66 protein-coding genes, 1 pseudogene and 2 riboswitches (2 of these 69 cut by a window edge) are annotated in these 56526 nt (G+C 37.3%); of the genes and pseudogenes, 51 read left to right on the forward strand and 16 right to left on the reverse strand.

Annotated elements, in window-relative coordinates; genetic code table 11:
- Window positions 1-183, forward strand: partial view of a Glu/Leu/Phe/Val family dehydrogenase gene (locus J7W16_RS04885; RefSeq protein WP_210596102.1) — the end only. Its footprint begins 1197 nt before the window's first position; the window shows 183 of its 1380 coding nt (coding positions 1198-1380); the start codon falls outside the window, past its left edge; it ends in the stop codon at window positions 181-183.
- A gap of 85 nt (window positions 184-268) precedes the next feature.
- Here J7W16_RS04885 and J7W16_RS04890 read toward each other — a convergent pair whose 3' ends face one another.
- Window positions 269-1312 carry an AbrB family transcriptional regulator gene (locus tag J7W16_RS04890; protein ID WP_210596103.1) on the reverse strand — a complete coding sequence of 348 codons (1044 nt, stop codon included), beginning with the start codon at window positions 1310-1312 and terminating at the stop codon, window positions 269-271.
- A 409-nt stretch (window positions 1313-1721) separates the two neighbouring features.
- Between J7W16_RS04890 and J7W16_RS04895 the strand changes: the two genes are divergently transcribed.
- The 3 genes from J7W16_RS04895 (at window position 1722) to J7W16_RS04905 (ending at window position 3646) form a co-directional block, all read left to right on the forward strand.
- Complete coding sequence (locus tag J7W16_RS04895) at window positions 1722-2102, forward strand: hypothetical protein (RefSeq protein ID WP_246879855.1); 381 nt, start codon at window positions 1722-1724, stop codon at window positions 2100-2102.
- Window positions 2092-2595, forward strand: a complete 504-nt coding sequence (locus tag J7W16_RS04900; RefSeq protein ID WP_210596104.1) for a hypothetical protein — start codon at window positions 2092-2094, stop codon at window positions 2593-2595. Before J7W16_RS04895 ends, J7W16_RS04900 begins: the two co-directional genes overlap by 11 nt.
- Before the next feature lie 109 nt (window positions 2596-2704).
- Complete coding sequence (locus J7W16_RS04905; RefSeq protein ID WP_210596105.1) at window positions 2705-3646, forward strand: AAA family ATPase; 942 nt, start codon at window positions 2705-2707, stop codon at window positions 3644-3646.
- Between the two features lie 116 nt (window positions 3647-3762).
- Here J7W16_RS04905 and J7W16_RS04910 read toward each other — a convergent pair whose 3' ends face one another.
- Both J7W16_RS04910 and J7W16_RS04915 read right to left on the reverse strand, forming a co-directional pair.
- Window positions 3763-4533 (reverse strand): PRC-barrel domain-containing protein, encoded by a 771-nt coding sequence (locus J7W16_RS04910; protein ID WP_210596106.1) that lies wholly within the window; start codon window positions 4531-4533, stop codon window positions 3763-3765.
- A 108-nt stretch (window positions 4534-4641) separates the two neighbouring features.
- A complete protein-coding gene (locus J7W16_RS04915; protein WP_210596107.1) occupies window positions 4642-5391 on the reverse strand; it encodes an NADPH-dependent oxidoreductase in 750 nt (249 codons plus the stop codon).
- Between the two features lie 173 nt (window positions 5392-5564).
- Here J7W16_RS04915 and J7W16_RS04920 point away from each other — a divergent pair, with 173 nt between their 5' ends.
- Window positions 5565-6458 carry an AAA family ATPase gene (locus J7W16_RS04920; RefSeq protein WP_210596108.1) on the forward strand — a complete coding sequence of 298 codons (894 nt, stop codon included), beginning with the start codon at window positions 5565-5567 and terminating at the stop codon, window positions 6456-6458.
- Between the two features lie 187 nt (window positions 6459-6645).
- On the opposite strand, the gene J7W16_RS04925 is transcribed toward J7W16_RS04920, so the two are convergent.
- Window positions 6646-6906, reverse strand: coding sequence for a hypothetical protein (locus J7W16_RS04925; RefSeq protein WP_210596109.1), 261 nt, complete (start codon window positions 6904-6906; stop codon window positions 6646-6648).
- A 183-nt stretch (window positions 6907-7089) separates the two neighbouring features.
- On the opposite strand from J7W16_RS04925, the gene ltaE reads away from it, so the two are divergent.
- Together ltaE and J7W16_RS04935 are read left to right on the forward strand one after the other, a co-directional pair.
- The gene (gene ltaE / locus J7W16_RS04930; protein WP_210596110.1) at window positions 7090-8106 is read left to right on the forward strand and encodes a low-specificity L-threonine aldolase; all 1017 of its coding nucleotides are present in this window, start codon (window positions 7090-7092) and stop codon (window positions 8104-8106) included.
- A 137-nt stretch (window positions 8107-8243) separates the two neighbouring features.
- Window positions 8244-8888: an SIMPL domain-containing protein gene (locus J7W16_RS04935; protein ID WP_210596111.1), complete on the forward strand. Its 645-nt coding sequence runs from the start codon at window positions 8244-8246 to the stop codon at window positions 8886-8888.
- Window positions 8889-8964: 76 nt separating this feature from the next.
- Here J7W16_RS04935 and J7W16_RS04940 read toward each other — a convergent pair whose 3' ends face one another.
- Window positions 8965-9792, reverse strand: coding sequence for an ABC transporter ATP-binding protein (locus J7W16_RS04940; protein ID WP_210596112.1), 828 nt, complete (start codon window positions 9790-9792; stop codon window positions 8965-8967).
- Between the two features lie 301 nt (window positions 9793-10093).
- Here J7W16_RS04940 and J7W16_RS04945 point away from each other — a divergent pair, with 301 nt between their 5' ends.
- Entirely contained in the window at window positions 10094-10309 is a 216-nt protein-coding gene (locus J7W16_RS04945) for a hypothetical protein (RefSeq protein WP_210596113.1), read from the forward strand.
- A 76-nt stretch (window positions 10310-10385) separates the two neighbouring features.
- On the opposite strand, the gene J7W16_RS22110 is transcribed toward J7W16_RS04945, so the two are convergent.
- From J7W16_RS22110 to J7W16_RS04960, 4 genes are all read right to left on the reverse strand, one after another.
- Window positions 10386-10517 carry a hypothetical protein gene (locus J7W16_RS22110; protein WP_283246022.1) on the reverse strand — a complete coding sequence of 44 codons (132 nt, stop codon included), beginning with the start codon at window positions 10515-10517 and terminating at the stop codon, window positions 10386-10388.
- Between the two features lie 88 nt (window positions 10518-10605).
- On the reverse strand, window positions 10606-11004 hold the full coding sequence (locus tag J7W16_RS04950; protein ID WP_210596114.1) for a VOC family protein: 399 nt from the start codon (window positions 11002-11004) through the stop codon (window positions 10606-10608).
- Window positions 11001-11789 carry a phosphosulfolactate synthase gene (locus J7W16_RS04955; protein WP_210596115.1) on the reverse strand — a complete coding sequence of 263 codons (789 nt, stop codon included), beginning with the start codon at window positions 11787-11789 and terminating at the stop codon, window positions 11001-11003. Before J7W16_RS04955 ends, J7W16_RS04950 begins: the two co-directional genes overlap by 4 nt.
- The gene (locus J7W16_RS04960) at window positions 11786-12481 is read right to left on the reverse strand and encodes a 2-phosphosulfolactate phosphatase (RefSeq protein WP_210596116.1); all 696 of its coding nucleotides are present in this window, start codon (window positions 12479-12481) and stop codon (window positions 11786-11788) included. Before J7W16_RS04960 ends, J7W16_RS04955 begins: the two co-directional genes overlap by 4 nt.
- Window positions 12482-12642: 161 nt before the next feature.
- Window positions 12643-12745: riboswitch (TPP riboswitch) on the forward strand.
- Between the two features lie 77 nt (window positions 12746-12822).
- Here J7W16_RS04960 and J7W16_RS04965 point away from each other — a divergent pair.
- From J7W16_RS04965 to J7W16_RS05005, 9 genes are all read left to right on the forward strand, one after another.
- Window positions 12823-14094, forward strand: a complete 1272-nt coding sequence (locus J7W16_RS04965) for an acetylornithine deacetylase (protein ID WP_210596117.1) — start codon at window positions 12823-12825, stop codon at window positions 14092-14094.
- Between the two features lie 17 nt (window positions 14095-14111).
- Window positions 14112-14786: a thiaminase II gene (gene tenA, locus J7W16_RS04970; protein WP_210596639.1), complete on the forward strand. Its 675-nt coding sequence runs from the start codon at window positions 14112-14114 to the stop codon at window positions 14784-14786.
- Window positions 14787-15118: 332 nt separating this feature from the next.
- Window positions 15119-15472 (forward strand): YolD-like family protein, encoded by a 354-nt coding sequence (locus J7W16_RS04975; protein ID WP_210596118.1) that lies wholly within the window; start codon window positions 15119-15121, stop codon window positions 15470-15472.
- Between the two features lie 96 nt (window positions 15473-15568).
- Window positions 15569-16015: a GNAT family N-acetyltransferase gene (locus tag J7W16_RS04980; protein WP_246879856.1), complete on the forward strand. Its 447-nt coding sequence runs from the start codon at window positions 15569-15571 to the stop codon at window positions 16013-16015.
- 100 nt (window positions 16016-16115) lie between these two features.
- Window positions 16116-16754, forward strand: a complete 639-nt coding sequence (locus J7W16_RS04985; RefSeq protein ID WP_210596120.1) for a hypothetical protein — start codon at window positions 16116-16118, stop codon at window positions 16752-16754.
- A gap of 88 nt (window positions 16755-16842) precedes the next feature.
- On the forward strand, window positions 16843-17928 hold the full coding sequence (locus J7W16_RS04990; RefSeq protein WP_210596121.1) for an FUSC family protein: 1086 nt from the start codon (window positions 16843-16845) through the stop codon (window positions 17926-17928).
- A complete protein-coding gene (locus tag J7W16_RS04995; protein WP_210596122.1) occupies window positions 17925-18389 on the forward strand; it encodes an SMI1/KNR4 family protein in 465 nt (154 codons plus the stop codon). Before J7W16_RS04990 ends, J7W16_RS04995 begins: the two co-directional genes overlap by 4 nt.
- Window positions 18390-18647: 258 nt before the next feature.
- A complete protein-coding gene (gene rbsK / locus J7W16_RS05000) occupies window positions 18648-19517 on the forward strand; it encodes a ribokinase (RefSeq protein WP_210596123.1) in 870 nt (289 codons plus the stop codon).
- Between the two features lie 141 nt (window positions 19518-19658).
- On the forward strand, window positions 19659-20939 hold the full coding sequence (locus J7W16_RS05005; RefSeq protein WP_210596124.1) for a TraB/GumN family protein: 1281 nt from the start codon (window positions 19659-19661) through the stop codon (window positions 20937-20939).
- A 156-nt stretch (window positions 20940-21095) separates the two neighbouring features.
- On the opposite strand, the gene J7W16_RS05010 is transcribed toward J7W16_RS05005, so the two are convergent.
- On the reverse strand, window positions 21096-22067 hold the full coding sequence (locus J7W16_RS05010) for a DMT family transporter (RefSeq protein WP_210596125.1): 972 nt from the start codon (window positions 22065-22067) through the stop codon (window positions 21096-21098).
- Window positions 22068-22241: 174 nt separating this feature from the next.
- Between J7W16_RS05010 and J7W16_RS05015 the strand changes: the two genes are divergently transcribed.
- The 12 genes and pseudogenes from J7W16_RS05015 (at window position 22242) to J7W16_RS05070 (ending at window position 30976) form a co-directional block, all read left to right on the forward strand.
- Window positions 22242-22376, forward strand: a complete 135-nt coding sequence (locus J7W16_RS05015) for a YfhD family protein (RefSeq protein ID WP_246879858.1) — start codon at window positions 22242-22244, stop codon at window positions 22374-22376.
- Between the two features lie 173 nt (window positions 22377-22549).
- On the forward strand, window positions 22550-23473 hold the full coding sequence (locus tag J7W16_RS05020) for a manganese-dependent inorganic pyrophosphatase (protein ID WP_210596127.1): 924 nt from the start codon (window positions 22550-22552) through the stop codon (window positions 23471-23473).
- Window positions 23474-23709: 236 nt separating this feature from the next.
- The gene (locus J7W16_RS05025) at window positions 23710-23919 is read left to right on the forward strand and encodes an aspartyl-phosphate phosphatase Spo0E family protein (protein ID WP_210596128.1); all 210 of its coding nucleotides are present in this window, start codon (window positions 23710-23712) and stop codon (window positions 23917-23919) included.
- On the forward strand, window positions 23885-24160 hold the full coding sequence (locus tag J7W16_RS05030) for a YkvA family protein (protein WP_210596129.1): 276 nt from the start codon (window positions 23885-23887) through the stop codon (window positions 24158-24160). Before J7W16_RS05025 ends, J7W16_RS05030 begins: the two co-directional genes overlap by 35 nt.
- A 15-nt stretch (window positions 24161-24175) precedes the next feature.
- Window positions 24176-24958 carry a TerC family protein gene (locus J7W16_RS05035; RefSeq protein ID WP_210596130.1) on the forward strand — a complete coding sequence of 261 codons (783 nt, stop codon included), beginning with the start codon at window positions 24176-24178 and terminating at the stop codon, window positions 24956-24958.
- A gap of 50 nt (window positions 24959-25008) precedes the next feature.
- Entirely contained in the window at window positions 25009-25677 is a 669-nt protein-coding gene (locus J7W16_RS05040; protein WP_210596131.1) for a serine/threonine protein kinase, read from the forward strand.
- 182 nt (window positions 25678-25859) lie between these two features.
- Window positions 25860-26438 (forward strand): annotated as a pseudogene (locus J7W16_RS05045) (peptide-methionine (S)-S-oxide reductase); the annotation flags it as partial.
- Between the two features lie 139 nt (window positions 26439-26577).
- Complete coding sequence (locus J7W16_RS05050) at window positions 26578-28152, forward strand: spore germination protein (RefSeq protein ID WP_246879859.1); 1575 nt, start codon at window positions 26578-26580, stop codon at window positions 28150-28152.
- Window positions 28149-29249, forward strand: coding sequence for a GerAB/ArcD/ProY family transporter (locus J7W16_RS05055; protein WP_210596133.1), 1101 nt, complete (start codon window positions 28149-28151; stop codon window positions 29247-29249). The genes J7W16_RS05050 and J7W16_RS05055 overlap by 4 nt, the downstream gene beginning before the upstream one ends.
- A complete protein-coding gene (locus J7W16_RS05060) occupies window positions 29242-30450 on the forward strand; it encodes a Ger(x)C family spore germination protein (RefSeq protein WP_210596134.1) in 1209 nt (402 codons plus the stop codon). The genes J7W16_RS05055 and J7W16_RS05060 overlap by 8 nt, the downstream gene beginning before the upstream one ends.
- A gap of 18 nt (window positions 30451-30468) precedes the next feature.
- The gene (locus J7W16_RS05065) at window positions 30469-30636 is read left to right on the forward strand and encodes a hypothetical protein (protein WP_210596673.1); all 168 of its coding nucleotides are present in this window, start codon (window positions 30469-30471) and stop codon (window positions 30634-30636) included.
- A gap of 79 nt (window positions 30637-30715) precedes the next feature.
- Window positions 30716-30976, forward strand: a complete 261-nt coding sequence (locus J7W16_RS05070; RefSeq protein ID WP_210596135.1) for a YciI family protein — start codon at window positions 30716-30718, stop codon at window positions 30974-30976.
- Window positions 30977-31026: 50 nt separating this feature from the next.
- Here J7W16_RS05070 and J7W16_RS05075 read toward each other — a convergent pair whose 3' ends face one another.
- Window positions 31027-32040, reverse strand: coding sequence for an LLM class flavin-dependent oxidoreductase (locus J7W16_RS05075; protein ID WP_210596136.1), 1014 nt, complete (start codon window positions 32038-32040; stop codon window positions 31027-31029).
- A 97-nt stretch (window positions 32041-32137) separates the two neighbouring features.
- Window positions 32138-32404 carry a hypothetical protein gene (locus tag J7W16_RS05080; protein ID WP_210596137.1) on the reverse strand — a complete coding sequence of 89 codons (267 nt, stop codon included), beginning with the start codon at window positions 32402-32404 and terminating at the stop codon, window positions 32138-32140.
- A 196-nt stretch (window positions 32405-32600) separates the two neighbouring features.
- On the opposite strand from J7W16_RS05080, the gene J7W16_RS05085 reads away from it, so the two are divergent.
- The 9 genes from J7W16_RS05085 (at window position 32601) to arfA (ending at window position 43084) form a co-directional block, all read left to right on the forward strand.
- On the forward strand, window positions 32601-32894 hold the full coding sequence (locus J7W16_RS05085) for a Dabb family protein (RefSeq protein ID WP_210596138.1): 294 nt from the start codon (window positions 32601-32603) through the stop codon (window positions 32892-32894).
- A gap of 158 nt (window positions 32895-33052) precedes the next feature.
- Window positions 33053-34129 carry a GGDEF domain-containing protein gene (locus J7W16_RS05090; protein WP_210596139.1) on the forward strand — a complete coding sequence of 359 codons (1077 nt, stop codon included), beginning with the start codon at window positions 33053-33055 and terminating at the stop codon, window positions 34127-34129.
- A gap of 254 nt (window positions 34130-34383) precedes the next feature.
- Window positions 34384-37437 (forward strand): efflux RND transporter permease subunit, encoded by a 3054-nt coding sequence (locus J7W16_RS05095; RefSeq protein ID WP_210596140.1) that lies wholly within the window; start codon window positions 34384-34386, stop codon window positions 37435-37437.
- A gap of 212 nt (window positions 37438-37649) precedes the next feature.
- Window positions 37650-38405 (forward strand): class I SAM-dependent methyltransferase, encoded by a 756-nt coding sequence (locus tag J7W16_RS05100; RefSeq protein WP_210596141.1) that lies wholly within the window; start codon window positions 37650-37652, stop codon window positions 38403-38405.
- Window positions 38406-38454: 49 nt separating this feature from the next.
- Window positions 38455-38676: a hypothetical protein gene (locus J7W16_RS05105; RefSeq protein ID WP_210596142.1), complete on the forward strand. Its 222-nt coding sequence runs from the start codon at window positions 38455-38457 to the stop codon at window positions 38674-38676.
- A 61-nt stretch (window positions 38677-38737) separates the two neighbouring features.
- Window positions 38738-39115: a hypothetical protein gene (locus tag J7W16_RS05110; RefSeq protein ID WP_210596143.1), complete on the forward strand. Its 378-nt coding sequence runs from the start codon at window positions 38738-38740 to the stop codon at window positions 39113-39115.
- A gap of 221 nt (window positions 39116-39336) precedes the next feature.
- A complete protein-coding gene (locus tag J7W16_RS05115) occupies window positions 39337-40152 on the forward strand; it encodes an undecaprenyl-diphosphate phosphatase (protein ID WP_210596144.1) in 816 nt (271 codons plus the stop codon).
- Between the two features lie 188 nt (window positions 40153-40340).
- Complete coding sequence (locus tag J7W16_RS05120) at window positions 40341-41330, forward strand: LacI family DNA-binding transcriptional regulator (RefSeq protein WP_210596145.1); 990 nt, start codon at window positions 40341-40343, stop codon at window positions 41328-41330.
- Between the two features lie 251 nt (window positions 41331-41581).
- Window positions 41582-43084 carry an arabinosylfuranosidase ArfA gene (gene arfA / locus J7W16_RS05125; protein ID WP_210596146.1) on the forward strand — a complete coding sequence of 501 codons (1503 nt, stop codon included), beginning with the start codon at window positions 41582-41584 and terminating at the stop codon, window positions 43082-43084.
- Between the two features lie 78 nt (window positions 43085-43162).
- Here arfA and J7W16_RS05130 read toward each other — a convergent pair whose 3' ends face one another.
- Window positions 43163-43861 carry a DUF421 domain-containing protein gene (locus tag J7W16_RS05130; RefSeq protein ID WP_210596147.1) on the reverse strand — a complete coding sequence of 233 codons (699 nt, stop codon included), beginning with the start codon at window positions 43859-43861 and terminating at the stop codon, window positions 43163-43165.
- Between the two features lie 186 nt (window positions 43862-44047).
- On the opposite strand from J7W16_RS05130, the gene J7W16_RS05135 reads away from it, so the two are divergent.
- The 6 genes from J7W16_RS05135 to J7W16_RS05160 all read left to right on the forward strand — a co-directional run bounded on the left by J7W16_RS05135 (window position 44048) and on the right by J7W16_RS05160 (window position 49423).
- Window positions 44048-44878 carry a halocarboxylic acid dehydrogenase DehI family protein gene (locus J7W16_RS05135; RefSeq protein WP_210596148.1) on the forward strand — a complete coding sequence of 277 codons (831 nt, stop codon included), beginning with the start codon at window positions 44048-44050 and terminating at the stop codon, window positions 44876-44878.
- A 159-nt stretch (window positions 44879-45037) separates the two neighbouring features.
- Window positions 45038-45186: riboswitch (FMN riboswitch) on the forward strand.
- Window positions 45187-45355: 169 nt separating this feature from the next.
- Window positions 45356-46441: a bifunctional diaminohydroxyphosphoribosylaminopyrimidine deaminase/5-amino-6-(5-phosphoribosylamino)uracil reductase RibD gene (gene ribD, locus J7W16_RS05140; protein WP_210596149.1), complete on the forward strand. Its 1086-nt coding sequence runs from the start codon at window positions 45356-45358 to the stop codon at window positions 46439-46441.
- Window positions 46442-47098, forward strand: a complete 657-nt coding sequence (ribE, locus tag J7W16_RS05145) for a riboflavin synthase (RefSeq protein WP_210596150.1) — start codon at window positions 46442-46444, stop codon at window positions 47096-47098.
- Between the two features lie 20 nt (window positions 47099-47118).
- On the forward strand, window positions 47119-48342 hold the full coding sequence (locus tag J7W16_RS05150; RefSeq protein WP_246879860.1) for a bifunctional 3,4-dihydroxy-2-butanone-4-phosphate synthase/GTP cyclohydrolase II: 1224 nt from the start codon (window positions 47119-47121) through the stop codon (window positions 48340-48342).
- Window positions 48343-48371: 29 nt separating this feature from the next.
- Window positions 48372-48842 (forward strand): 6,7-dimethyl-8-ribityllumazine synthase, encoded by a 471-nt coding sequence (gene ribH, locus J7W16_RS05155; RefSeq protein ID WP_210596151.1) that lies wholly within the window; start codon window positions 48372-48374, stop codon window positions 48840-48842.
- A 221-nt stretch (window positions 48843-49063) separates the two neighbouring features.
- Window positions 49064-49423 carry a GNAT family N-acetyltransferase gene (locus J7W16_RS05160; protein ID WP_210596152.1) on the forward strand — a complete coding sequence of 120 codons (360 nt, stop codon included), beginning with the start codon at window positions 49064-49066 and terminating at the stop codon, window positions 49421-49423.
- On the opposite strand, the gene J7W16_RS05165 is transcribed toward J7W16_RS05160, so the two are convergent.
- Complete coding sequence (locus J7W16_RS05165) at window positions 49420-49944, reverse strand: DUF309 domain-containing protein (RefSeq protein ID WP_210596153.1); 525 nt, start codon at window positions 49942-49944, stop codon at window positions 49420-49422. The genes J7W16_RS05160 and J7W16_RS05165 overlap by 4 nt on opposite strands.
- A 150-nt stretch (window positions 49945-50094) precedes the next feature.
- On the opposite strand from J7W16_RS05165, the gene J7W16_RS05170 reads away from it, so the two are divergent.
- The 4 genes from J7W16_RS05170 to J7W16_RS05185 all read left to right on the forward strand — a co-directional run bounded on the left by J7W16_RS05170 (window position 50095) and on the right by J7W16_RS05185 (window position 53707).
- Complete coding sequence (locus J7W16_RS05170) at window positions 50095-50856, forward strand: segregation/condensation protein A (protein WP_210596154.1); 762 nt, start codon at window positions 50095-50097, stop codon at window positions 50854-50856.
- A complete protein-coding gene (scpB, locus tag J7W16_RS05175) occupies window positions 50853-51446 on the forward strand; it encodes an SMC-Scp complex subunit ScpB (protein ID WP_210596155.1) in 594 nt (197 codons plus the stop codon). The genes J7W16_RS05170 and scpB overlap by 4 nt, the downstream gene beginning before the upstream one ends.
- 174 nt (window positions 51447-51620) lie before the next feature.
- Entirely contained in the window at window positions 51621-52565 is a 945-nt protein-coding gene (locus J7W16_RS05180) for a glycine-rich domain-containing protein (protein ID WP_210596156.1), read from the forward strand.
- A gap of 245 nt (window positions 52566-52810) precedes the next feature.
- The gene (locus J7W16_RS05185) at window positions 52811-53707 is read left to right on the forward strand and encodes a superoxide dismutase (protein ID WP_346726902.1); all 897 of its coding nucleotides are present in this window, start codon (window positions 52811-52813) and stop codon (window positions 53705-53707) included.
- Window positions 53708-53971: 264 nt separating this feature from the next.
- On the opposite strand, the gene J7W16_RS05190 is transcribed toward J7W16_RS05185, so the two are convergent.
- Together J7W16_RS05190 and J7W16_RS05195 are read right to left on the reverse strand one after the other, a co-directional pair.
- Window positions 53972-54652 (reverse strand): DUF421 domain-containing protein, encoded by a 681-nt coding sequence (locus tag J7W16_RS05190; RefSeq protein WP_346726903.1) that lies wholly within the window; start codon window positions 54650-54652, stop codon window positions 53972-53974.
- Window positions 54653-54708: 56 nt separating this feature from the next.
- Window positions 54709-55230: a hypothetical protein gene (locus J7W16_RS05195; protein WP_210596157.1), complete on the reverse strand. Its 522-nt coding sequence runs from the start codon at window positions 55228-55230 to the stop codon at window positions 54709-54711.
- Between the two features lie 128 nt (window positions 55231-55358).
- On the opposite strand from J7W16_RS05195, the gene J7W16_RS05200 reads away from it, so the two are divergent.
- The 3 genes from J7W16_RS05200 to spoVAC form a co-directional block, all read left to right on the forward strand.
- Window positions 55359-55562, forward strand: a complete 204-nt coding sequence (locus J7W16_RS05200; protein ID WP_210596158.1) for a DUF1657 domain-containing protein — start codon at window positions 55359-55361, stop codon at window positions 55560-55562.
- Window positions 55563-55633: 71 nt separating this feature from the next.
- Window positions 55634-56065 (forward strand): hypothetical protein, encoded by a 432-nt coding sequence (locus J7W16_RS05205; RefSeq protein WP_210596159.1) that lies wholly within the window; start codon window positions 55634-55636, stop codon window positions 56063-56065.
- Between the two features lie 9 nt (window positions 56066-56074).
- Window positions 56075-56526, forward strand: the 5' portion of a protein-coding gene (gene spoVAC / locus J7W16_RS05210) for a stage V sporulation protein AC (RefSeq protein ID WP_210596160.1). 28 nt of this gene lie beyond the right edge of the window; only the first 452 of its 480 coding nucleotides appear in the window; its start codon is at window positions 56075-56077; the stop codon falls past the right edge of the window.

A 56526-nucleotide genomic window follows, 5' to 3' on the forward strand; every position in this document is an offset into this window, starting at 1 on the left:
AGAGAAACTCAGTTCTATAAAGAAGAAGAAGTATTTAAATTGCTATTCGATAAAATGAAAGCAACAATGGACTCCATTCTTCCTCAATTTTTTGGTGATCCTTATCCACTAAGACAAAATTGCTATATCCACTCCGTTATGAAATTATCTTCCGTATTATTTAAACAAGGGAAGCTCTATTAATATAAGTAGTGAAAAAAACAACATGCTACCTAGGTGAATGTCGGTAGCATGTTGTTTATTTTTTAGTCAATCTAAGAGAAATAGACTATGTGTTAATTTCCCTTGAGAAATACCATTTTAAAGCTGGAGGAACTAAGATAATTATTATAAGAATTCTAGTTAACTGAAGAGAGCTGACTATTGCTGGATCTGCTCCAACGATTGATGCAGTCAGTACCATTTCAATTAATCCACCAGGGGCGACGCTCAAAATGGCTGTCGGAAGTGTTAGCGAAGTGAGGGAAGCTAATAACGCTCCTAGTCCAAAGGAGACTATGATTAAAGCAATAGCAACACCAAAATAAACAAATCCATATTTTCCACCTGCACGGATATCTTGAAAAGAGATGTTTTTCCCTAAACCAATACCTACAGCTGTTTGAGCACCTAATACTAAGTAGTTAGGTACATTAAGTAATTCAATCGGACTTATATGTAGGAACGCTGTAATAGCCAGAGGTACGATCACAATTCCAGCCGGAATTTTATCCTTTAGTATGAATCCTCCAATTGCTGGAATGAGAAACCAGAGCATTTGCCAATCCAGTGTGGAATATGGATTGTTTTCAACGATTATATAATCAGTTACTTGATTTGGAAAGAAATAAATAATAACTGCTGGCACAGTAAATAGGACAGTTAACAACCGAATCGTTTGAAAAATAACAACATAGGATGATTTCGCATGAAGAGCTTCGCTTGCAATGACCATTTCTGTTAACCCACCAGGAATGGAACCAAAAACACTTGTCATTTTGTCAACATTAATCCAACGAGTAACAAAAATACTAATAACAATGCTCGTCAAGATTAAAATGACTGTTAACATAGTATAAGGAACCAAATATGGCCACACAGATGTCACTGTGTCTATTGTAAAGTACATCCCAAAATATATCCCAAGTATGATTAGACCAATATTCTTAATGAGGTTTGGCCAATAAATTGTTCGTTTAGTTGTTCCTTGCCATATCATAATAAAGGTTAATGCCCCGAGGACCCATGGTAAGGGGAGATTCAAATGGTTAAATAAATATCCACCAAGCAAACCAATTATGATTGTCTCAATTAATCGTAAACTAGATAACATCGTTAAGCCCCCTAGCCCTTATACTTTCTTAAATTAAATTGTATCATATATTTGTTTCGTCTTTCTAAATAAAGATTTTTTCATATGTATGGTAGGATAGATTGAGACGAGTAAGGAGGAAAGAATATGTTAAAAAAATGGTGGGTTTGGTTATTAATAATATTGTTCATTGTTATTAATTTAATTGTAACGGACTTAAGCCCGGATCGAAATAATCGAAATCCGATTGATACAAATATTTCTACCCATTAAAATGGAATTGATCTATAGATAATGTCATTCTTTGGACTCCTCATCTGTTACAAACTTCTGACTTTTGTCGTATTTTTGGATATTTCATCGAATTATACGTCCTTTCAATGTATAATAAAGAACGTTAACGCAGTAGCGGGTAGAGGAGGAATATTATATGATGGGATGGACGTTAATACTGTTAGTAAGTGCGGCCGTTTTGTTGCTGATCTTATCATTTTTCAAAGAGAAGCGGTCTGTAGCCGAAAGAGAAATTGAACAATTTTCAATTTCTATGATGGAGGAGGTTCAGCAGCTTCAACGGCAAATTCGTACAATTGAATTAGATTCAGAGATTCTTGCACAAGAAGTTGGTCTACAATCAAAGTCTAATGATCAACGAATCTTGTTAAGGGAGATCCTTGATTTATATAAGCGTGGTTACTCAATTGAAGGAATTGCATTGGAAACGAAGCAAACTGAAAATGAAATTAAGCTTTTATTAACTCCATATATGGTTACCAAGTCTGAAGGGAGACAAGTAGCAAATGACAGCTAATTCAATTCGAAGCTTTGCTAGTGGTCTGCTGCTTGCTGCCTGCCTATGTGGTGCTGTCTACTTTCTGGGGCCAAGTGGTGAAGCTAAAAGTACAGAAGAGGTTCAACCTATCGCATCTACAGACGAACTGAAGGCGAAATTAACAGAAGAAGGATATGTTACAATCACGACTGAAGAATGGTCAGCGACTACTGATGCCCTAAAAGCACTTCAAGAAATTGAAGATGATAGTTCTGCGGCTGAGGTAGAGGGTGAAGAGAACGTCGCAAGTATAGAAAAAGAGGTCATTATTTACCGAACGATTCTAACTGTTACACCGGGTATGACAAGCATCGATGTCGGTGAAGCATTAGTACGTGCAAATATTATTAACAAGGCTATTGATTTTTTTAATGAAGTTGAAAAGCAAGGACTTGCTAATGAGTTAAAGCCAGGTACGTTTGAAGTAGATAGTGAAATGAGTTTGCAAGAGGTTATCTCTATTATTTTTTAAGTGTAACAGCCGAATTGGCTGTTTTTTTGTTTTTTGCGGAAAATATCCTATAGGTGAAACAAATTTCCTTTTCATCTCGTACATAAAGAAAGAAGAGGAGGGGCTACATTTGATTGACTTATTAAATAAGGAATTACAAGAAGTAAAAGAACAATTGTGGTTGAAACGCAAGTGGGGTGAGCATTTAGAACGTTCTTCGAAGCTCCTAAAAGAAGAGCAGCTTAAACAAACTAGATTACAGCAACAATTACTTAAAGAGAAAAAAGATGTTGAACGCTTAGAAGGGATTAGCATTGCGAATCTCTTTGCTACCTTATCTGGAAGGAAATTAGAGAAGGTAGATCAAGAACAACAAGAATTACTTGCTGCTGAATTAAAATATCAAGAAGCAGCTGAAACAGTAAACGATCTTCTAGAAGAAATGTCAGATCTTGAAGGGAAATTAAAATCAGTCCAAGATGCACAAGACAAGTACGATCAATTGTTGAGTAAAAAAGAAGCATATATTCATAGTGAGGATTCAGTCCTCAGTCATCAGCTCTATGCATTACTTGATAGTGAGTCAGATTTGCATGCTACTTTAAAAGAATACGCGGAAGCGATTAATGCTGGAAGTCGTGCGGTTGCTTTACTCAAAAGGGCTTTAGATTCCTTGGATCAAGCAAAGGATTGGTCGACATGGGATATGTTTGGTGGTGGAGCGATTTCAACTGCAATTAAACATAGTCATATTGATGATTCAAAAAATGAAATTCATAAAGCTCAACGAGCACTTAGGCATTTTCAAGAGGAGCTAAAAGATATTACTAATTATGTTGACAATCAAATTGAATTAAGTAGCCTGTTAACTTTTGCCGATTTCTTCTTTGATGGTTTTATTGTAGATTGGTTTGTTCATGGAAAGATTCAAGATTCTTACGATCAAACGAAAGCAACTTTTGAGGAAACGATTAGAATCCATCAGCAACTGTTAGAACAAAAAGGAATTGTTGAAAATAAATTAAAACTGGCACAGGAAGAACGAATTTTGTTTTTAGAATCAATCAACTGATTTTTAACAGGCTGAGGAACTTGCTGATTTCTCCCCATAAATACTCTACTAAATCCTAAACAAAACAAGCCTTTGAGAGTAGAGGTTCCCAAAGGCTTGTTTATGTCTAAAAAGTACTATTTCCAGTAAGGCATATTTTCATAATGTGCATAAAGACTTTCTTCATCTTCTCTTGTTAGGTTTGAATAGTCTTCATAATGTGGAGCATTGTCAATTTTGTTTTTTTCTACATCAATCGTTATTGTTTTATCAAGTGCATTGATTTCTTCAACTGCACTTGGTAAAAGAATGATATGTTCTTTTTGTAAGAAGCCACCGACATTGATTTCAAGATATCGTATGTCCCACGTTTGGTGATCTAGTAAGAAGTCAGACACTTTTCCGATTTCTCCGTCTTTTACATGGACTTCATATCCTTTAATCTCATTCATACTTCTTAAGCTAACTTCTTGTTCAATCCGGTCTTGAACTGGGTCACTCGTTGATTCATCTTCTAGATGATTAACTGGAGGGACTAGTGGAACTGCTGCCTGCTGTGCTGAAGTTGGATTCCCCATCGCTCCAGCCCAATAAACTGGCCAGCCATAGTAGTTATTTAACCTTAATTCAAATTGCCTAGAAACCGGTGCATCTTCATCAGGCTTTGGACTGTTTTTAATTTGTTCTTTTGTTAAATTAAGTTCAATTTGTTGTTCTTCAACATCTAAGGAAGTGAAGGACTCCGGACTAAGAAGAACCTTTCCCCCGAAAAACCAAGTTCTAGTGTCTCCAACAAAATAACGTACCTTAAAGGAATCTGAATCAAAATAAAAATCGTCAATTGAGCCCAATTCGTCATCTGTTGCTTTCATAGAAAACTTTTCAAGTCTACTAGATTGAATAATCATTTTGATATCCTCTCCTTTTCATCGTCTAGTTATCTATTCCCAAATAGTAGCCTATTAAACATACGTACTAAAAAAGCAAGGATACTCGTATGGTATCCTTGCTTTTTGTTATATATCTCTACAAGGGAAACCTTGTTGCTTTAGCATTGCTGCGACATCAGGGTAATTTCCATTGTAATGATTCCCGTTGTAGAATCCAGCGATTCGTTTAGTCCAAGGCGTTTCTTTCCCGCCACGTTCTTTCTGAAAGCCCTGGAAGCTCAAGTTATATTTTTCAACCGCTTGTTTTTGTTCCTTATTGTAAATCTCTTTATGGTAAAACGTCTCAAGAGGTAATCGTAAATTAACACCTGGATCCTTTTCTCCGTAACCGATACAAAGACCGGAAATGGGAATAACATATTTCGGTAATTCAAGTAAGTCAATAACTTGAAGAGGATTTTTGCGAATGCCGCCAATAGGTACTGTTCCGAGTTGGTATGATTCGGCTGCAGCAATAGCATTACCTAGTGCAATGCCAACATCAGTGGCACCAACAATGACACTATCGACATCCTCAACTGCGTTGAAATCTGTTCCTTCAATCTCACTTGCTAATTTAGCACGGTGAAAGTCAGCACAAAAAATTAAAAAAACAGGTGCTTGCCTAATATGATCCTGATTGCCGCATAGCTCTGCTAGTTGATTTTTTCTTGTCGTGTCTTGGACTGCAATGACTGATACTTGTTGACCATGAATCCAACTCGGACCTGATTGGGCTGCAGTAATGATTGCTGAGAGCTCTTCTTCTTTCAGTGGTTTGTTTGAATAATGACGAAACGAACGATGATTTTTTAATGTTTTTATAACCTCATTCATACTAGAATCCCTCCTCTAATTTGTTAAAAAGTGTACTAAAGATCATTTTCAATTTCAAGGAATGCGGTTTATGTATTTAATTGAGTGGCAAAGGCCCAACTAAAGTGACTATAGACACTTGTCATTCTCCATTTCCATATACTAATCATAATTCAAAAAAAGGGGAGATATATATGTCAACTGAAAAAGGTGGCCCAAAGCTATATTCTGATTCGTTATGTGTAGATGAAGTCAATCAAGATGTTTATTATTCGAATAGCTTTCTCAATTTTTTAAACCATCAATTAACTAAGCTAGCAAAACAGCAAGCGGATCGTCTTCATTGTTTAATTGATCGTTATGATCGTTTTCACAAGCAGCAAGCTTCAGACTTACAGAAACAGCGTCATACGGTTGGAAATGTTTTAGATGAAATGAAAAATCAGAAACAAGCTCAAGATTTGTTAAGTGAGCAAGTAATTGAGCAACAAGAAATGTCTAAATATATTGATGAACAACTTGATAAAATGAATGAAGCATTTACTGTTTTACAAGAAAATAATGAAGAGTGGACATTAATTACAAAGGATTTATTTCAGCAAACAAGTAGCTATGAGGGAATTCATGAGGAACTATCTTCTCAGATTTCCAATCAAACAAACCAATTTAATGATTTTGAAGAATTAACGAAAGAGTGGCGGAATCAGATCGAGCAGCAAATCAAGTCGCTTAAGCAGCATATTACTACATCGAATGCTCTCTATGTTGCGACAACTAGTAGAAATCAATCACTAAGGAGCTCACACGTAGAAACAGACCGTGCGATTTCAAATCTTAATACTAATCATTCTGTGAGTACGAATCGGATTGCGGAAGGACCTTTTGTTGATTTATTTCGAGAACTCCCTGTTAATTTTCCTATTCATCAGGTCTATATTAATGGCAGTACGATTGAAGCAGGAAAGTTCTTAAATATTAGTCAAGACGGAAGCATTGCTCATTTTATAGATGATTTAGATATCAAGACATTTGATTGTACAAAAATTGATGGTGTGAAATGGGGGCAGGCTGAACAGGGTGAAAAATAGTGTAGCTGTTGACTCTGTATCAAATTACTAAAAAGTAATGACAATGGTTTCGTCGCTACTTGACTTGAGAGGAGAATCTCGCTCCCCTCAAGCCTTTTAAAAAACGTAGCGACTAAACCCGTTGCTTTGGTTGTTGTAACAAAAGGTTAAAAACATTCCTTTGTGTAATTCATCATTTCTTATCTTATTAGTCGACGTCTGCCTCACCAAATGCAATAAGGTCGATGCTATCAACGTTAATCACATAAACCTGGCCTGCTTCGTCAATAAAGTAAGCTAGACAGTCACACAAATTAGAAAACGCTGCAAGTGGAACAAGGCCACCGTTTACATACACACCTGCTACTGCTGAGTTTGGTGGAAGCTTTCTTAAAATATCCTCAATTCCTTTACATTTCTTGTGATCGTGCTTGTGATCATGCTTATAATCGTGCTTGTATTCTGACATTATACATTTCCCCTTTACATATTTTTTCTCTGTTTGTCAGAGATAATTATAAAGTATGGGGATTACGTTAAAATGAATGGACGAATTCAATGGAAATAAAAAAAAGGCTGATAAACTAGCTTAGGTAAAGACATTCTATTTTAATAAAATGTTGTAATATAATAATAGAAAAGGAGTGATCAAATGATAGATTTACGAAGTGATACAGTTACAAAACCGACGAAAGCTATGAGAGAGGCAATGTTTCATGCTGAAGTTGGTGATGATGTTTACAAAGAGGATCCGACCGTCACTAGACTTGAACAAATGGCTGCTGAGAAATTAGGAAAAGAATCTGCCCTTTTTGTTACGAGTGGTACGCAAGGGAATCAGATTGCTGTGTTAACGCATTGTCTACCTGGTAATGAGGTTTTGCTTGAGAAGGATTCTCATATTTTCTATTATGAAGGTGGAGCTATTTCGGCATTTGCTGGTGTTCAAACGAGAACGATCTCCGGAAATAAGGGTGCGATGGAGCCAAGTGAAGTGCAATCAGCTATTCGTGGTGATGACATTCATGAACCTGAAACGGGTCTAATATGTCTGGAGAACACTCATAATCGTGCCGGTGGTGCTATTGTTTCAGTTGAAAACATGAGACAGATTTACGAGGTTGCTCAAAAGGCGAATGTTCCGGTCCATCTAGACGGAGCTCGGTTGTTTAATGCGGCAGTTGCTAAAGGCTGTGCGATTACCGAATTTACAAAGTATACAAGCTCAGTACAAATTTGTTTGTCAAAAGGTCTTGGTGCTCCAATCGGATCTATTATAGCAGGCGATCAGACATTTATTGAGAAAGCAAGAAAATGGAGAAAGAGACTTGGAGGTGGGTTACGCCAAGTCGGAACGATCGCTGCACCTGGAATTATCGCCTTATCTGATATGGTTGATCGTTTAGCGATGGATCATGAACTTGCGAAAAAGCTAGCCAATGGTATCCGTAATATTAGTGGGTTTGAAGTTGTCAACGATGTAGATACAAATATCGTCCTTATTGATGTGAAAGGAAAACAACTAACTTCGGCCAAAGTAATTGACCAACTTAAGAAGAGAGGAATCTTAGCTGTTTCATTTGGCCCAACGGTTATAAGACTCACAACTCATTATGATGTAAAGAATGAAGAGATTGATCAAACACTAGCTGTTTTTAACCAACTTTAAATATTATTTATCTGACACTACAAAGGCTACTAATTAGGGAAATCACCCTCATTTAGTAGCTTTTTTCTTTAAGCTGAATACAGTAGCTGTTTTGATCATAGGTTGAAGTATCAAATACTGACTATAAGGAGACCTAAATGAACAGACGTGAGACAGATAATGAGCATCGATTAATTGTAATCGGAGAAGGGGAGGTTTCAAGCCCTCCTGATCAAGTACATCTCCTCTTAGGTGTAATTACAGAAAATGAACAGGTGACTAAGGCTCAAAAAGAGAATGCTGATACCATTTCGGTGATTGTCAATGAAATAAAGAAAATGGGTGTAGGGGAAGAATCGATTCAAACAGCGACATACCGAGTCTCTCCTGAGTATGATTATATTGAGGGTGTGCAAATTTTTCGGGGCTACCGAGTCGTTCATTTATTGAAAATAGAAGTAAACCAAGTTAATCTAGCAGGACAGTTGATCGATATTGCAGTTGAAAATGGAGCCAATTCGATTGCTTCTATTGACTTTCTAGTGAATGATTCAGCTTCTCTTTATGAAGATGCATTAGTTCAAGCAATTGAGCAGGCACACCAAAAGGCAGAACGAATGGTTTCGTCATTTGGAGGTAAGCTTCTGCCACTCCCTGTCAAACTAGTGGAGCTTACAGAGAGTACTTATAACCACAGGAATGAACCAATGGTCCTATCTGCATTTGATAGTGCTAGTACGCCTATTCAGTCAGGAGAATCAACGATAAAAGCTAGAGTTGAGATTCACTTTCGATACGAGTAAATTGACATATATGTTGAAGACCCTTGTTCAAGGAGTAAGTAAAAAAATGACCCCTTATTCAACGGAATAAGGGGATTTAGGCATTAACAGCGTTATTATATTTATTTTGCTTCAAAATACACCGACCTTTTCCATTCGGGATGCACATAGGTGTTCCGAATAGTGGGTCCGTTGCCACTTGGCATTCCATATTAAACACAGCCCTTACCATCTCTGCATTAATGACATCCTCAGGTTTTCCTTCAGCAAATACTTTGCCATTCTTTATTGAAATAATGTGATGAGCATAGCGACAAGCTAGATTCAAATCGTGTAATACCATGACAATTGTTCGATTTTCCTTTTCATTTAATTCAAAAAGAAGATCGAGAATTTCAATTTGATGTGTCATATCTAAATACGTTGTTGGCTCGTCGAGTAAAATAATATCAGTATCTTGAGCAAGAGTCATCGCAATCCAAGCACGTTGTCTTTGCCCACCTGATAATTGATCAACTGCTTTGTCTTTATATTCGGTAAGTCTTGTTGCTTCTAATGCATGATTTACTTTATTCTCATCATCTGCCGACCACTGTTTGAAAATCGATTGGTGGGGGTATCTACCTTGTTTGACTAGCTGATAAACAGTAAGACCTTCAGGTGCAATCGGTGATTGAGGTAAGACAGCCATTTTTTTGGCAAGTTCCTTTGTTTGGATGGAGGTTATTTGCTTTCCTTCTATTATTACAGTTCCAGATGTAGGTTTTAATAACCGAGCAACTGATCGTAAAAGGGTCGACTTCCCACAACCATTTCCTCCGATAAAGACGGATATCTGTCCTTTAGGAATCGTTACATTAAGATCATCGATAATTAGAGACTCACCATATCCAATTGATAATGCTTGAGTTTCGATGGAATTCATTATCTCGCTCCTTTACGAACAATTAATTAACAATAACGATATTCATTCTCAATTAGTTTACGTTGTCTCATTCCCTTTTGTCAAGGTATTCCTTTATTGAGTGAGTCGTTTCCTCGAATCTACTCAAAGGGACTTTTTCTGTGGCCTCATTTGTTCATTATACTTGTCTGTTTTTGTTGAACAATGATGTCTTTTATTTAGTTCATTTTTTTTCTGTAAATAATGTCACAAAACACTTGTATAGACGAGAATAACAGATGTAAAATCCTAGAAACACGAGCTATAGAAAGGGGTGGGAAGGGTGTTAGAAAAATATTTACAGGAGTCCTTTGGTATAACGAAGTTCGACGTCTTAATATCGCCACTGACAAATAAGAAGACAACGATTCAACAGCTGTTGCGGACATTTGAAGAAAATGGCCGTACAGATAATGTATTTAACAAGCTTCAAAAGATTCAAGTTTTGGGAAGGAAGGGTGTGATTGTCTATTTAACGAAAATGTCTGATCATCAATAGTCCATTTATAATAGTAAAGGGATGAATCAAAGTCATACTTTGATTCATCCCTTATCTTTGTACATATCACTAATCGTTACTCTTTTTCTTCCTTTTTGACTCGGATCATTGCTTTTCTTTTTTCATCCGACTTTGCTTCTTTTTTTAGTTCTTTTTTTAGTTCCTTTTTGGGATTTTCCTGTCTAGCATACCAAGAGATGATTTTCATTCTAACACCCACCTATTTAATAATTTGATGCTTTGTCCATCTATATGTCTCAAAACTCAAATTATGTCATAGATTTGTTCTATTAGGTTTAATAGAGCATCGTTTGGTCATGATAATATTTAAATTCTAACAAGTTATTTGCTGGATCGATCAAAAAGAATGTAATATGTTCCTCTTGTTTGCCTTTGAAACGTGTCATGATCTCTTGAAAGAAAGGTAACTTGTTCTTTTCAGCCATCATTAGTAGTTGATCGAACTCTTTTTTATCAGTAAAGGTAATACCGAAATGTCTTGGATACATTTGAGGTTTTGCATCAATCGACTCTGGGTTTAAATGACAAACGACCTGGTCCCCAAAAAAGTTGAATGTCACTCGGTCATCATATCTTCTTGCTAGCTCACAGCCTAATTGCTCATAAAAATCCACCGTTTCATCTAATTCCTTACAAGGAATGGCTAAGTGGAAAACTTTGTTTTGCTCTCTCATATTTTCTCCTCCTGTTCGGCTAAGTAAAAGGTATCTGAACGTAAACCAAGTCTTAGGGTTTCAAGCGAAATAATATCAGTAAAGGGGATATTTCCTACGTTTACGTTTGGACCTACTTTTTTAATGAAATGGGTTTGCATCTTTTTAGTTGGAGCTTCAAAGATCATATTGTTTAGATCTAAGTCAGAAGAAACGATCTGTTCAACAATGTCGTCACGAATCTCACCATTGCGTTGACAAATACCCGATGTTCCGCTTTCTCTTGCTTCTGTAATTACTTTTGTTGAGCCAGCTTCGAAATCTTCGTAAATATATTCAATCCATTCAGATGTACAGAGTGTTTCTGATTTATCGACATCCTTACTGCCAACTTCACTTAATACTAGAAAGTCTTTCGAAAAATCTTTGATGAATGAAGCTTTTTCAGTATTTGTTATATCAATTGTTCCATTTGAAATTTCGACATAATTACAATAGTAGCTTTTACAATACTGGTAGAATTGCTCTACTTTGTTTTGACTTAGAAATTTCTCGAATAAGGTTCCTCCAAAAAAATAGTGAATGTTGGCTTCAAGGAGGCATTCCATTTTCTTTTGCAAATCGACTGATACTAGTGAGGTTCCCCACCCGAATTTCACGAAATCGACAAGATGTCCATGACTTGTGATTGTGTCCTTAAACTGGTTAAGTGAGATCCCATTATCAATGAGGAGTGTTAGTCCTTTGGATCGAGGCTTAAGATCTCGGCTGGGCAGTGTTAATTCAGTTAAAAGTAGGTTATTCATAGGTCAATCCTCACTATCTTTGGTATATTTTTTTGTTGCTTCACACCCATCACAAATGGCGTGTGTACCTCCTTTGTACAATAATCAATATCCAGTTTGTTAAAGAGGTTATTTTTTGGGTCGAAAAATTTCTGGGCAACATGTGCCTGCTTAATACGGTTAATAACGGTTTCAGGTGGTAGAGCTTGATCTTCAAGAATGATTCCTCTTATATACTCCGCACATGCTAAATCATCATCACCAGTCGGATGGGATGCAATAATGTTCATTGAGATGTTTTCTTTCTGTATTTTCTCAATGAGATGGTTGATATAATTAGCAGTTGTTCTTGCATTTGAAAAACCGGTCACGAATACATGGTCAGCGTGTAAGGAGTTGAGAGTCGCCTTTACGCCGTTGGTTGTTTTTTGTACCAATGTTCTACCTTGAACGTTCGTTGTTATGCTTGCAGGGGAATTATCGAGATCAAACCCAGGGACGCCAACCCCATTTACCTCCCCGGCTAAAAGCAGATCTGGTTGACTCCGCTTTAAACGGAAAGCCTCTTCAGTGGCTTTGGCTAACCAAATTTCATATACTCCGTGAATAAAAGCGTAATGGGCAACTGTAAAAGCACGGATGACATCAATAATGACATTGATATCAGCTTTCGGAACGGTTAGGTCATTGCCTTGGTAAATTGAAATGTTCATAATCTCTCTCCCATGTAAAACGATGTCAGGTTAGCGTATTCGCCTATTGTCGTTGTTGTTACTGCCTATCAGAAAATTAGGCAGTGGTTTAATTTGTAGTAAAAATGGATTGATGAGCGGGTGCTAGTATGGTACAAAGAGATAAGAGATAATTAAATATGATTCACTACTAGGGGTGCGTGATTAGCTGAGAGAGACGTTCTGTCTTAACCCTTATAACCTGATCTAGTTCATACTAGCGTAGGGAAGAAGTGTGTCCATTATTCGTTACAACGACTAGTATTTGGGACAAGAACCACTTCTTTTGGAGAAGTGGTTTTCTTTATTTTAGGGAGGAATTTATGGATAAATTAAAGTTTCTTATTAATCAAGTAGATCAACGAAAAGACGAAATGATTGAATTAGTAAAAACATTAATTAGCTATCAGACTCCTGCACCACCAGCACGCAACACAGCAGAAGCTCAAGCCTTTATTGCTAGTTTTTTGAAAAGGCATGGGTTTGAGATTGACATGTGGGATGTGTATCCGGGAGATCCCAATGTCGTAGGGACGTTAAAGGGGAGTCAGTCCACTGAATACAAAAGTTTAATTTTGAATGGGCATATTGATGTTGCTGAGGTGAACCCTGAGGAGAAGTGGGAGGGGAATCCGTTCACACCAATTGTTAGGGACGACTGTATTATTGGTCGTGGGGCAGCGGATATGAAGGGTGGTCTAGCCGGAGCTTTGTTTGCTATTAAGTTGCTTCACGAAGCAAATATTGAGTTACCTGGTGATCTCTTTTTTCAGTCAGTTATTGGGGAAGAGGTAGGAGAGGCTGGTACACTTCAATGCTGCAATCGAGGCTACAAAGCTGACTTTGCTGTTGTTGTTGATACGAGTGATTTACATATTCAAGGACAAGGTGGCGTAATTACTGGCTGGATTACGCTAAAAAGTGATCAAACCTATCATGATGCCACTAGAAGAAGCATGATTCACGCAGGAGGCAAGCTTGTAGCGGCAAGTGCAATTGAAAAAATGATGAAGATTATTGACGGATTACAGGAGCTTGAGCGTCATTGGGCAATTACCAAGAGCTATCCTGGCATTCCGGCAGGTGCGAACACGATTAATCCAGCTGTTATTGAGGGTGGACGCCATGCAGCGTTTGTTGCAGATGAATGTCGTCTATGGATTACGGTTCATTTTTATCCGGATGAGACACATGAACAAGTCGCAAAAGAAGTGGAAGAGCATATAAAAAATGTTGCTCAAGGCGATATCTGGTTACGAGACCATCCTCCAATTTTTACTTGGGGTGGAAGCTCGATGATTGAGGAGCGTGGCGAGATCTTTCCGTCACTTGAAGTTGATCCATTCAATCCTGCGGTAACGTTACTAGCTGCTGCACATAAGCAAGTTAGTGGAAAAGAGGTAGTCCAAGATGTTTCACCAACTGTTACAGATGGTGGTTGGTTTGGTGATGCTGGGGTTCCAGCAGTGATCTATGGACCTGGTAACTTAATGAACGCCCATTCGGTAAATGAACAAGTGTCAATTGAACAGCTCGTTGAATTTACTAAGGTCCTTGTTTCGTTTATTTATCAGTGGAGCCACCAAGAAAAATAGAGAGGATGTTAATGATGATGAAATTTAGTGAACGTTTATATGATAAGCTGCAACCGATCTGGAGACAAAATCATGATCATCCATTTGTACGTGGAATTGGTGATGGCACGCTAGAACGCGAGAAATTCCGTTTCTTCATGATTCAAGATTACTTATACTTGATTGATTATGCCAAATTATTCGCACTCGGTGCAATGAAGGCAGATACAGTTGAAACAATGGGTAAATTTGCCGGATTACTTAATTCGACTCTCAATGAAGAAATGTCATTACATCGTCAGTATGCCGCGAAATTTGGAATTACTGAAGATGAATTTGAACAAGCCAAACCAGCACCAACGACGCTTGCTTATACGCATTATATGCTTCATGTTGGCCAGAATGGTACACTTGCGGATCTTGTTGCAGCTGTCCTCCCGTGCATGTGGAGTTACTGGGAAATAGGCAAAGAGCTTAGTCAGATTCCTGGGGCAAGCGATCACGAGTTTTATGGTGAGTGGATTAAAATGTACTCCTCAAGTGAATTTGGAGAACTTGCTGAGTGGTGCATTGATTTACTTGATCAACTAACAGAAAATAAGCCTGAGGCTGAGCTTGTAAAACTTGAAGAGATTTTCTTGAATACGACTCGCTTTGAGTATATGTTTTGGGAAATGTCGTATCGTCTTGAAATGTGGCCAACAGATGAGTAAGATTGCTTTATAATTTAGTTGACTTGTAGAGGCTGAGACAAAAGTGATGTAACTAATAGAAAATCCGAACAAGGGTGGTTGGCGGAAGTAAACCGCTCCTGAAATATACTTCGCTTTCCGCGGGAAGCCGGTGAGCCTCCTCGGCTACGCCTGTGGGGTCTCACCTTTGGCTTTATCATCCCGCAGGAGTCTACGTATATTTCATCCGCTAAATTATTGCATTGTTCGGTATTTCAGTTAAAAACTTTAGATATCCTAGTCTTATTTTGGATTGAATAAGAACGTATATTCGCATATAATAAGAACATACATTCTTATAAGGGGTTGATTAGATGCACCATGTCAGACAGGAGGATTTGCTTCAACGTGGGAATAAGCTTTGGGAGATGCGTTTTATTTTGCCGGAACATAAGGCTGCGTTACTTCATTTAAACGAAGTAGAAAAAGAGGTTCCTTGCCCAGATCTTGATGAACAGGAGCTTGCTGAAATAGGTATTGTTGTTATGGATGCTCTTCGACATGAGTTAACTGTACATATTGTTTATTGGGAGAAAGGTTTCCTTAAAGATGTAGACGCAACTGTACAGAATGTAGATCAGCAAACAAATCGGATTAAACTGTTGGTTGGTGAGGATGAAGTGAAATATATTCATGTTAAGCAATTAAAGACAGTAGATCGACTATAGTGAATACAGTCACGCTAGATTGTCTCGATTTAAAAAATATTCTTGTATTTACTCATTCCAAGTATAAAATAAAAATAACAAAACTAGCTTGGGGGAATGACAGTGAACGTCAGTAGAGCAAGTACAAAAGATGCGGAAGGAATAGCAGGCTTATTCAATCAGTATCGTCTATTCTACAAACAACCTTCCAATATCGAGGCAGCGAAGCAATATATCACAACTAGAATCGAAAGAAATGAGTCAGTTATTTTCATGGTAAGGGAAAAGGGAGTTGTACATGGCTTTGTGCAGCTATATCCTTCTTTTTCATCTATCTCGTTAAGACGAACATGGATCTTAAATGATTTGTATGTAGAAGAGAGTGCACGAAGACGAGGTATTGGACAATCTCTATTGGATAAGGTAAGGCAGTTCGCATTAGAAACAGAGGCAGCCTCTATCAGCTTACAGACGGCACCAACAAATCAAACAGCACAAGCCCTTTATGAAAGAAATGGCTATATAGTAGATCAAACCTATTTAAATTATTCGCTATCTTTGTAGGAAAGATTCGAATTACTTCTAGTTTTGTCACATGCTTGATTTCGCTATTCTATTCATAGTAGTCTTTCCATAGACTGCTAAGTTATAGGAGATGAGAGCTGTGAATAACAAACGATTAATTGCTATACTTGGAATAATTGTGTTAGGAGTAAGTGGATATTATATCATCGGTTCATTCGGCGAAGAAGAGCTGTCATTTCAAGAGGATGTCGTCCATGCCCAAGTCAGTGAAGGTGAAGTCACAGAGCTTTCAACTGAGGAGAGTAGTGATGAAGCAAGGGTCGAAGGGGTAGTAGAAGAATACCAATTAACTGATGCAGAAGCAGACATTAAGGTGGCCTATCAGGTCGGACAAGAACAAGAGGTAAAGAGGATCATTGCGAGCCAACATGAATATTTAAATAATTTAGCTGGCTGGGGAAAAGTAGAATCTATCAATTTCGAACAACTTATAGATGATCGGGATTGGAACCAATTGCAGCAGGATATAAAATGGTTGTATGAAGAAGGGTTTGCACCATCTGCCATTTTGAATGATATGAGTCATGCTAGCCAGTTTCACACACTTGCTCTAACAGGAGATCAGATGTCAATTCGTTATCTGCATCGTATTTTTCATGATTTGGACGCTAAGATTAATCAGATCGATGTCGAACAGATTTGGAATGTGACCGATGCGTTTGGGACAGAGCAAGAGCAAACTGATGTGCAGGAGTACTTAAACAGTTCAACAAATTAATTTTTAGGTTAGAGAGGTTGATTACAGGACTAGTTGTCCATTTGAATCAACCTCTTTCTGCGATTTATGGTAGAATGGATGACATTCAATGAATAAGGGTTTGATTAAGATGAAAGTGTTAAAAAAGAGCAAATTTGTTGGTGAAAGAATGATAAAGACAGCTGTGGCTGTTTTTATTACTGCACATCTATGCTATTTGTTAGAACTGCCTGTTGCTTTTGCTGTAATTATTGCGATTGTTACAATTGAGCCTACGGCATCGGATTCAATCAAAAAAGGATTGATCAGATTTCCTGCTGCTTTAATAGGTGCGGGATTGGCGATGACATTTACTTATTTCTTTGGACAAACACCGTTAACGTATACTCTTTCAGGATTTTTGACGTTATTTCTCTGTCATAAGCTGAAATTACAGGACGGTGCACTCATTGCAACAATTACAGCAGTAGCAATGATTCAACTCACTCAAGATCACTTCCTCCTCTCTTTTCTCGAGAGAGCTGGAACAACAACACTCGGATTACTCGTGTCCACCTTCGTGAATTTCTTTATTCTACCAGCGAAATTCTCAGGTGTTATTAGTAAACGAAATGAACAATTGTTTGAAAAGACAGCGAACCTGTTGCAAATGCGGGTTGAGGAACTAATTGTTGAACAAAAAGGACATTCAAAGCAAACAGAGAAAGCATATCGCCATATCACGGGAGAAATAGCAAAATCATTCAGACTTTGTGATTATCAAAGAGAAGAGTGGAAATACCATCGTCATTCCAGAAAAGAGTTACGTGAGTTTCTTTATGAAGTTAAGAAGTTAGAATATCTCCAACAAATTCATTATCATATTGGTCATTTAATTTCAGTGTCAATTAGAGATAAGGTCCTATCTTGTTCTGATCAAGAGCTCTTACTTTCAACGATCCAATCGACTGTTCGATTATTGAAACACCCAACGGAAATGATTACAACAGAGCATATTGAATCGATTAGAGAGTTAGATGAACATTTTTGGAGAACGAATGAAGAAAGTGAATCATCGTTAATGCAAAAATATCATCATCACTTTTCAGTTGAAACCGTCATTTTATTTGTTGTTCTTTCTATTCACGATGTCTTAGAAGAGATTGAGCGTATTCATCAACATGGACAAGCACATGAGGAGGAGTTAGCAAAATGATTGAAATGTATGAAGGAAACGATTTTTGGGCTTCCCCGTCCGAATATAAGCCAGGAGAACAATTAACAATTGAAAAACGAATAACGCTAGAACGTAATTTAGGAGTTAAGTTCCCAGATGAATTTATTCAGTTAATGGAAATGCAGAACGGCGGACAGCTATCCTATCGATATGTGCTATTTGAGGACGGAGATGCAGCAATTATTCCCTTCTTCTATGAAATGGAAGAAGACAGTGGAATAGGATTGTCACAAGTATTTGTTGAAGAATGTGGTTTGCCTGAAGGGATTATCCTTTTAACTGGTGATTTTCATACATGGGTTGCCCTAGATTACCGTGAAGATAAGCAGGTACCCGCTGTTGTCTATATTGTCCAAAGTGAAATGGATGAGAACAAGTGGGAGGAATTTCAAATGGCTTCAACCTTCAACGAGTTTTTAGGAAAGCTATTTAAAAAATAAAAAGAATCATCTTTTCCATTGGTGGAAAAATGATTCTTATGTTTGAAACGGTAAAGGACATCTTTCTTCGATTTAGTTTTTCTTGTACGTAAGTCGCTAAAGGCAAAGGGACTGCGATTATGTTCGGGATTTCGTCTTCCTTCACGTTCTAGCTTTTGGCGTAGCTTCTTAGCTTTTGAATGAGCCATCTATAATCACTCCTTAAATAAAGTACACTCAGTATACTATATTTGTTTGTAAAAAGGTAGGAGGGTGAAAGTGAAACAGGCAAAGATTACTGTAATCGGCAGTGTGAATATGGATCTTGTTACGATCACGAAAAAGAGACCTAATCAAGGTGAAACCGTACTAGGGGAATCATTCCAGACAATCCCTGGTGGAAAGGGTGCAAATCAAGCAGTTGCAGCAGCAAGACTCGGTGCTGATGTAGCATTGATTGGACGGGTTGGAGATGATTCGTTTGGACAAAAGTTGAAAACGCATTTGCAAAGTGAAGGTGTGAGAATAAGTGAAGAAGCAACGGTCATAGGAAAAAGCACTGGTATCGCTGCGATTACGATAAGTGAGCAAAATAATAGCATCATTGTTGTACCAGGGGCAAACGGTGATCTGACCAAAGAATTTGTTGAAAGTCATGAACACAGGATCAGCACTAGTGATCTCATTGTCGTACAACTGGAAATACCACTTGAGACTGTTATTTTTGCGATTGAACTAGCATCTAAGCATCACGTGCCAGTGATTCTAAACCCTGCTCCAGTTCAACCATTGACTAAGTCAGTGCTTGAAAAAGTTACATATCTCACGCCTAATGAGCATGAAGTAAAGGAACTAAATATAGAGGGCTTTGAACAAAAAGTCATCATTACTCAAGGGAATAAAGGTGTCATCTATTATGAAAATGGAATTGAGCAGGTAGTCCCGAGCTTCAGTGTAGATGTAATTGATACGACTGGAGCTGGAGATGCGTTTAATGCTGCATTGGCAGTCTCGTTAGCAGAAGGAAAGGAACTCAAGGATGCACTTAGGTATGGTTGTGCTGTCGGTGCACTTGCTGTAACAAAATTAGGTGCACAAAGTGGCATGCCGACAAAAGAGGATATTGAACATTTTTTAAAAGCAAGATAAATTGAATCATTACAGTGTCCGATTAGTTTATTGTGTCAATATACACATTTTTTCTTCTTGGTAAAACAGGTAGACACTCCTATAGCAGAAAATAGAAAAATAATGGTAAACTAAGTGATATCGTGAGATCTGGAGGGCAACATGAAATATACTACAATACTACTACTATTTATTTTCTGTGCTAGTTTGCTTGGTTGCCGTGAGGTAAGTCATACAGAGCCGAGTCCAGTTACATTCAAAGATAAGAATCTAGAACAATTAGTTAGAGAAACAATTGATCAAAATGAGGGGGATCTGACACAGATTGACCTTGAGCAGATTAATCAGTTGGATGCAAGCCATCGCTATATTACAAACCTAGAGGGCGTGCAATCTCTCGTTAAGCTAGAAGAATTGAAGCTAGCTGGTAATAAAATTAACGACTTAAGTCCCTTAAAAGAATTAGAGAAACTAACGACTGTTGATTTAGCAGATAATCCACTCGCTCTTGAGGCACAATCATCTGATGCAAATGTGATTGAAGAATTAATTGATCGGGGAGTTCAAGTGATTTATGATCAAAAGGAAATAGAACAGGAATTCTCTAAAGGAGTCTTTTATCAAGTCGCCAATGGAGCAAACAAAGTCTATTTATTTGGATCTATACAAGTCGGAACTAGTGATCTTCATCCGTTACATCCAATGATCGAAGAAGCCTATGAAGAAGCAAGTCAAGTCGCTTTTGAAGTAAATGTAAATAGAAGCGATGAATTAGAGATAATGCAGGCAATGCTTGATCTCGGAGTGTATAGTGATGGAACCTCCTTAAAAGATCATATCTCAACCAACTTGTATGAAGAGCTACTAGTTTTTCTCCAACCATATGAGATAGGATCAGAGGATATTTCGAGATTTAAACCATGGGTTGTTGCCAATATGATCCAATCACAATTACTAGAGGAAAGAGGATTTGAGGATCAACAGAGTATAGCGAATCACTTTCTGTTAAAGGCTGAGGAAGATGGGAAAAAAGTATTGAGCCTTGAACAATTCAGCGATCATATCATGCTAAGTAACAAGCTTGAACCAACCGAACAGGAATCCTTACTTAAACAAACGTTAGAAGAAATACAGGTAGCTGATCGTGCATTTGAACAATTGATATCATATTGGAAAAATGGAGACATTGAGGCCTTAGAAGAGCTAAGAGAAGCAGATCAGTATAAGGATCTCGACATCAGTGCATATATGGCAGTTCTAACCGAGGATCGTGACGTTCACATGACAGAAAAGATTATTGAGATTTTGGAAAGTGAAGAAGAGCAGACGACCTTTATTGTTGTTGGATCTATTCATTTAGTAGGGGACAATAGCATTGTGGATCTACTCGGAGAAAAAGGTTATCAAGTTTTGCCTGGTCTTGTTCAAGGAACAATTGAGTAGTCAATAAAAAGAAAATCAGTATTGACAAGCAATGATCCAAATATGGTTAGGAGCCCACTTTAAATAACTCTCTTTTTTATCAAAGGAAGCAGCAATAGTTCAGTTCATAGCTAAGGCCATAAAAAAGGTAAAGGCATACCTTTTTTATGGCCTTTTTCATGCTAGAAGCTTTTGTTTGGTTTGAATTGTCGATAGTCGTTTTGAATAAAAGCTGTGAAATAGCATTCCTAACATGACAAGGACAAGTCCAAAAGTTGCAAGTCCGTTTGGCATGGGACTTGAGAGTATGAGAATTTCACCAATAAGTACAAAGATAATTTGTGTGGATTGGGTGGCTTCAACTGAAGCTAATTTTTCTTGGTGGTGCCGGACTCTGTCGGTTGCTATGAAAAATAGGGTTGTAGCAATCACGCCAGAACAGATTGCTACAATAAGGGATTGTGTAATTTGTGTATTCGAAGGAGGTCCAATACGAATTACCCCATAAATAGCGAGAGCAAGCCAAAATGGTAGACTACATAATGTCATTCCGAGAATTCGTTGAAATGTGTCTAACCTTCCTCCACACACTTCCATCATTTTTCGATTACCTAAAGGATAGGCAAACGCTGCAACGGTAACAGGTAAAATACCTACAAGTAAATCTTGAAAAGTAAGAGTTCCAGCATGTTGTAATTGGATTAGTAAAACACCAAGAAGGATAATCAATGAGATGGATAATGAAGCAAGAGGTATTTTCTGTCTATGCTTGATTAGTCCATGCTCAGTTACAGTTACTTGAACAAACAATGGTGCGAGTAACGTTCCCGCAACAATGGTTAATTGCCATGATCCAGCAACGAGCCAACCTGGCCCATATGCGGCTGCATATGTAATAGGAGCATAAAAAAGAACAAAACCAAAGAAACTCCATATCATCCATTGGAACGGATGGTTTTTGATTTCATGAAAAATGATTTTCATGTTTTTCCGTATGAGAACAATGAGAATAAAAAAGGGTAACATGAAGATAAAACGTAACGAAGAACTCCAAATCCAGCTACCACCGCTTAGCTCCATTGATCGATTCAATATGAACGTCACAGCAAAAAACATTGATGCTAAAATGCCGATAATTATTTCTCTCACAGCCCACGCTCCTATCCGCGAAAATCATTTATATTAGTTTTATGCATAATCGACTGATCTGTCAACCGAAAATTCCATTTATTTCACAAAAAAACCATTCATAGAAATTACATAGAGGAGAAAACTACAAATTAGATAAGAAAACTTATCAATATGTCCGGAGGAGGGATTCATATGAATAAGAAACAACAAGGACCTTACGATGAGGTGGAATTTTCACAAGAGTTAGCCGATCAAGAGGATCAGGAAGCGATGGAACGAATGGATGCAGCTGATGAGCGTGCAACAAAGGAAAATAAGAAAAAATAAAATGAGTATCTTTTTTAGAGTACCCTTGTCAATTTGACTGCTAAGGTACTCTTTTCTTGTTAAAATTAAAAGGAAATACGATAGTGCCTTTATAAAAAGACGATTTTAAGATAAAATGGAAAATGGTATGATATACATATTGAAAAAAATAATTAAATCTAGGGAGTGTAAAGATGGAGAAGATACTTATTTTTGGTCATAAAAACCCAGACACAGACACAATTTGCTCAGCAATTGCCTATGCTGAACTAAAGAAAGAATTGGGTATGAACGCTGAACCAGTCCGCTTAGGTTCGGTAAATGGAGAAACTGAGTTTGCATTAAAGACTTTTAATGTTGAGGCACCACGTCTAATTGGCGATGTCAGTGAAGAGGCAAAACAAGTCATTTTAGTTGACCACAATGAAAAGCAGCAAAGTGCCGATGGCATTGATCAAGTAAGTGTAATTGAAGTCATTGATCACCATCGAATTGCTAATTTTGAAACAAGTGACCCTTTATACTATCGTGCAGAACCAGTTGGTTGTACAGCAACAATTCTAAACAAATTGTATAAAGAAAACGGGATTTCTATAAAGAAAGAAGTAGCTGGTTTGATGCTTTCTGCAATCATTTCAGATTCTCTTCTATTTAAATCGCCAACTTGTACACAACAGGATATTGATGCAGCAAATGAATTAGCGGAAATTGCTGGTGTTGATGCAAGTGTATATGGATTGGACATGCTTAAAGCAGGAGCAGATCTTAGTGACAAATCAATTGCTGAGTTGATCACGCTCGATGCCAAGGAGTTTCAAATGGCTGATAAGAAAGTGGAAATTGCACAAGTGAATGCAGTTGATACAAATGAGGTTCTTGCTAAGCAAGTTGAGCTAGAAGAAGCTATTTCTCAGGTAGTTAATGAAAAGCAATTAGACTTATTTTTGTTAGTTGTGACAGATATCTTAAATAACGATTCTGTAGCACTAGCGATTGGTCAAGAAAAAGCTGCAGTTGAAAAAGCCTTCGATGTAAAACTCGAAAATAATACGGCATTATTAAAGGGTGTTGTATCACGTAAAAAGCAAGTCGTGCCTCAATTAACGAATGCATTCTAAAAAGTAATTGACAGAGTGAAAACAATCGTCTATGATGAGCACAAATGAATAGTTCTCCTAAAGGGGAGTAGCTTTAACAATAAAGTCGTCATTACGGAGTATTATACTCTCGGCTTTATTGGCGACGTCACGTTGTTAGCAAGACCTTTACCTAATTGTAAAGGTTTGTACATACCTAAAAACCTTTGCCGTCTTGGTAAAGGTTTTTTTGATGAAAAACGAAGGAAGTGTAGCAAATGAAGATCGAAGAGTTATTAGAGCATATTGAACTTGAAACAAAAAACCTTTCCTTACTTGTGAAGGAAAGAGGGATAACTGATCATGCTACAATTAATCAAAGTCAAAAATTAGACGAACTGATCCTTCTTTATCAAAAACATATGTGTGTTGTAAAAAAGGAGGGGAGAGAAGTTGAAAAAACTAAAGAGATTTGGATTTATCATTAAATTTTGGAGGTTCATTCCTTTTTTCAAAGACTTTTTAGTTAGTAAAGAAGTAAAGATTAGTCAAAAAGTCTTTTGGGTATCATTTATTGCATTATACATGATCATTCCATTTGATTTCATTCCAGATTTTTTAGCAGGGATCGGTATTGTTGACGATCTCATGATTATGAGCTTAATCATAGGAATGTTATTGAAAAAGGCACCACCATCATTAAAAGAAAAATATAAATTACTATTATAATAGAGGAGTAATAACATGGAAATATCATTATTATTGGAATATGGCTGGGTTCTAATTGTCCTTATCGCACTAGAAGGTTTACTGGCTGCTGATAATGCACTGGTTCTAGCAATTATGGTTAAGCATTTACCTGAAGAGCAACGAAAAAAAGCTTTGTTTTATGGGTTAGCCGGGGCATTTGTTTTCAGGTTTGGTTCATTATTTGTTATTTCATTCCTTGTTGGAGTGTGGCAAGTACAGGCAATCGGGGCTCTATATCTATTATTTATTGCGGCAAATCATATATTTAGAAAGCTTGTCGTCAAGAAGCAGGAAGATTCCATTGAAAAAGATGGCAAAAAGGCTTCAGGTTTTTGGATGACTGTCTTCAAAGTTGAAGTAGCTGATATTGCCTTTGCTGTCGATTCGATTTTAGCTGCTGTTGCATTAGCGATGGTTTTACCAGATACACCTTTACCAGCAATCGGAGGACTTGATGGAGGTAAATTCTTAGTTATCTTTGCAGGTGGACTTATCGGTTTAATCATTATGCGTTTTGCAGCAAATATTTTTGTTAATTTATTACACTCGAGACCAGGTCTTGAAATTGCTGCCTTCTTTATCGTTGGTTGGGTTGGTGTGAAGCTAGCTGTTTATACTTTATGTCATCCAAGTCTTGGAGTGTTACCAGAATCATTTTCTCACTCAACAGAATGGAAGGTAACATTCTATGTTGTATTAATTGGAATTGCAGTAGGTGGATGGTTTTTGTCAAAAGAAAAACCTTCTGTCGAGGAAGAGAAGAATCAAACAGCATGATGATTTAGTATTGACTTAACGAGTTAGTATATGATTAAGGGGGTTAGTCTGTGCATTGGGAAACGGCTATAGAGGAACTCCAAAAGATTACCGTTACGTCTAATAGTGAAAACGAACTTGTTACAATTAAGGGTGTACATGATTTACAATGTGTAGGTGTTGGAACAGATGCTGCTGTTTTTAGGTCGCTTCAAATTCCAAATTATGCCTTTAAGTTATATAGTGACGACAAGATTGAGATTAAAGAGCGGGAAGAGTATGTATATAATCAATTAGGAAACACGAGTTATTTCCCAAATTGCCATGGAAGTGGAGCTAACTTTCTTATTTTAAGTTTTGAAGAAGGTGTGACCCTTTACGACTGCATAGTAAAGGGAATTCATATTCCAGAACGAGTGATAGAAGATGTCGACGATGCTAGAGACTATGCGAAAAGCAAGGGATTAAACCCAAGAGATATCCATCTGAAAAATATTCTTCTTCATCAAGGAAGAGCAAAATTACTTGATGTGTCAGAGTACACACAAGAGGGAAATGATATGAGATGGGACTATTTAAAAAAAGGATACTATGATTACTATCATGTGTTAGATGGTAGACCAATTCCGCTTTGGGTCGTTGAAACTGTTCGAAAGTGGTATAATCAATCAGATCGCACACAATTTTCTTTTCAAGAGTTTGCTCAAAAAGTGATGACATTATTTCGCTTTGGTCAATAAGAAGTAATAGGGATGGTTCTAAAGGTGTAACCTTTAGGATCATCCCTTGTTTTTTGTTAGAGTTAAGGAAAGGTTAAAAATAAAATATGATGTAGAAAAGGAGAGATTGTATGTCTTTATATTCTCTACAACCAAAGGAGATTGACACGATTACTCTAGGAATGGGATGATTTTGGGGACCTGATGCACGGTTCGGGCATCTTGATGGTGTGGTACGTACACGAGTTGGCTATTCGGGGGGGTCAACTAAAAATCCAACCTACCGTAATATGGGTGATCACACTGAATCACTGGAAATTGATTATGATCCTACTGTAATTAGCGTAGTTGAATTACTTAAGATGTTTTGGCAACACCACAATGCTCAGCGCATGAATGATTATCGTGGACGACAATATTTGTCATTACTTCTTTATCGAAATGAACAACAATTGGATCTAATACAATCGCAGAAACAGAAATTTGAAAGACAACTAGGAAAGGAAATTGTCACAGAGATTAAACCGTATCATCATTTCTATATTGCCGAAGATCGACACCAGAAATACTATTTAAAACGATTTTCAAATGCCTATGCATCAATCTTTCAACATTTTACAACGGAACAAGCATTTGTGGACTCGACAATTGTTGCTAGATTAAATGCTATGGCGAAAGGTTTTGGAACATATACTGAGCTGAAACAGAGTGTTCAGTCTTGGGGGTTATCAGAAATAGAAGAACAGAATTTGAATAAGTTATTGCTTTCAATCAAGTGGTAGTAATAGCGATTAAAAGAACGTTAAGAATCGGTTTGATTCTTAACGTTTTTTTTAATGAAATTGACTAAAATTGGACAGTTTAAAAATAAGATATGTTGCTGAATAAGAAAAATGATCTAAAAGGATGGAGGACTCACTTTTGTTTAGGCATTTACTAACGACGAAAAGGTTGAGAACTCAATCAGCCCAAGAAAATCAGTTAAGTGAAACAGATAGTGAACAATCTGTACATATAGAAATGAAAGTTCAAGATAATATGACAAAAGTTAAAGAAACGCTGCACGCTCCAAGTGATTTAGAGATGAAGGAATTTACGATCGGCCAAAATAATCATATGTGTGGTCTTGTGTGTATAGATGGCCTAGTAGATAAGGATCTGATTTATGATAAGGTTCTTAAAAATATTCAATTATTTATGATGGATACAAAAGATTATGATTCAGCAAAATCGATTGTTACGGAATTAGAAAATCAGGTAGTAACAGTGACGACGGTTACTGCAAGTGGAAAATTAGATGAAATTGTCCAAGCTATCCTTTCCGGAGATACAGTTTTATTTGTTGAAGATGCAAGTGAAGCATTAATTATTGGTTCGAAGGGATGGGAAAACCGTGCCATTTCTGAACCAGTAACTGAGGCTGTCGTTCGTGGACCGCGAAATGGATTTACAGAAAATCTTCGAACGAATATGATGCAACTTCGCAGACAAATACGTGATCCCAATCTACATTTTGACTCTATTATCGTTGGTAGACGTTCAAAGAAAGAAGCTGTCATTAGCTACATCGGCGGAATCGCAGACCCAAAAGTCGTTGAGGAATTTAAATACCGTATTGAAAGCATTGATATAGATGAGGTTCTAGAGACGGGCTATATTGAACAATGGATTGAGGATAGCTTTCTATCCCCTTTCCCGCAGCTACAAAATACAGAAAGACCGGACCGAGTTGCAGGGTCATTACTACAAGGCTATGTTGCTGTTTTATTAGATGGCACTCCTTTTGCATTATATGGACCTAGTACATTGGCAACGACGATTCAGTCACCTGAAGATTATTATGAGAGATGGGAAATTGCGACTTTACTGCGGGTTGTTAGATATGGGGCTGCGTTCCTAGCAACCTTTCTACCGGCTATATACATCGCCCTTGTATCCTTTCATCCTGGTTTGATTCCATCAAAGCTAGCCTTTTCAATTGCCTCTACCCGGGAAGGTGTGCCCTTTCCAGCAGTTATTGAAGCGTTCATGATGGAAATAACGCTAGAGCTATTACGCGAGGCTGGATTACGGTTACCGAAACCAATTGGTCAAACGATCGGTATTGTCGGCGGGTTAGTTATTGGGGAGGCAGCTGTTTCGGCTGGAATCATTAGTCCAATTATGGTCATTGTTGTTGCGATTACAGCAATATCGTCGTTTGCATTACCTGCCTACAATTTAGGAATATCATTAAGGATTATTCGTTTTCCAATCATGGTTATGTCTGCAACTTTTGGTCTTTATGGACTGATTATTGCTTATATCATTATTAATATCCATGTTGCTAATTTAAAAAGTTTTGGTGTGCCGTATTCTACACCGTTTGCACCAAGTCTTTATAGTGATTGGAAGGACTTGGTCTTAAGGGCACCATTAACAATGTTAACAAAAAGACCAAAGATGGTTAATGCCCAAAATACAAGAAGGATGGATAAAGGGGAGTCAAGTAAATGAGTCCTTTACAGCCAGAAGAAATTAGTTATAAGGAGATTGTGTATGCAATTGTTTCCATGCTTATAGGGGCAGGTATTTTAACGCTACCTCGGTCCCTAGCAGAAGAAACGAAAGCAGTAGACGGATGGATCTCCATTCTAATTGCCGGTGTAATAGCTGCTTTTTTTGTATGGGTCGTAGCTAAGCTTGCGACAAAGTTTCCTCAAACCACATTTGTTGATTATGCAGCTAAGATTGTTACAAAGCCAATTGCAGTAGCTCTCACCTTTTTGTTTGCTTGCCATTTTATTGGGTATGCCGCATATGAAACGAGAGTGGTAGGAGATATCACTGTATTGTATTTGTTTGATCGCACGCCGAATGAAGTTGTTGCGTTGTTATTTTTGTTAATTGTTATATACGCTGTCTATGGCTCCACCTTTGTCATTCTAAGGTTAAATCTGATGTTTTTGCCGATTATCTTATTTATTAGTTTATTAATTCCTGTATTAAATGTAGGGTTTATTGAATTGGATAATGCAAAGCCGATCTATACGTCAAGTGCGATTGATTACCTACAAGGAATTAAGGTTTCAGCCTTTTCTTTATTAGGATTTGAAATTCTATTATTTTACATTGCGTTCTTAAAAACGACAAAAAAAGTTGTTAAAGGCTCGATGATGGGAATTGGCCTGACGGTTGTCATCTATTTAGTTATTTATTTGACTGTAGTTGGTGTGTTTGGTAATGAGACGACGAAGAATCTCTGGAATCCGACAATCGAACTTGCTAAAGAGGTGCAAATCCCCGGTGAGTTTTTTGAGCGATTTGAGTCGATTTTTTTTACGATTTGGATTATGACTTTATTCAATACAACGGCAATGGCTTTTGATGTTGCAGTCATTGCCTTGAAATCAATTTTGCCTAAAATAAAGAGGACTATTTTAATTTCCGTCCTCTCGCCAATTATTTATATGATTGCTTTTTTCCCTAGGAACATGGTCCAAGTGGAAAAAATGGGAGAATGGATGAGTTATAGTGGTCTTTTCATGAGCATGACTGTTCCACTACTTATTTTGATCATTGCCAAGATTAGGAGGATCCAAGGAAATGAATAAAATTCTTTTATTTATGATTGGGATGCTTCTCTTCTTAACTGGCTGTTGGGATCGAATTGAAATTGAAGACCGTGGTTTTGTAATTGGTGTGGCGATTGATCTTCCAGAAAATGAATCAGTGGAACAGCATACAAGTCAGGAGGAAGCAAATAAACCACGTGGACAGGCTCGTTTTTTAGCGACATATCAATTTGTAAATCCGGCTGCTCTTAGTGGAGGGACAAATCAAGGCGGTGGGAGTGGTGAACCTGTCTTCAATCTGACAACAGAAGGTGACACAATTATGGAAATCAACCGTTCATTGGCAACTCGAACAAGTCGCTCGCCGTACTTAGGTCACACGAAGGTTGTTATTATTTCAGAAGAGATTGCACAATCAAAGCATTTTGCAAATGTGATGGATTTTCTGTTGCGTTATCAGGAATTTAGACGAAGTACACAATTAATGATTGCAAAGGAAAAGGCCAGAAAGATTATTGAAATCAAACCAGATCTTGAAAAACTTCCAGTTATGTATATTCAGTCAGTTGGTCAAAACAATTACCGCTCGGCGAGAATGGTTGCTCCGACTGAAATAGGGGATGTTCATCATGATTTATTAGCTGGAAGTAGCTATGTGATTCAACGCATTGTTGGATCAGATAAAGAAGTGAAGGTAGCAGGGAGTGCTGTTTTCCACGGTAAAGACAATGCCTTTATTGGTTGGCTAGGTGAGGAAGAGACAGAGGGCCTTAATTTTGTCAAAGGGGAGCTAGAGGCCGGAATGTTAAAGGTACAGGTTGAGGATAATCTTATCGGTTACGAAATTAAAGGAGCAACAAGAGATATTACTGTCGATACGAGTAATATCGATAATTTAAAGTTTACGATTGACATAAAATCAGAAGGGAATATTCCAGAATCGCTAGAAACGTTATCTTGGGATAGAATAGATGTTCTAGCTAATGTCCAAGAGAAGGTTGAGGAAGAGGTTGTGCGAATAACAGAGGATGCTATTCATAAGTTGCATGGTGATTTTAAAACCGACGCGATTGGACTTGGTCAATACCTTTCTAAAAATGAACCAAAGTTATGGGAAAAAATCAAAGATGATTGGGAGGAAGGAAAAGGGTATTTTGGCAAAAGTTCAATTACTGTAAATGCCGAAGTGGAAATTCGTAATACAGGTGTAATCATAAAATCAGAGCCTGTACAGGATTAATAGGGAGGGTTTTGGATAGTGATCGCTAAATTAAGTGGCTTTTTTCCTCCAGGGGGTATTTGGATAGGTGCAACATTAACGGTCGTCATTCCACTGCTTGTCTACTATGTAAACAGAAAGTTACATGAGATGGGGGACCCTCCTTGGAAAAATGAAGAATATCGCCAAAAAAAACAACCGAAATGAAGGTGCTTATTTCCTTCATTTCTTTTTCCTGTTAAACTAAATCTAATATTGAATTTCAAACCAAGGAAAGAGGAAACGAATGTCTTATTTTGCTGCAATTTTACATATGGAAAAGCCTGAATTAAATCAACAATATCGACAACAGCATTTAGATTATTTAGAGCAGTTAGGCAAGCAGGGGAAGATTTTTGCAAAGGGGCCCTTTGTCGATGGGACTGGAGGAATGGTTATTTATTCAGCTGAAACGATTGAGGAAGCGACCGCTTTAGCAGAGGCTGATCCTTATATTCAAGCTGGGGTTAGAAGGCTTGAATTACATGAGTGGGGAATGATGAAATAAGAAAAAGTGATTCTTAGGTGTATCAACCTAATGAATCACTTTTTTTACATTCACATTCCAACATCCGCAACGATTTCAAAAGAGCGAAGTCTAGCCTGCTGGTCATAGATTTGCGTATTAATCATCAATTCATCGGCCTGTGTTTGATCGATCAACGATTGTAGCTTTGTTCTAACCGTTTCGGGGCCACCAATAATCGACATGCTCAGCTGCTTCTCAAGTATGGTTCTTTCATATTGACTCATTTGTTGTTCGATATGTTCATTGGGTGGCTGAAGCATCGTCGGTTTGTTTCGTATTAAGTTTAAAAAGCTTTGTTTCATCGATGATGCTAATAATTCAGCTTCTTGATCCGTATTTGCAGCGATTATATTCAGTCCAACCATTGCATTTGGCTTTTGCAAACTCGTTGATGGAGTGAATTGATCACGATAAAGAGTTAATGCTGGTATTGTATTTTCCGGTGAAAAGTGACTTGCAAAAGCAAATGGCAGCCCAAGTTCTGCTGAAAGGCGTGCACTGAACCCACTTGATCCAAGAAGCCAAATCGGTATGTCTAAGCCTTCACCAGGAAAGGCTCTCACTGACCTGTATTCTTCTGTCAGAGGAGGGTTAAAATATGCCCGTAATGCTGCTAGAAGTTCAGGGAAGTCTTGTCCGTCTCCGCGACCTCCTCTTCTTAAAGCTTGTGCTGTCATTTGATCTGTACCTGGTGCTCGTCCAAGGCCTAAATCAATTCGGCCGGGGAACAAAGATTCAAGAGTACCGAATTGCTCAGCGATGACCAAGGGAGAGTGATTAGGGAGCATAATTCCTCCTGAACCGACACGAATGCTAGACGTTGCGGCAGCAACATGTCCGATCAAGATAGATGTAGCGGCACTCGCGATTCCAGGCATATTATGGTGTTCAGCTAACCAATAACGTCTATAGCCAAGTTTTTCAGTGTGACGGGCGAGCTCGACGGTATTTGCAAAGGTGGTTGCCGCTGTGGAACCTGAAACAACAGGAGCAAGATCAAGCACGGATAATCGAATATCTTTTCCTTCTTTTGATAACATCATTTCATCTTCTTTCTAATCAAACTATTTTCATCTTCTCATTGTATCAATCGTAGTTCTCTATTCAAAATGAAACGATTTAACCATGCTTGAACCTTGATTATTTTTCTAGAAAGATTTGCTTTGTTGTTTGTTTAAATTTATTAAACGTTTTCTTAATTAGTGAATTGAAACCCAACCCGGTTTTAAGTGGCGCATATGTTTCATTAAACAATGTTGATTCACAGGGGTATTGTTCCCCACTCACATCAGTAATGAGATAGTCACCCGGATGACCTGTAATACTACCTTCTGTTGTTTCAATTGTTATTGTTCTAGTGATTCTAACAGCGTCAACAACAATTGGCTTTCTTCTGTATTTTGCCATATCGTTCACCTTCTTTCATTGTTTATTGGCTCTTATTTTTATTCTACGAATCGAATGGGATATTGTGACAATTTAAGATTTATATTCCATTTAAATATGAAAAACGATTAGAAGAAATACACATTGTTGCACGTTCTGTTAAGTTTCGATAGAATAGGCTAGTATTAAGTTTAAAACAGAGAAAAGAGGATGCTATATGATTGATCGTACTGTATTAATTAAGTTTGCTGAATGGACTACTGACGAGCAGTTAAACGAGGTTATTAAACGTTTTAAAGCATTAAAAGACAATCTTACAGGAATTGTTGACTTGCAAGCTGGTTTAAACATGCAAGAGAAGAGTAAAGAGTATCAGGTTGTTTTGTCTGTTCGATTCGAAAACATCGCCGCTCTTGATGCGTATGTTGCAAACGAGCAACACCAAGCTGTTGCTACTTACATAAAAGAAATTGGTAGAGTAGATAGTATTGGTGTTGATATTGAAATCTAAGAACGAAACTCAGGTAGGTGGAAACCTCTTGAGTTTTTTATTTTTAAAAGATGTGTAAGGTGATGAAAGATTAAAATAATTTCTATTGAGTTTTATATATGAATCCCATATTATTAATTGAGTCGCAGTAAGAAGTTTTGTTGTAGGGAGAGTTCATAGTGGTAAGAGAATTATTTATAAATGTAATGATTTTAACTGCTTTTTTATTTCTGTACTATCAATTTAAACAGGATTCATTATTTACAAGAAACTCGTCGGTAAGAAGAAAGATTTTTGTCGGACTTCTTAGTGGTGCATTAGGTATTCTTTTAATGCAATTTAGTATAAAAGTAGATACAGAAACCCTTGTGGATCTAAGACAGATTCCTGTCATGCTTGTAGCCATTTATGGTGGCTGGCTTCCTACGATAATCGCTGGGACGCTTATTTTACTCGCTAGATTTATCATGGGGGTAACGATGTCAGCAATGCTTGCAGTCGTACTTATGATTTTATCTATTGTATGTTACTTATATGTGTTTCGATCATATCAAAAGATTTGGAAGCCTACCTTTTTATCGATTATCGTTTCAAATATCATTTTTACGCTGCTCACTTATTATCTAATTGATACGATGAGTATGTTTATTTATGTTAATATTGTCTACTGGATTGTTTCATTAATTGGTGGAGGATTTGCAGTTTATATGACAGAATACCTGCGACGCACAACTCAATTATTTAAAGAGTATGAAAGAGGATCTCGAATGGATCCTTTAACAGGTCTTAATAATGTAAGAAGTTTTGATGACGCGATTAATGACGCTACTAAGAGAGTTAATCAAAACCAGGAAGAACTTTCTTTGTTAGTAATCGATATCGACTTTTTTAAGAAAGTAAATGATACGTATGGTCATCCTGAAGGGGATGTCATTTTAAAACAGATCGGCGATATCTTAGTTAATGTATCAAGACCATTTGATATCGTGTCTAGGAACGGTGGAGAAGAATTTACTGTAATTCTAAACAATTGTTCACATCATATAGCCATTGGAATCGCAGAAAGAATTAAGAGTACTGTCGAGAATCATTCATTCTTAATCAATGAAGGTAAGCAAAAAATAACTATCACAGTCTCAATTGGAGTCGCATCTTACCCCGATACGACAAAAGACATTAATCAATTATATCGAATAGCGGATCTAGCACTTTATAAAGCCAAGGAACAGGGACGTAATCGTGTTTGTTCAGGCTAGGGTCATTTTAGCAAAAAAAGTTTAGGCAACGAGTTGAAAGGAATCCAAACCGAAACTACAGTTTGGATCATTGTTCATAACAAAAAAAGAAGTGAATAGCAAAAGGATGTCTTAAGGTAAAAAAATTACCTAGTGAGACATCCTTTTTAATTTTTACAAAATTTATATAAAATCTTTTAATTCCATCTATTGTAAAATATTTCAAATACAGATATTGTAAAAAAAGAGTATAGGAAAATGAGTGGAGGATGAAAATGGGTATTGTACATTTTTTATTGAAAAGAAAATTATTAGTTGGTCTATCAATGGTGCTGATCTTTTTTATCGGTTTATATGCAACGACACAATTGGACCAAGAGTTGATGCCGCCAATCACGTTTGACGGGGCTTCAGTGTATATTGATGCAGGTGATATGACGACACTTGATGTAGAACAACTCGTTACAGAGCCAATTGAGCAAGTGCTCCAATCAATTGATGGTGTCAAATCGTTTCAATCTTCAACCTCGGTTGGAACAAGTTCGATAACAATTGAAATGGAAGAAGGACTTGGAGAAGAAATTACAAAAGAGGTTGAACTAGCTTTAAATGGATTAAAACCTCAACTTACAGGTGTTGATGATATAATTGTTACTCCATTTTCAATGAATGGTACATATGAATTTTATTTAGATATATCACAAGGGAATAACGATGAAATGACTGAATTTGCTAGGGATGTGCTTGAACCTCGCTTGGAATCATTACCAGAAGTTAGCGATGTCTTATTAGTGGGGATGGAAGAGCGAGAAATCTTGATTGAACTAAAAATGGATAAACTTAATGAGTTTGCAGTTGAGCCAAGTCAAGTTATTAGTGCAATACAAAACGCTAATTCTGATCTTGCTCTAGGAACACTTTCGGATGAGGAAGATGAACCGACGATACGATGGAATACCTCGATACATAATGTAGAAGATATAAATGCAATGAGAGTTCCAACAATGGATGGTGTTAAGCAAATAAGTGAGCTTGCTAGTGTGACAGAGCAGGTAACCGAAAATTCGTCTGGAGTATGGAAAAATGGCAGCAGGGATTTTATTCTAGTTCAAGTAGCTCGAGTATCGGATCATACTCAAGTACAAATGGCTGAAGCAGTGCGTTCTGAGATTGCACTTATCAAGAAAGAAGGACTTGTTTCTAACTTTGAGTTGAATGAAATAGTCGCACAAGCTGATTATGTTAGTGATTCAATCGATGGTGTAACACAAAATGTCTTATTGGGAGGCATTCTAGCGATAATCATTCTCTTACTATTTTTACGAAATATTAGAGCGACAATTATTGTTGGTTTAGCGATCCCGATTTCAATCCTGCTGACCTTTACTGCGATGTGGTACTTTGATTATAGCTTCAATATGCTCAGTCTTATAGGACTGGGACTTGGGATAGGGATGATGGTTGATGCATCAATTGTCATACTTGAATCAATCTATAGTAAGAAAGAAAATGGAATGCCAAACCGTAAAGCAGTAACAACTGGAGTCAGGGAGGTGGCTTCTGCTGTTCTTGCTTCAATGTTAACAACAATTGTCGTCTTTTTGCCAATAGGTTTGCTTGGCGGTGAAGTGGGTCAATTTATGATTGTACTATCTGTAGTGATTATTATTACGCTTGTAAGTTCAGTTGTTGTTTCCTTTACACTAATTCCTACTCTTGCAGAGAGCTTTTTAAAGGTTCGCAAAAAAAACAAAGTTCAGAAGGAAGGGAAGGTACTAACAAAGTATGTTCAATTTCTTCAATGGATGTTAAGGAAGAAGCGAGCTCGTTATAGTATTATCCTTTTATTTTTTGTTATTTTCATAGGGTCGCTTGCTCTCATTACAAGGGTGCCGATGACAGTTATGCCGGATGTGTTCAATCGGTACTCTGAAGTGGCAGTCGTTCTAGAAAGCGGTGTAACCCCAAAAGAACGTGAAGAAATTGCCATGCAGATGAATGAACAGTTGGCTACGATAACTGATATTAAGAATACAATTATTATGGATGATGTTAGCTCGATTTATGCGATTGTTAACATGACGTCTGCAGAAGATGCAACAATGGACCAAAAAGAGGTTAACGAACAGATTCTTTCTTCTTTAAGAGAACTAGAAAGTGCTTATCCAATTACTAGTGTGAACTCAGCGATGTCTGGTGGTGCTGGTTCACCTGTATCAATTGTCATTCAAGGAGAACAACTTGATAAGCTAACTGAGCTTTCAGAAAGCATGATTACTGAATTAGAAAAGGTTGACGGTCTTGTAGGTTTTTCAACCTCAATTGAGAAGAAATTAAAAGAGGAAAGAATTATCTTAAACGAACAGAACATTGATGATGACGGTTTGACTACAGTGCAGATTTTAAGTTCAATAGAACATTTATTCATGAAAACGCAAGTGACTGAAATTACAGGGGATGACTTAGTAACAAAGAATGTTGTTGCTGTGACTGACAAAGAATCAGCAAAGAAAGAAGACGTCTTAGCAAATAAGATTCTTACACAGAACGGTGAAGAAAAAGAACTTTCTGAGTATATTTCATTTGAAATGATTGAGGCACCTACCCAAATTGATCATAACGATGGGGAACGATATGTGACGGTTATGGCCGATTTAGAAAAAATTGATTTAGGAACAGCTAATCGTGAAATTGAAGAAGTACTAAATGATTTTGATGTGCCAAGTGGATATACAATCTCAATGGGCGGTGATCTTGAAGCACAACAAGATGCGATGCAGGAAATGATGATGATTTTAGGAATTGCACTGTTTCTTGTTTATGTTGTCATGGCTGTCCAGTTTAACAGTCTGGTTCATCCATTTATTGTGATGTCGATTATTCCGATGACTGTTACTGGGGTCATTATTGGATTGTTTCTAACGCAAATGGAGCTAAGTATTATGTCTGCAATGGGTATTGTTATGCTAATAGGAATTGTCTTAAACAATGCGATTCTTTTGCTAGATCGAACTAAGCAATTAAGATTAGAGGGATATTCTATTTCAGATGCAATTATTGACGCAGGTAAAACGAGAATGAGACCAATTTTTATGACGACCTTAACAACAGTTGGTGGGATGCTTCCGCTTGCAATAGCAACAGGTGTAGCAAGCAACTATCAAGCCCCATTAGCCATTGTCGTTATCTCAGGATTAATCTTTGCAACATTCATTACGTTAATTCTTATTCCGGCAGTCTATTACTTATTTGAGGATCTCGCAATCGGTTTAAGAAGATTATTCAAAAGACAAAAGGGTAAGAGTAATACAATCAAAATAGAAGGCTGATTTAAGGATTCTAGGATGTCCATAGGGTTACAACCTCTTTGGGCATCTTTTTATGATTTTATAAACAAACAATACCTACAAATATGAAAATATTGGATATTATGTGTTAGGATGGTAGTGTGTGCTGAAAGAAGATAGGTCCATTATTGAGGGAATTATTATTTCACCCCATTTCTGTCCCTAACAAAAATCCCACTAGTGGAGGAGATAGGATGAACTGGAATGCTGAATTGTATGATAGTAAGCTCGGGTTTGTTTCAAGTTATGGGGAAGAAGTTCTAGGTTTATTGCAGCCTATGCCAGAGGAGAGGATACTTGATTTAGGATGCGGTACGGGAGATCTAACATATGAAATAGCGAAAAGTGGTGCAAAAGTTATTGGTATTGATTCATCTCTTGAGATGATTAGTAAGGCAAGACAGAAATACCCTCAACTGTCCTTTTATCAAGAATTTGCTGAAACTTTTCGTTCAGATCAGCCGTTTGATGCAGTATTTTCTAATGCTGCTCTGCATTGGATGAAAGATGCTGGAGCTGTATGTCAATCAGTTGCCCTTTCTCTTAGGCATGGTGGACGATTTGTCGCTGAATTTGGCGGTGAGCAGAATGTTGCTACGATCATCAAGGCGATTATCGAAACGTTAGATGAGGAAACTAAGATAAACGGAAATGAGCGTAACCCTTGGTTTTTTCCAAGTATCGGTGAGTACAGCACTCTTTTAGAAAAAGAAGGATTTTTAGTTAAATACGCCGTTCATTTTGATCGTCCAACTGAATTACAAGAGGAGTCAATGGGGTTAAATCATTGGTTGAATAGCTTTGCTGGACATTTTTTTGTGGGAATTGAGCAAGATGAGAAGGACCGATTGATCAAAAAAGTAAAAGAAAAAACGAAACCTTCCTTGTTCAAAAACGGACAATGGGTAGCTGACTATAAACGAATTAGAATTCTTGCAATTAAAAGATAAGGTAGCCGTAAAGATAACAGAGGGAATTTTTTGTGATCAGGGGTAGTATATGAGGAAAATAAACGATCGAAAAATACTTATTTTTAATCTGTTAACATATATTATGTGTTTAGGACTCTTCCTCTTCATTGTTTTCTTTTCAGACCATTTGAGAGAATTTAGAGTATTTTCTATCTGGGTCATTATTGCGATTACTCTCTTTATTCTTGCAGTTATCCAGAGCTATCGGTTATGGAAGGTGAAAAAGAAACAGAGTGAATTGGACAAATAGTCATGTTGATCTAGGTTGTTGAATACCTTCTAAAAAGATACATTATTGAGGAGGTATTTCTATGGCCAAGAAAAAGAAAAAGAATTTATCGAAGGAGACGGCAAAAACAACTAAATCGACCTTTGGTAGAGATATTACGATCTTCTTTCTTTTCTGTGCTCTGTTTTTTGTTGCAATGATTACTTTTGCAACGATTCAGCAAAGGAGTAATCTTGAGGCAAACATTGCTGCTACTCTAGAAGCATCAGAAGTAAAATTTGACTATGTTGGAACAGAATCCGCACCTCAGCTTAGAAAAATCTATTTAATAGAAGCAGAAGGATCGGAGTATATTGCTACAGTTGCTCAAAATAACAGAACGGTTCTAGACATATTTAATATTGAAGAACATCCTACTATTGTAGAAACATTTCAAAGGGACTATCATTTGAATTGGTAATTAAAGCTACTTTACAAGATTTTATACAATTTTTTATACCTATTTACTAATGACTATGCTACATTTAAAAAATAGTTTAGGGTACATAGTGAGAAGCTAATCGAATAACTTAGTTTCTTGCTACTCAAATCATCTCTAACTTAGTCGTTAGGGATGTTTTTATTAGTGCTATACATAGTAGTAAGAGAGATTATTAAATTGGATAGGTGGAGATAAGTCAGATGGAAGAGATTTATTTATTATTAAAATATTTGTTGTTAGGTCTATTTCAAGGTTTAACTGAGCCAATACCTATATCTTCAAGTGGTCATCTCGTATTGTTACAACATTTTATTGGGATTAATGTCGAAGGGTTATCGCTTGAATTAATTGTTAATTTTGCTTCATTATTGGCTGTACTCCTTATTTATCGTCAATCTGTTCTTGAATTGACAAAAGGAACACTGCGTTATGTTGTAACTAGGAAAAAGGAAGATCAAGCTGATTTTCGTTTTGTTCTCTACCTAGTACTCGCTACTATTCCAGCGGGTGTAATTGGTGTATTGTTCGGTGATGTGATTTCAGACTATTTAACTGGATTGACAGTTATTGGAGTCACTTTAGTTGTAACGGGAATTGCTCTTTGGACAATTCGAAATTTAAAGGGGCGAAAAAACGATGCAGAATTAAGAGCTAAAGACGCTGTTATTATTGGTTTAGCTCAAGCGGTTGCCCTTATTCCGGGAATTAGTCGCTCAGGTGCAACAATCGTCGCAGCAATGGGACTTGGAATGAAGCAGGAAACAGCTTTGAAATTTTCATTCCTTCTATACATCCCCATTAGTGTTGGTGGTACAATCTTAGGATTTTCTGATTTTATAAATTTACCTAATGTTAGTGAGTTGTTAATACCATACATAATTGCATTTATTGGCTCATTAGTTGCGTCATATTTTTCACTTAAATGGTTTATGGGAATTATGGCACGAGGTAATCTAATTTATTTTGCGATTTATTGTTTTGTTGTTGGTTCAGCAGTGATTATTTATAGTTTATAAGCAGGTATATTACTAAATGAGTGATGTGAGTGTTGACTTCGTTGCTGCTACTTTTTTATCAAAGGACCTTTGGAGTGGATCCACCGCTCTGAAAGGTCCTTTTGTAGTGACCTCGAATATATTGCCAGTTGCTATTAAATTTAGTATGTTAAAATCAACATTATTGATCATTTAAGAAAGGAGGAACTATGAAAGCTACGATAAAAGAAATTGCGCGTATTTGTGGAGTATCTTCAGGTACTGTTGACCGTGCATTGAATAATCGTCCTGGGATAAGTGAAAAAACAAAGAAGAAAATTGTGGAAGTAGCTAAAGAATTAAATTATCAGCCCGATTTCACTGCTAGAAGCTTAGTTATGGGAAGAACGATGACGATTGGGATTGTCTTGTTTGATCTTTATAACCGTTCATTTGCTCAATTAATGAATGCGATTGAAGCAAATGCAAGAAAACGAGGATACTTTGTCTATATTACACTTACTGATAAAAATCCTGAAAGTGAAAAGAAGTGCATTGAGTACTTAATCAATAGAAAAGTAGATGGTATTATTTTATTTTCAGTGAATCAAGGTGAAGCGTTCAGCCAGTACTTAAGACAATTTAAAACTCCAATCATCACTATATTTAATTACGTGTCTGATCATTTTGAATACATTGGTATAAAAGAACGCGAAGCAATGAAGAATGCAGTTGAACATATGGTGAAAAAGAAGTACAAACGATTTATTTATATAAGTCCGCCATTAGCGTTTCAAGGCAAATCCAATATATATACCCAAGAAGAAAGATTAAAGGGATTTCTAGAAGGATTAACGGCAGGCAATATTACAATCGCTCCGGAAATTATAAAGGATAAGAATTATATTGATATATTATCTTTGATGGAGCTAAAGACAACTGATCAGACTGCAATTGTTTGCTCCTGTGATCTATATGCTCTAGAAGTGATGAACTATTTAAAATCAATTGGACTTCATATTCCAAAGGATGTTGGGGTATTTGGATTTGATGATATAGACATGCTTAAATACATCTCACCAAGACTAACAACGGTTCAGTACCCGATAGAAGAAATAGGAGAAATGGCGATAACTAGTATGATACAAAGGATTGAACAAGGAAGCTTCCTTCATATACCATTATTAGATTATAAAATGATTGAAGGGGAATCTATCTGAACTTGCAATAAGGATTGACGGATTATTTTATAAATGCTATTGTGTACGTACACGGAAAGAGGATAATATATATTTAACCTATTCTCTTTTTACTTTTTCAATGAAATGAAAGCGTTTTAGAAAAGATGTGATTCTAGTTATTAGAATCAAGAATAAGAGGTGGGAATAACGTAAAAAGATTACAGGTGAGTTCATAGTTCATCGACTATTCTAAAAAACGTGCACGTACACGGAGGAGAGGAAGAGTAATTATGACATTGAAGGCTAAAATGACTGTTGATAAAGAATATAAAATAGGGAAAATTGATGATCGTATATATGGTTCGTTTATTGAACATTTAGGGAGAGCGGTGTATGAAGGGATCTATGAACCCGACCATCCAACTGCGGATGCCCAAGGATTTCGTCAAGATGTAATTGAGCTTGTCAAGGAGTTGAAGGTTCCATTAGTAAGGTATCCTGGAGGGAATTTTCTCTCTGGCTATAACTGGGAGGATGGCGTTGGTCCAGTTGCTGATCGACCAAGACGTTTGGATCTTGCCTGGAGAACAACAGAGACTAACCAAATTGGGACTAATGAATTTATGGACTGGGCTAAGAAAATCAATGCAGAAGTAAATATGGCTGTCAATTTAGGGACAAGAGGAATTGATGCTGCCAGAAATTTAGTTGAGTATTGTAACCATACTTCAGGCTCTTATTGGAGTGATCTACGAATTTCGCACGGATATAAGGATCCACATAATATTAAGACTTGGTGCTTAGGAAACGAGATGGATGGTCCATGGCAAATTGGTCATAAAACAGCTACTGAATACGGTCGTCTGGCTGCGGAAACGGCGAAAGCGATGAAGTGGGTCGATTCTTCGATTGAACTAGTTGCATGCGGTAGTTCAAATCGACATATGCCAACATTTGCCGAATGGGAAGCAACGGTGCTTGATCATACATATGATCATGTTGACTATATTTCCTTGCATACGTATTATGGAAACCGCGATAATGATTTAGGGAATTACCTAGCTCAATCGCTTGATATGGATCAATTCATTTACTCTGTCATCTCAACTGCTGATTATATTAAAGCAAAGAAGCGTAGCAAGAAAACCATAAATCTATCATTTGATGAGTGGAATGTATGGTTCCATTCTAATGAGGCTGATAAGAAGATTGAACCTTGGTCAATTGCACCTCCACAGCTTGAGGATATTTATACATTTGAAGATGCCTTGCTTGTTGGTAGCATGTTAATTTCGATGCTAAAGCGTGCGGACAGAGTTAAGATTGCTTGCTTGGCTCAACTTGTTAATGTTATAGCTCCAATTATGACAGAAAAGGGTGGAGAAGCTTGGAAGCAATCAATATTCTATCCGTACATGCATGCATCTGTCTTTGGGCGCGGTGAAGCAATCCATGCTGTCGTTTCATCACCTAAGTATGACAGTAAAGACTTTACAGATGTTCCGTATTTAGATACAGTTGTGGTCCACGATGAAGAAAGTGAAGCATTAACAATATTTGCGGTGAATCGCCATCAAAGTGAATCATTATTACTTGAATGTGATTTCCGTAGCTATGAAGGCTATCAAGTCGTTGAGCATATTGTTCTTGAGAATGCGGATGTCAAAGCAACGAATCAAGTGAAGCGTGATAATGTTGTTCCACATTCTAATGGAACAGCCAAGGCAGATCAAGGTGCTCTAACAGCAGAGCTATCAAAGCTATCTTGGAATGTGATTAGATTAGCTAAATAAAGGAATAAGTAGGGGCAAACATTGGGAATCCGTTGTTTGCCTCCTTTTTATTAACTTTTTATTAAATGCGGTTTTAAGTTAATGCATCATATTATCATCTTTATTATCAATATAAAGAGTTCCATCCTTTTGAACTTCAGCATAGAACACTTCAGATATCGTTTTTACCCCAGCAAGGTCAAGTTGTTGCTTGAGCCAATCCTCATTAAGATTTAACCTAGTAAGATTGTTCGTATTAATAACTCCATCGGAAATGACTTCTGCTGAAGTTGGAAAGGTAGAAATCGTTTTGAGAATACTTAAATCTTCTTTTGTTACTGGTTGTTTTTCTTGTTTTTTCATAACTGAAAGCTTTCCACTCGTTTCGAAGAAGGCATAATCTACATCTTGAATCGAAAAAGCATTATTTTGTCGAAGTAATGAATTTAATGAGTCAATATCTAGACGAGTAGAGCGAAGAGCATCTTCCATAACTTTTCCTTCTTTAATAAGGATAATTGGTTCACCTGTAGTTAGTTTCCGTACTTTCTTAAATTTAATATCAATATACCCCATTGCTAGTGTGAAAATGGCCCAAACAACTAAGGCAATAACTCCATTTCGGATACTTAAATTTGAACTTATTGCTAAATTAGCGGCAATTGAACCAATAGCAATAGCTGAAACAAAATTAAAAAAAGTCATCTGACTGATTTCTTTTCTACTCATTGTTCTGGCTAGGATAAATAAGACTCCAAATGTTAGTGCCAATCTAATAAATAGATCTGACAATTCCATGTTAATATCAACCTTTCTAAAGTACTTTATTTATTTCTACTATTGGCTAAATAGGAAAGAAATATTACGATCACATTTGTTCTGATGAAACACTGATTAATTTATTTAGTAATTGAGTATATTTTGGGTTGAATATTCATAATTAATTAGCTAGGTGTTCATAGTCGTGTAAAAGGTGGGAATAGGATGCAATACGGAATTCCTGAGATTTTTGAATATGAAGCAGAAGGTGTAGTGCGAGATCTTTACCGTGACATTAAGTATGTGTTAAAAGTGCCGATCGTTAATTTTATTTTTCGGGCCCTTGCTAACTATCCAGATTTTCTAATGATTGGTTGGGAACAGGTTAGAGCAAATATGCTATCAATTAATAGTGAGTCAGCGGCAACACAATTAAGGTTTCCTGACCTTACAGCAGCAAATGCATATAATCAATTTAGGGAATTCTATGATGAAAATACCCTTAATCAAATTAAAAATATTATTAAAACGTTTCAGTATGTTAATCCGAAGTTATTACTTATTGCTAGTGCCTGGTCAGAAAGCTTAGGAAACCGTCCTATTGTATCAGGTATGAAAGATCATGGAACCATTAAACCTGGGGTTCTTGATATGCTTCCTCAAATTAACCTCATCCATATTCCCCATGCCTCTTGCTATGTTCAACAGCTATTGCAAGACATAGCAAAGCATCATCAATCATTTGATGTGGCTAGTGACTATAGAGCTCTAGCTAATTTCCCGGATTTTTTGACACTATCATGGAGTTATTTAAAACCATATCTTGATACAGATGAATACACGGTTATGTCAGGAAGATTATTGAAACAGAGTATTACATTAGCACATGAGAATATGCCGTATCCAGTAACATTAAACACAGATCAGCTTTCAACAATCTATTCACCCGCTGAGATTTCAGGAATTATGGGATTGGTACTATTATTTCAAAGGTTTTTACCTGGATTAATTGTAGAAGTCGAATATATGAGAAGATTAATAGAAAAGCCTCTTTAACAAAAAATGAAGATCTTTAGCTATTGATTTTTGCAAAATACTAGTTAAATCATATGGACACCGAGTTAATTTTCTTGATTAAATGAAATTTAAGTGATAAGATTCGATTAATTAAGGGGCAATTTTTAACAAGTCTTTGTGAAAATGTCCCAACAATTAAATATCCTTCGGGGCCGGGTGGAAATCCCGACCGGCGGTGATGAGGTTATAATGACTTCAAAGTCCGTGACCCTCTTCTAGTAATAGGGGAGGCTGACCTGGTGCAACTCCAGGACCGACAGTGAAAGTCTGGATGGGAGAAGGAAAGAAAGACAGTAAAGGTGGATCTTTTTAAAAAATCCCCTTGAATAAAAGGGAGTAGTCTGCCGTTTTGTTAGCTGTTTAACGTCTAATAGACGTTTATTTCGTGATCTCTACATATCAAAGGCCCTTGCGTAATGCTTGGGGCCTTTTTCTTTTTGATTGGAGCGGATAACAATGAATGATATTGAGTATATGTCACTTGCCTTGAAGCTTGCTGAAAGTACTAGAGGTCAAACCTCGCCGAATCCAATGGTCGGATCTGTTGTCGTCAATAATGGTGCAATTGTTGGTATGGGTGCCCACCTAAAAGCGGGCGAAGGTCACGCAGAGGTTCATGCCTTAACAATGGCTGGTGATAAAGCAAAGGGTGGAACGATTTATGTGACGTTAGAACCATGTAGTCATTTTGGTAAAACCCCACCTTGTGCTGACTTAATCATTGAACATGGTCTGAAGCGAGTTGTCATTGCCACAGTAGATTCTAATCCTGCAGTCTCAGGTCGCGGCATTGAAAAGCTGAAAAAAGCTGGTATTGAAGTAGTTACCGGTGTGTGTAAAAAGGAATCTGATCAATTAAATGAAGCCTTTTTCCATTTCATAAAGAACGAGACCCCTTTTGTAACATTGAAGTCAGCTACAACACTAGATGGAAAAATAGCAACTACATCAGGACAAAGCAAATGGATTACTGGAGAGGAAGCTCGTCTAGATGCTCATACATATAGACACTCCCATGATGCCATTCTAGTAGGTATTGGAACCGTGTTAGCAGATAACCCATCGTTAACAACAAGGCTACCTCAAGGTGGAATCAATCCAGTACGAGTCTTGCTGGACAGATCACTTCGTATTCCTATTACGTCTAAGCTTGTCCAAGATAAAGAAGCACCGACCTGGATCTTTACGACAGAGCAAGGATCTAATGAAAAAAAGTTGGAGCTAGAAGAATTAGGGATGGTCATTATCACTTTAGCTAATTTCTCGATTCAATCTGTTTTAAAAGAGCTAGGAAAACGAGGAATTATGTCTGTTTTCGTAGAAGGTGGAGCTCAAATTAGTGGTAGTTTCTTGAAAGAAAAAGCTGTAAACCAAGTGATCACCTATATTGCTCCAAAGCTGTTCGGTGGTCAGGCTGCTCCTACTGCTTTTGGTGGAGAAGGAGTGCGTAAGGTGGAGGATGCTCTAGAGCTTGAGATAGTAAGTGTCGCAACAATTGGTAAAGATATAAAAATTGTATCGTATCCAAAGGAGGGGAAGTAGATGTTTACAGGTATTATTGAAGAGATTGGAACGATCGAAGACGTTCGGCAAACAGGTGACGCAATGGTTATGAAAATTAATGCAAAAACGATTCTAACTGACGTCCATTTAGGTGATAGTATTTCGGTGAACGGTGTATGTTTAACGGTTACTGGGTTTACATCTACTGCTTTCTCCGTAGATATTATGCCTGAGACAGTATATGCAACGAGTCTTAAAGGACTTGGCCGAGGTTCGCACGTGAATTTAGAGCGTGCGATGGGGGCGAAAGGGAGATTTGGCGGTCATTTTGTTTCAGGGCATGTTGATGGGATCGGAAGAATCTTATCAAAAAAGCCGGAGCACAATGCCGTCTATTATCGAATTGGTGTCGAACCCTCTCTGCGTCATTACATGATTGAAAAAGGATCTGTTTCTGTTGATGGCACAAGTTTAACAATCTTTGCTGTGGATGAAGAAAGTTTTACCATTTCGATCATTCCTCATACGTTAACTGAAACCATTATTGGTTCTAAGGGCACAGGAGATATCGTTAACATTGAATGTGATATGGTTGGGAAATATATTGAACAATTTATTTCACGTCGTTTTGATTCAAAGGAAAATAAGAATGCATCCTTATCTGCAAGCTTTCTTGAGGAGCATGGCTATAAATAAATTGATTAGGTGGTGAAGAGATGGAGAAAGATCAAAAAGGTATATTTGATCCAATAGAAGATGCAATTAAGGAGTTAATGGAAGGGAAGGTCGTCATCGTATGTGATGATGAGGATCGTGAAAACGAAGGAGATTTTATTGCGGTTTCGGAACTAACAACACCAGAGGTAATTAATTTCATGGTTACGCATGGTCGCGGACTTGTGTGTGTCCCGATTACTGAAGAGCGTGCAATTGAACTTGATCTAATGGCGATGGTTGATTATAATACTGATTCGCATGGGACAGCATTTACGGTTAGTGTTGACCATCATACATCAACAACAGGAATTTCAGCGCAAGAGCGTGCAACAACAGTTCGGGCATTAGTTGATGAGAAGGCTCAAAAACAGCATTTCAAAAGACCAGGACATATTTTCCCGCTTGTTGCAAAAAAAGGTGGAGTGCTTCGTCGTGCTGGTCACACTGAGGCTGCTGTTGACCTAGCTCGGTTAGCAGGCTCGAAACCATCAGGTGTCATTTGTGAGATTATGAATGCGGATGGAACTATGGCTCGAGTGCCAGAACTTAGAAAGATTGCTGATGAACATAATCTTAAGATGATCACGATTAAAGACCTAATTCGTTATCGTACTCGTAAGGATAAATTAGTTAAAAAGGAAATTGAGATCAAGCTCCCGACTGATTTTGGCGACTTCAAGGCAATTGGTTATACAGATATTTTGGAAGGGAAAGAAAGTGTTGCTTTAATGAAAGGGGATGTTGTTGAAGGTGAACCTACTCTTGTTCGTGTTCACTCTGAATGCTTAACAGGTGATGTGTTCGGTTCTCACCGCTGTGATTGTGGTCCGCAACTCCATGCAGCACTTGCCCAGATCGAAAAAGAAGGAAATGGAATTTTACTTTATATGCGTCAAGAAGGCCGTGGGATCGGGCTGATGAATAAGCTAAAAGCTTATAAATTGCAAGAAGAAGGCTATGATACAGTAGAGGCAAATGAAAAATTAGGGTTTGCTGCTGATTTAAGAGATTATGGCATTGGTGCACAAATTTTACGTGATCTTGGCGTTCAAAAAATGCGACTCCTAACAAATAATCCTCGTAAGATTACTGGATTATCAGGTTATGATCTTGAGATTGTTGAACGTGTGCCTTTACAATTACCGCATAACGATGATAATGAAAAATACTTAAAAACAAAATCTGCAAAGCTTGGTCATATGCTTCACTTTAAAGGTGAGTAATAAGAGAGAATCTAAGGAGGAATTATAGTATGGGACAGGTATTCGAAGGACATTTAGTAGCAACTGGGTTAAAGGTAGGTATAGTGGTAGGACGATTTAATGAATTTATTACGAGTAAGCTTCTAGGTGGAGCGGAAGACGCTCTAAAACGCCATGGCATGAACGAAGCTGATATTGATGTGGCATGGGTACCGGGGGCATTTGAAATTCCTTTTGCTGCAAAGAAGATGTTAGATACAGGTAAATACGATGCTGTCATTACACTAGGAACAGTAATTAGAGGGGCAACTCCTCATTTTGATTTTGTTTGTAATGAGGTAGCAAAGGGTGTTGGTGCACTTGCTCTTTCTTCTGGTAAGCCAGTGATTTTTGGAGTACTTACAACAGATACGATTGAACAGGCTGTTGAACGCGCTGGAACAAAAGCAGGTAACAAAGGTTGGGATGCTGCAACAGCTGCTATCGAAATGGCCAATCTTGGGCGTAGTTTTGAAAAGTAAGCTCGACATTATCTGAAAAAGTGATTACGAAGATCATTGATCTTTGTAATCACTTTTTTCTTTGAACAATTCAAATAAGAATCTGCATAATATGTAATTAAGATGTAATAAAGTAAAAATGACAAAAAAAGAAGGATTCAATTAAATTATGTTAAAATAGTGGTAAATAAGGTGATTGATATTACTTCTTTTTTTAGAAGTTTAGGATGTGAGAGGTTATCATGCTAATACCATATAAGAATAGTAATCAGAAGATTGCGATGGGCTTATTATCGTTGATGCCGAAAGAAAAGGATTTAACAGTCTTACAGGAAACAATCGCACGGTATGAAACAGACCCAGATTGGAAGCTCTATCTATGGAAAGAAGTAGACTTTGTTGGTGTCATTGGTGTAAACATTGAAGCAGGCGAAGCAAAACTACAACATGTTTGTGTTAATCCTTCTTTTAGAAAAGAGGGTATTGGCAAGAAAATGCTTGATCAACTGAAGCTAACCTTACCTTGTGAATTGAAACCGACGAAAGCTACAGAAAACTTTTTACTTGCATGTGGAGAAGCTGAAGAAGAGAAGAGCGATTAATCGCTCTTCTCTTCTTTTTGTTGCTTGCGAATAAGAATTTGATTAAACCGCTCCTGGATGACTTCAGTGCGATCTCTTTTTATATGTTTATGCAAGATCTCATCAGGTACTTTTTTGACGGAATCGTCCCACTCTAGCCCTAATTGCCTGCAACGCCTTTTACATTCTTGTACTAGCTCATCATTCATTGGTAAGCGAATATCATCATAAAATTGATTTATTTGTTGAAGTGTCTTTAATTGCTGTATAAGGATCTGAACATTGAGCCCGAGCGTAGTTATTTCAATAGAATACCTCTCAATGATCATTGAAGCTTTTTGGTACATCCGTTTGGCACCTTGAATGTTACCTCTTCGATGATGGTATAACCCCACTGCAATTTGAATGAGGCCGACCCAATGCCTTTTTCTAGCATGACGGGGTTGATCTTTCCAATATTCCTCTAAAACTTCGTGGCATTCAAAATAATCACGTTGAACATGAAAGTAAATTAAATAATCTAGATAAGATTTAGGATACATAGAGAACTCCTTTTTTTAGTCTCAGTACGTAGTCTACCACATCTTTCTAGTTTCTACCTTAATTTTAGAGACGAAGACACGTTCCCCTAAAGGAGAGATTGTGGTATAATCTCATCTAGCGTACATACTAAATAAGCTAGTGGTGGTCGTATGAATCCTTATAATGTTAAACTAGACACGTTCGAAGGTCCGCTTGATCTGTTATTACACTTGATTAATCAAGCTGAAGTTGATATTTATGATATACCTGTTGCGGTTATTACTGATCAATATTTAACATATGTTCATGCAATGCAGGAACTTGAGCTTGATATTGCAAGTGAATATTTAGTTATGGCGGCAACATTACTGGCAATAAAAAGCCAGATGCTCTTGCCGAAGCCGGAGGAATTGTTTGAGGATGAATGGTCGATTGAAGATGAAGAAGATCCTCGTGAAGAATTAATGTTTCGGTTAATTGAATATAGACAGTACAAGGAAGCTGCATCTGAGTTAAAAGAAAAGGAAGCTGAGCGTAGTTTAGTCCATACTCGGTCTCCGGAAGATCTTGATCCCTATATTACAGATGAGGAACGAAGAGATTTAGCCATACAAGGGGTCTCCCTATTTGATATGCTAAGTGCCTATCAAAAATTAATTAAAAGAAAAGAACTGAAAGCACCTCGAACGAAAACGGTGAAAAGTCAAGAGTATTCGATTGAGGACAGGATGCAGGAGGTAATCAAACATCTTGATCGCTTAGAAGGTACTTGTCGTTTTGATGAGTTGTTTACCGTTCAGGAACGCGGACATATTGTCGTCACTTTCTTAGCGATTCTTGAACTAATGAAAACAAAGACGATTCGATGTAACCAGGATCAAAATTTTTCTGACATCATGATATACAGAACAGAGGGAGGGAGTTTCCATTGACGATTAATGAGCTCCATGCAGTCATTGAGGGGCTACTTTTCGTTGTAGGCGACGAGGGTTTGACAATCAAACAGCTTTCCGAAGTGGTAGAGTTAGAGGAAATCACAATAAATGAAGCACTTCATTCACTCATACTTACCTACGAGGAATCAAATCGAGGATTGCAAATAGTAGAAATGGCCGGAGCCTTTCGCTTAACAACTAGAGCAGATCACGCTCCATACTTTAAAAAATTAGCGACATCACCGATTCATTCAAGCTTGTCTCAGGCGGCCCTTGAAACATTAGCAATCGTTGCATATAAACAGCCAATTACACGAATGGAAGTGGAAGACATTCGTGGTGTGAAATCTGAGAAATCAATTCAATCATTATCTTCTAAACTTTTAATAAAAGAGGTAGGGCGAGCACAGGGTACAGGTCGTCCAATTCTGTACGGGACAACTCCTTTCTTTCTTGATCATTTCGGATTACGTAGCTTAAAAGACTTACCACCACTGCCAGACGAAGTGGATGAGAACTCAATTGAAGATGAGGCAGATTTGTTTTTCAAGCAATTTGAAGAAACAATCGAAGCAGAGCGGGAGTGAATCCTGCTCTTTTTTTGTTCGAATAGCTATCAGCTCTTACTGAAATTCAACTAGTGTAATTTCATGTTAAAGTTATCCTTCAACTTAACTTACTTTATATGGTTTAATAGAAATATATGGAATAAACAGTGTGGATTATGAGATTACTAAAAATTAAAAAAGGGTGATAGTTGAATGGAAGGATTTTTTGTCATAGCACTAATAATAATTATTATATTCATTGTCAAGTTGATTGGTAAGCAGGGGAAAAGCAGGAATAGACAATTAAAAAATGAGTCTATACCCAGTCAAGTCGACATTCAACTCATCGGTAGTACAGAGATGGTTCAATCGCTTGAAACAGCGTTATCAAACACATATGTAGAAAATGTAAAAAATCGTTTATTGAGCGAACATCCTAACTGGGCCGATCACGAGGTTGATTGGATGTTTTTCGAATTGAAACGATATTTCTTAATGAATGGTTTATTAAAATCAGTCCCGATGTTCAGTGAGAAAGTAGATATTATCTGGCATGAAATGCTGATGTTCACAAGAGAATATCAGACGTTTTCAAATGAATTCTATGGTGAAACCCTACATCATAGGCCAAATCTAGATAGTAAACCAATACCTGAAGAGAGAGCCTTTTTTGATTGGGTATACGTAAGCTTATTCGATATACACGATAACAGCAGAGCTATATGGGGGAGTTTTTTTAAGAACCCAATCAAATTGACGGTTCTTGAAGATTTTCAGCACCTTTCAAATGAGAAATTATTAATGAAATATTTTCGGAATAATGATCAATGGCTAGAGGTTAAGGAACAATTGATTTATAAAATGAAAAACGAAATCAAGCATGCCCAGCGGATGAAACTTGGCCAAATGAAGCCTAAAACCAATAGTGATATTAATTCATTCCCGTTTCATGCCTTGCTGAGTGCAGCCGTTTTTTATTCGATGTACGAAACGGAAAGTTATCAGGAGGAAATGGGATTATTGATGCCTAAAGAATTTAAAGAACAGCAAGGATCTGGATCATCTTGCTCTGGATTTGCCTGCAGTGCTTCTTCTGATTCCGATGGAGACTCTGGGGGATCAAGCTGTTCTAGTTGTAGTGGAGGCTGTAGCAGTTAGGAATGGTAAGTAAATAAATCCTAAATAATAACAAATCAAATTAGAATTCTTTCCTCATAGGAAGAATTCTTTTTTTGTAGATTATAAAGTAACCAATTATTCACAAAGCATGAGAGAATTTATCATGGACAGACATTTGACTATATAGACAGCATAGGATGAAATGTATTCAATCACTCAAGTTAGGCTTACTACCAGAAAGTTTAATTTGAAAATAGGGCGAAATTTGATAGGGAGGGCTCCAAGTGAATTCACATGAAAAAGCAATTTATCAGTGGGTAAATGAGGTAAGAAGTCTTTGGGACAAATATGGTGCAGAAATGAGAACGAGGACAAGTGATCGGGAGGTTCAATCGTTTGTTGATTCCCTGAACCAGTTGATTAATAATTTAGAAGATGTCAATACGAAGAAAGATGGAGCACGTTCGGAACATTTAGACGAGTTGGCACAAATTGTCTATGAAAAATGGTGTGAGTTAGACAAAGTGCGATCAGATCAATCCGTTACACTTAATCCAGTTCCTATCGGCGGGCACACGCTTCCTCCCCTTCCTTATCCTTATGATGCTTTAGAGCCGTATATCGATCGTGAAATTATGCGTTTGCATCATGATAAACATCATCAAAGTTATGTTGATGGCTTGAATAAAGCAGAAATAGAAATGCAAAAGGCAAGAAAGAAAAGTGATTATAGTTTGATTAAACATTGGGAGAGAGAAGCCGCTTTTAATGGGGCTGGTCATTATTTGCATACGATATTTTGGAAGATCATGCATCCACAGGGTGGTGGAGAACCAACGGGGGAGCTGGCAACACAAATAAAAAAGGATTTTGGTAGCTTTAAAAAAATGAAGGAACATTTCTCAAAAGCTGCTGAAAACGTCGAAGCTGTTGGGTGGGCGTTATTAGTCTGGTCACCTCGTTCACATCGTTTGGAAATTTTGCAAGCGGAAAAGCATCAAAATCTTAGTCAGCAGGATGTGATCCCATTACTTGTACTTGATGTGTGGGAGCATGCGTATTACCTTCAATATAAGAATGAGCGTAAACCATACATTGAAAATTGGTGGAATGTTGTGAATTGGCCAGAAGTTGAAGAGCGTTTTCAACAAGCAAGTGTAGTGAGATGGGAGCCGTTCTAATAGTACAAAAGTGTTTTTTGAGATACAGAATGAAGAACTTGGGACAAACGTGATTTCACTAAAAAAATTCCAATAATACTAATTGGCCGAGGGAAACGGCTCCTGAAATAACTATTCTTCGCTTTCCGCGGGAAGCTGGTGCACCTGCTGGGTTCCAGCTTTGATTTTTACATTCCCGTAGGAGTCCAATTTAGTTTACATTGTTTAGGAATTTATATAGTCACTTTCGTTATGTCCCAGCCTCTTTATCTAATTTAAAGCTTTTTAATACGTTTGGATTTCAAACCCTGCCCCTTCCAACCATTCTGCATAGACAACTTTGGAAGGTCCAGCAATTCCTCGGTTAAATAGTTCATTTATTAACCACTCTTCGTCCTTATTAATTGAAACTAGCCCATCTGTAATAATTTCCCCATCTAGAATAAGGAATATAGGAATAACACTTTCGGAGGAAGATATGTTAAGGTCTTGATTTGTTGGTGATTGATATGCGCTCTTTCTAAGAACGCTAACGGATCCATTCGTTTCGAGAATTCCGTATTCAACCTCTCGCATTGAAAAGACTCCCTTTGCTCGTAAAAGATGAAATAGTTGATCAAAGTCAATTTTGTTCTTCTTCAATTCCTTATACTGGATATGACCATTTGCAATCACGATCGAAGGCTTTCCCTCTAAAAAGACTCTTGATTTCCGGAATTTCTGTGTAATGATTTCAATTGTATAGATTAATGCTCCCCACAAAATGACAGCGTAAAGAATATACTGTAATCCGATCTCTTTATCGTAGATTGCATTTCCGACTAATTCTCCCAGAACGAGTGCTGAAATGAAGTCAAATGGGGTTAATTGTGTAATTTGATTTTTGCCAAGTACTTTCGTCATGATTAAAAGTGCAAAAAAACCAACAAGGAGTTCAATGGTTAAGGAGATGAAATTTGTGTTCACAAGTGTAACTCCTTTATCAAGGATCTTGTTGGTAGTTTGTGCGTGGAAAGGGGAACTTATGTAGCAGAGTTAATTTCCCTGAGCCAATGATCCATTTGTGAGGCTAAGCTTTTAGAAGAGAGATGAAGCTTGCCTAGTTCACTTGTGATGTCCTGCGATTGCCCACGAAAAATGGTTTTAAATTGCCCATTCTTATTAAGCCAATGTTCCTCAACATAATCCTGATATGAATCCCAGAATTGCTTTATGAGTAGTGCTTTGTTAGCTGGGAAAAGTTCTGCTAATTCTCTGTCATTTATTCCAGAAGAGAGTGGCAAATTGCTGATTGCTCTAGGATAAATATCAGATTTTTGTTTAGCGACTACTTCCCGAACATCATACATTAAAAGCAAAAGATGTGCTTTCTTTTCTTCCATTAATTCGTTATGAATTTTATTTTCGATTTTAACAAATCGATTATTTGTTGATGATATAAAACGGTTCATTGACTTTTGCATTCGTAGCAATATCAAGACAATCCAAATAAGGAACACAACAGTTAAAATCGCTAAAATGAAATACGTGCTATTAGTAGGCAAAGTAATTCCTCCCATTCTCCATTAAGTTTAGCATACTCTTTTTCCGTTGTTTCAATAAATTCCCTCTAATAATTTCATCTCGTCGTCAACATGATATAGGTGTAAGTGAAATTTTGGGAGGATTACTCATGACTGTAGCAGCAAAAATGAAGCAAACAATCGCAGGTTTAAAAAGTGCTCAAGCTAGCTTAGAAACATTTGCACTTGAAACGGAAAACCAGCAAGCCAAAACATTGTATCAGCAAATGGCAACTCAAACGCAGACAGTTATTGACGGCTTAACACCTAGAATGCAACAAGTTGAAGAAGAAGAGCCTCAGTATAAGAATTAATTTTTTGACGATTGACACGGGTCTTGATTGATTCGTGTCAAACTCATACATATAGAAAAGGAGTGACGAAAATGAAAGCATTCGTATTAACCATAGTTTGTGGAATACTGTTTGTAACGGGTTGTCAAATGGAACCCACAAAAGATATAAAACCGTTGCAATTATCAAATGAAGTCCTTATTAATCAAGAACAAGCAGATGAAGCGAAGCAAATTGTGTTATCAATGGAGGAAGTCGTTGAAATTAAAGGCGTCGCTGTAAAGGATGCGATTTATCTTGCACCAAGAGTAAAGCATTTTGATCGGTTTCGATTAAATGAAATTAGAAAATCGAGCCACCAAGCTGTAAAGAAAAAATATCCAAATGCCTCAGTACATGTTTCAACAGATCAGAAGATTTTTATGGAGTTAGAAAAATTGGAACAAGCATTAAAGAATCGATCAATTAGTGAGAAAAGGCTAGAGAATAAACTAACAGAACTAGAGGACATGATGAAAGGATAAGGTGATCTGATGTCTACGAGTAAAAAGAAAAATGTTACACCAGCACAAGAGAAATATCAGCAATTAGCCAAAAAACATGAGAAGCAAAGGCCTGTAGGAAAGAACTGTTTAAAAGCATTTTTAATTGGTGGAACCATTTGTTTAATTGGTCAATGCATTCATGTCTTTTATTATACGTTTTTTGATTTTACTCAACGAACAGCTGGTGATCCGACTGTCGCTACACTCATTTTTATCTCTGTATTACTAACTGGTTTTGGTGTGTATGACCGCTTTGCTCAGTTTGCAGGAGCGGGAACGGCTGTTCCTGTTACAGGGTTTGCAAACTCAGTCGCTTCTGCAGCAATCGAACATCGAACAGAGGGGTATGTTCTTGGAGTCGGTGGAAAAATCTTTAAACTTGCTGGCTCGGTTATCGTTTTCGGTACTGTTGCAGCATTTGTCATCGCCTTAATTAAATC

Origin of the sequence: Halalkalibacter suaedae (assembly GCF_017939705.1) — a bacterium.
Classification (GTDB): domain Bacteria; phylum Bacillota; class Bacilli; order Bacillales; family Bacillaceae_D; genus Halalkalibacter; species Halalkalibacter suaedae.

Bases quoted from the DNA above. Each gene is read 5' to 3' on its own strand.
- J7W16_RS04890 (WP_210596103.1), bottom strand. From the start codon at position 1,312: ATGTTATCTAGTTTACGATTAATTGAGACAATCATAATTGGTTTGCTT.
- J7W16_RS04895 (WP_246879855.1), top strand. From the start codon at position 1,722: ATGATGGGATGGACGTTAATACTGTTAGTAAGTGCGGCCGTTTTGTTG.
- J7W16_RS04900 (WP_210596104.1), top strand. From the start codon at position 2,092: ATGACAGCTAATTCAATTCGAAGCTTTGCTAGTGGTCTGCTGCTTGCT.
- J7W16_RS04910 (WP_210596106.1), bottom strand. From the start codon at position 4,533: ATGATTATTCAATCTAGTAGACTTGAAAAGTTTTCTATGAAAGCAACA.
- J7W16_RS04915 (WP_210596107.1), bottom strand. From the start codon at position 5,391: ATGAATGAGGTTATAAAAACATTAAAAAATCATCGTTCGTTTCGTCAT.
- J7W16_RS04920 (WP_210596108.1), top strand. From the start codon at position 5,565: ATGTCAACTGAAAAAGGTGGCCCAAAGCTATATTCTGATTCGTTATGT.
- J7W16_RS04925 (WP_210596109.1), bottom strand. From the start codon at position 6,906: ATGTCAGAATACAAGCACGATTATAAGCATGATCACAAGCACGATCAC.
- ltaE (WP_210596110.1), top strand. From the start codon at position 7,090: ATGATAGATTTACGAAGTGATACAGTTACAAAACCGACGAAAGCTATG.
- J7W16_RS04935 (WP_210596111.1), top strand. From the start codon at position 8,244: ATGAACAGACGTGAGACAGATAATGAGCATCGATTAATTGTAATCGGA.
- J7W16_RS04940 (WP_210596112.1), bottom strand. From the start codon at position 9,792: ATGAATTCCATCGAAACTCAAGCATTATCAATTGGATATGGTGAGTCT.
- J7W16_RS22110 (WP_283246022.1), bottom strand. From the start codon at position 10,517: ATGAAAATCATCTCTTGGTATGCTAGACAGGAAAATCCCAAAAAGGAA.
- J7W16_RS04950 (WP_210596114.1), bottom strand. From the start codon at position 11,004: ATGAGAGAGCAAAACAAAGTTTTCCACTTAGCCATTCCTTGTAAGGAA.
- J7W16_RS04955 (WP_210596115.1), bottom strand. From the start codon at position 11,789: ATGAATAACCTACTTTTAACTGAATTAACACTGCCCAGCCGAGATCTT.
- J7W16_RS04960 (WP_210596116.1), bottom strand. From the start codon at position 12,481: ATGAACATTTCAATTTACCAAGGCAATGACCTAACCGTTCCGAAAGCT.
- J7W16_RS04965 (WP_210596117.1), top strand. From the start codon at position 12,823: ATGGATAAATTAAAGTTTCTTATTAATCAAGTAGATCAACGAAAAGAC.
- tenA (WP_210596639.1), top strand. From the start codon at position 14,112: ATGAAATTTAGTGAACGTTTATATGATAAGCTGCAACCGATCTGGAGA.
- J7W16_RS04975 (WP_210596118.1), top strand. From the start codon at position 15,119: ATGCACCATGTCAGACAGGAGGATTTGCTTCAACGTGGGAATAAGCTT.
- J7W16_RS04980 (WP_246879856.1), top strand. From the start codon at position 15,569: ATGACAGTGAACGTCAGTAGAGCAAGTACAAAAGATGCGGAAGGAATA.
- J7W16_RS04990 (WP_210596121.1), top strand. From the start codon at position 16,843: ATGAATAAGGGTTTGATTAAGATGAAAGTGTTAAAAAAGAGCAAATTT.
- J7W16_RS04995 (WP_210596122.1), top strand. From the start codon at position 17,925: ATGATTGAAATGTATGAAGGAAACGATTTTTGGGCTTCCCCGTCCGAA.
- J7W16_RS05005 (WP_210596124.1), top strand. From the start codon at position 19,659: ATGAAATATACTACAATACTACTACTATTTATTTTCTGTGCTAGTTTG.
- J7W16_RS05015 (WP_246879858.1), top strand. From the start codon at position 22,242: ATGAATAAGAAACAACAAGGACCTTACGATGAGGTGGAATTTTCACAA.
- J7W16_RS05020 (WP_210596127.1), top strand. From the start codon at position 22,550: ATGGAGAAGATACTTATTTTTGGTCATAAAAACCCAGACACAGACACA.
- J7W16_RS05025 (WP_210596128.1), top strand. From the start codon at position 23,710: ATGAAGATCGAAGAGTTATTAGAGCATATTGAACTTGAAACAAAAAAC.
- J7W16_RS05035 (WP_210596130.1), top strand. From the start codon at position 24,176: ATGGAAATATCATTATTATTGGAATATGGCTGGGTTCTAATTGTCCTT.
- J7W16_RS05055 (WP_210596133.1), top strand. From the start codon at position 28,149: ATGAGTCCTTTACAGCCAGAAGAAATTAGTTATAAGGAGATTGTGTAT.
- J7W16_RS05060 (WP_210596134.1), top strand. From the start codon at position 29,242: ATGAATAAAATTCTTTTATTTATGATTGGGATGCTTCTCTTCTTAACT.
- J7W16_RS05070 (WP_210596135.1), top strand. From the start codon at position 30,716: ATGTCTTATTTTGCTGCAATTTTACATATGGAAAAGCCTGAATTAAAT.
- J7W16_RS05075 (WP_210596136.1), bottom strand. From the start codon at position 32,040: ATGATGTTATCAAAAGAAGGAAAAGATATTCGATTATCCGTGCTTGAT.
- J7W16_RS05080 (WP_210596137.1), bottom strand. From the start codon at position 32,404: ATGGCAAAATACAGAAGAAAGCCAATTGTTGTTGACGCTGTTAGAATC.
- J7W16_RS05085 (WP_210596138.1), top strand. From the start codon at position 32,601: ATGATTGATCGTACTGTATTAATTAAGTTTGCTGAATGGACTACTGAC.
- J7W16_RS05095 (WP_210596140.1), top strand. From the start codon at position 34,384: ATGGGTATTGTACATTTTTTATTGAAAAGAAAATTATTAGTTGGTCTA.
- J7W16_RS05100 (WP_210596141.1), top strand. From the start codon at position 37,650: ATGAACTGGAATGCTGAATTGTATGATAGTAAGCTCGGGTTTGTTTCA.
- J7W16_RS05105 (WP_210596142.1), top strand. From the start codon at position 38,455: ATGAGGAAAATAAACGATCGAAAAATACTTATTTTTAATCTGTTAACA.
- J7W16_RS05110 (WP_210596143.1), top strand. From the start codon at position 38,738: ATGGCCAAGAAAAAGAAAAAGAATTTATCGAAGGAGACGGCAAAAACA.
- J7W16_RS05115 (WP_210596144.1), top strand. From the start codon at position 39,337: ATGGAAGAGATTTATTTATTATTAAAATATTTGTTGTTAGGTCTATTT.
- J7W16_RS05120 (WP_210596145.1), top strand. From the start codon at position 40,341: ATGAAAGCTACGATAAAAGAAATTGCGCGTATTTGTGGAGTATCTTCA.
- arfA (WP_210596146.1), top strand. From the start codon at position 41,582: ATGACATTGAAGGCTAAAATGACTGTTGATAAAGAATATAAAATAGGG.
- J7W16_RS05130 (WP_210596147.1), bottom strand. From the start codon at position 43,861: ATGGAATTGTCAGATCTATTTATTAGATTGGCACTAACATTTGGAGTC.
- J7W16_RS05135 (WP_210596148.1), top strand. From the start codon at position 44,048: ATGCAATACGGAATTCCTGAGATTTTTGAATATGAAGCAGAAGGTGTA.
- ribD (WP_210596149.1), top strand. From the start codon at position 45,356: ATGAATGATATTGAGTATATGTCACTTGCCTTGAAGCTTGCTGAAAGT.
- ribE (WP_210596150.1), top strand. From the start codon at position 46,442: ATGTTTACAGGTATTATTGAAGAGATTGGAACGATCGAAGACGTTCGG.
- J7W16_RS05150 (WP_246879860.1), top strand. From the start codon at position 47,119: ATGGAGAAAGATCAAAAAGGTATATTTGATCCAATAGAAGATGCAATT.
- ribH (WP_210596151.1), top strand. From the start codon at position 48,372: ATGGGACAGGTATTCGAAGGACATTTAGTAGCAACTGGGTTAAAGGTA.
- J7W16_RS05160 (WP_210596152.1), top strand. From the start codon at position 49,064: ATGCTAATACCATATAAGAATAGTAATCAGAAGATTGCGATGGGCTTA.
- J7W16_RS05165 (WP_210596153.1), bottom strand. From the start codon at position 49,944: ATGTATCCTAAATCTTATCTAGATTATTTAATTTACTTTCATGTTCAA.
- J7W16_RS05170 (WP_210596154.1), top strand. From the start codon at position 50,095: ATGAATCCTTATAATGTTAAACTAGACACGTTCGAAGGTCCGCTTGAT.
- J7W16_RS05180 (WP_210596156.1), top strand. From the start codon at position 51,621: ATGGAAGGATTTTTTGTCATAGCACTAATAATAATTATTATATTCATT.
- J7W16_RS05200 (WP_210596158.1), top strand. From the start codon at position 55,359: ATGACTGTAGCAGCAAAAATGAAGCAAACAATCGCAGGTTTAAAAAGT.
- J7W16_RS05205 (WP_210596159.1), top strand. From the start codon at position 55,634: ATGAAAGCATTCGTATTAACCATAGTTTGTGGAATACTGTTTGTAACG.